This window comes from Haematobacter massiliensis (assembly GCF_000740795.1).
GTDB lineage: Bacteria > Pseudomonadota > Alphaproteobacteria > Rhodobacterales > Rhodobacteraceae > Haematobacter > Haematobacter massiliensis.
Window position 1 is genome coordinate 1 of sequence record NZ_JGYG01000005.1, and the last position, 57671, is coordinate 57671.

Annotated in this window: 47 protein-coding genes, 1 riboswitch and 1 other annotated feature (1 of these 49 running past the window's edge); of the genes, 22 read left to right on the forward strand and 25 right to left on the reverse strand. The window is 64.3% G+C overall.

The window, feature by feature from the left end; all coding sequences use genetic code 11:
• The 3 genes from CN97_RS09080 to cobF all read left to right on the forward strand — a co-directional run.
• Positions 1-524: ABC transporter ATP-binding protein (locus CN97_RS09080; protein WP_035710189.1), on the forward strand; the 524-nt coding region annotated here is incomplete at its 5' end.
• A gap of 2 nt (positions 525-526) precedes the next feature.
• Positions 527-955: a pseudoazurin gene (locus tag CN97_RS09085; protein ID WP_035710191.1), complete on the forward strand. Its 429-nt coding sequence runs from the start codon at positions 527-529 to the stop codon at positions 953-955.
• Positions 948-1715, forward strand: a complete 768-nt coding sequence (gene cobF / locus CN97_RS09090; RefSeq protein WP_035710193.1) for a precorrin-6A synthase (deacetylating) — start codon at positions 948-950, stop codon at positions 1713-1715. The genes CN97_RS09085 and cobF overlap by 8 nt, the downstream gene beginning before the upstream one ends.
• Here cobF and cobA read toward each other — a convergent pair.
• From cobA to CN97_RS09115, 5 genes are read right to left on the reverse strand one after another with little or no spacing between them, the layout of a single operon-like run.
• Positions 1694-2413 (reverse strand): uroporphyrinogen-III C-methyltransferase, encoded by a 720-nt coding sequence (cobA, locus tag CN97_RS09095; protein ID WP_035710195.1) that lies wholly within the window; start codon positions 2411-2413, stop codon positions 1694-1696. The genes cobF and cobA overlap by 22 nt on opposite strands.
• Positions 2410-3705, reverse strand: coding sequence for a cobyrinate a,c-diamide synthase (locus CN97_RS09100; protein ID WP_035710196.1), 1296 nt, complete (start codon positions 3703-3705; stop codon positions 2410-2412). Before CN97_RS09100 ends, cobA begins: the two co-directional genes overlap by 4 nt.
• Positions 3702-4475, reverse strand: coding sequence for a precorrin-4 C(11)-methyltransferase (gene cobM / locus CN97_RS09105; protein WP_035710198.1), 774 nt, complete (start codon positions 4473-4475; stop codon positions 3702-3704). The genes CN97_RS09100 and cobM overlap by 4 nt, the downstream gene beginning before the upstream one ends.
• Positions 4472-4834 carry a cobalamin biosynthesis protein gene (locus tag CN97_RS09110; RefSeq protein ID WP_035710541.1) on the reverse strand — a complete coding sequence of 121 codons (363 nt, stop codon included), beginning with the start codon at positions 4832-4834 and terminating at the stop codon, positions 4472-4474. The genes cobM and CN97_RS09110 overlap by 4 nt, the downstream gene beginning before the upstream one ends.
• The gene (locus CN97_RS09115; RefSeq protein ID WP_035710200.1) at positions 4831-6009 is read right to left on the reverse strand and encodes a bifunctional cobalt-precorrin-7 (C(5))-methyltransferase/cobalt-precorrin-6B (C(15))-methyltransferase; all 1179 of its coding nucleotides are present in this window, start codon (positions 6007-6009) and stop codon (positions 4831-4833) included. Before CN97_RS09115 ends, CN97_RS09110 begins: the two co-directional genes overlap by 4 nt.
• On the opposite strand from CN97_RS09115, the gene CN97_RS09120 reads away from it, so the two are divergent.
• The gene (locus CN97_RS09120) at positions 6008-6748 is read left to right on the forward strand and encodes a cobalt-precorrin-6A reductase (protein WP_035710202.1); all 741 of its coding nucleotides are present in this window, start codon (positions 6008-6010) and stop codon (positions 6746-6748) included. The two genes, CN97_RS09115 and CN97_RS09120, sit on opposite strands and share 2 nt — an antisense overlap.
• On the opposite strand, the gene cobJ is transcribed toward CN97_RS09120, so the two are convergent.
• The 7 genes from cobJ to CN97_RS09155 are packed head-to-tail and all read right to left on the reverse strand — an operon-like array spanning position 6727 to position 14523.
• Positions 6727-7467 carry a precorrin-3B C(17)-methyltransferase gene (cobJ, locus tag CN97_RS09125; RefSeq protein ID WP_035710204.1) on the reverse strand — a complete coding sequence of 247 codons (741 nt, stop codon included), beginning with the start codon at positions 7465-7467 and terminating at the stop codon, positions 6727-6729. The two genes, CN97_RS09120 and cobJ, sit on opposite strands and share 22 nt — an antisense overlap.
• A complete protein-coding gene (gene cobI, locus CN97_RS09130) occupies positions 7464-8177 on the reverse strand; it encodes a precorrin-2 C(20)-methyltransferase (RefSeq protein ID WP_035710206.1) in 714 nt (237 codons plus the stop codon). The genes cobJ and cobI overlap by 4 nt, the downstream gene beginning before the upstream one ends.
• Positions 8177-8806: a precorrin-8X methylmutase gene (locus tag CN97_RS09135; protein ID WP_035710207.1), complete on the reverse strand. Its 630-nt coding sequence runs from the start codon at positions 8804-8806 to the stop codon at positions 8177-8179. The genes cobI and CN97_RS09135 overlap by 1 nt, the downstream gene beginning before the upstream one ends.
• Positions 8790-9914, reverse strand: coding sequence for a hypothetical protein (locus tag CN97_RS09140; protein ID WP_035710209.1), 1125 nt, complete (start codon positions 9912-9914; stop codon positions 8790-8792). Before CN97_RS09140 ends, CN97_RS09135 begins: the two co-directional genes overlap by 17 nt.
• A complete protein-coding gene (gene cobN, locus CN97_RS09145; protein WP_035710211.1) occupies positions 9911-13144 on the reverse strand; it encodes a cobaltochelatase subunit CobN in 3234 nt (1077 codons plus the stop codon). Before cobN ends, CN97_RS09140 begins: the two co-directional genes overlap by 4 nt.
• Entirely contained in the window at positions 13144-14160 is a 1017-nt protein-coding gene (cobW, locus tag CN97_RS09150; protein WP_035710213.1) for a cobalamin biosynthesis protein CobW, read from the reverse strand. Before cobW ends, cobN begins: the two co-directional genes overlap by 1 nt.
• Positions 14161-14523 carry a DUF1636 domain-containing protein gene (locus CN97_RS09155; RefSeq protein ID WP_035710543.1) on the reverse strand — a complete coding sequence of 121 codons (363 nt, stop codon included), beginning with the start codon at positions 14521-14523 and terminating at the stop codon, positions 14161-14163. It abuts the gene before it with no gap.
• 108 nt (positions 14524-14631) lie between these two features.
• Positions 14632-14836: riboswitch (cobalamin riboswitch) on the reverse strand.
• Between CN97_RS09155 and cobO the strand changes: the two genes are divergently transcribed.
• Positions 14822-15496 (forward strand): cob(I)yrinic acid a,c-diamide adenosyltransferase, encoded by a 675-nt coding sequence (gene cobO / locus CN97_RS09160; RefSeq protein ID WP_084684068.1) that lies wholly within the window; start codon positions 14822-14824, stop codon positions 15494-15496. It overlaps the preceding riboswitch by 15 nt.
• A gap of 21 nt (positions 15497-15517) precedes the next feature.
• Here cobO and CN97_RS09165 read toward each other — a convergent pair whose 3' ends face one another.
• Positions 15518-16444 carry a glycine/sarcosine/betaine reductase selenoprotein B family protein gene (locus CN97_RS09165; protein WP_035710215.1) on the reverse strand — a complete coding sequence of 309 codons (927 nt, stop codon included), beginning with the start codon at positions 16442-16444 and terminating at the stop codon, positions 15518-15520.
• A gap of 103 nt (positions 16445-16547) precedes the next feature.
• Positions 16548-19253: an aminotransferase class III-fold pyridoxal phosphate-dependent enzyme gene (locus tag CN97_RS09170; protein WP_051911103.1), complete on the reverse strand. Its 2706-nt coding sequence runs from the start codon at positions 19251-19253 to the stop codon at positions 16548-16550.
• A gap of 752 nt (positions 19254-20005) precedes the next feature.
• Between CN97_RS09170 and CN97_RS09175 the strand changes: the two genes are divergently transcribed.
• A complete protein-coding gene (locus CN97_RS09175; RefSeq protein WP_035710217.1) occupies positions 20006-20740 on the forward strand; it encodes a VPLPA-CTERM sorting domain-containing protein in 735 nt (244 codons plus the stop codon).
• Positions 20741-21068: 328 nt separating this feature from the next.
• Positions 21069-23954: a DUF11 domain-containing protein gene (locus tag CN97_RS09180; RefSeq protein ID WP_131389645.1), complete on the forward strand. Its 2886-nt coding sequence runs from the start codon at positions 21069-21071 to the stop codon at positions 23952-23954.
• Here the strand turns inward: CN97_RS09180 and CN97_RS09185 are convergent, their stop codons facing one another.
• Positions 23955-25367, reverse strand: coding sequence for a SulP family inorganic anion transporter (locus tag CN97_RS09185; RefSeq protein WP_035710226.1), 1413 nt, complete (start codon positions 25365-25367; stop codon positions 23955-23957). It lies immediately after the preceding gene.
• Between the two features lie 27 nt (positions 25368-25394).
• Positions 25395-25449 (reverse strand) — a sequence feature (sul1 is cis-regulatory element that is thought to sense ions involved in sulfur or methionine metabolism; They are found in Alphaproteobacteria).
• A gap of 123 nt (positions 25450-25572) precedes the next feature.
• Entirely contained in the window at positions 25573-27864 is a 2292-nt protein-coding gene (locus CN97_RS09190) for an arginine/lysine/ornithine decarboxylase (RefSeq protein WP_035710229.1), read from the reverse strand.
• A 540-nt stretch (positions 27865-28404) separates the two neighbouring features.
• On the opposite strand from CN97_RS09190, the gene CN97_RS09195 reads away from it, so the two are divergent.
• Positions 28405-28701: a hypothetical protein gene (locus tag CN97_RS09195; protein WP_035710232.1), complete on the forward strand. Its 297-nt coding sequence runs from the start codon at positions 28405-28407 to the stop codon at positions 28699-28701.
• Between the two features lie 96 nt (positions 28702-28797).
• Here the strand turns inward: CN97_RS09195 and CN97_RS09200 are convergent, their stop codons facing one another.
• From CN97_RS09200 to CN97_RS09215, 4 genes are all read right to left on the reverse strand, one after another.
• A complete protein-coding gene (locus tag CN97_RS09200) occupies positions 28798-30282 on the reverse strand; it encodes an aldehyde dehydrogenase (RefSeq protein ID WP_035710234.1) in 1485 nt (494 codons plus the stop codon).
• Positions 30283-30303: 21 nt separating this feature from the next.
• Positions 30304-30900, reverse strand: a complete 597-nt coding sequence (locus CN97_RS09205) for a thiamine pyrophosphate-dependent enzyme (RefSeq protein WP_035710237.1) — start codon at positions 30898-30900, stop codon at positions 30304-30306.
• Positions 30888-31430, reverse strand: a complete 543-nt coding sequence (locus CN97_RS09210) for a thiamine pyrophosphate-binding protein (RefSeq protein WP_035710240.1) — start codon at positions 31428-31430, stop codon at positions 30888-30890. Before CN97_RS09210 ends, CN97_RS09205 begins: the two co-directional genes overlap by 13 nt.
• 100 nt (positions 31431-31530) lie before the next feature.
• Positions 31531-32451, reverse strand: coding sequence for a LysR family transcriptional regulator (locus CN97_RS09215; protein WP_035710549.1), 921 nt, complete (start codon positions 32449-32451; stop codon positions 31531-31533).
• A gap of 306 nt (positions 32452-32757) precedes the next feature.
• Here CN97_RS09215 and CN97_RS09220 point away from each other — a divergent pair, with 306 nt between their 5' ends.
• Entirely contained in the window at positions 32758-34119 is a 1362-nt protein-coding gene (locus tag CN97_RS09220) for an MFS transporter (RefSeq protein WP_051911104.1), read from the forward strand.
• A 50-nt stretch (positions 34120-34169) separates the two neighbouring features.
• Here CN97_RS09220 and CN97_RS09225 read toward each other — a convergent pair whose 3' ends face one another.
• Positions 34170-35135 (reverse strand): LysR family transcriptional regulator, encoded by a 966-nt coding sequence (locus CN97_RS09225; protein ID WP_051911105.1) that lies wholly within the window; start codon positions 35133-35135, stop codon positions 34170-34172.
• Positions 35136-35448: 313 nt separating this feature from the next.
• On the opposite strand from CN97_RS09225, the gene CN97_RS09230 reads away from it, so the two are divergent.
• Genes CN97_RS09230 through CN97_RS09245 form a run of 4 tightly spaced genes read left to right on the forward strand, consistent with a single transcriptional unit; the run spans position 35449 to position 39327 of the window.
• Positions 35449-36612, forward strand: coding sequence for an acyl-CoA dehydrogenase family protein (locus CN97_RS09230; protein WP_035710241.1), 1164 nt, complete (start codon positions 35449-35451; stop codon positions 36610-36612).
• Positions 36612-37718 (forward strand): CaiB/BaiF CoA transferase family protein, encoded by a 1107-nt coding sequence (locus CN97_RS09235; RefSeq protein WP_035710243.1) that lies wholly within the window; start codon positions 36612-36614, stop codon positions 37716-37718. The genes CN97_RS09230 and CN97_RS09235 overlap by 1 nt, the downstream gene beginning before the upstream one ends.
• Positions 37715-38551: an FAS1-like dehydratase domain-containing protein gene (locus tag CN97_RS09240; RefSeq protein ID WP_035710245.1), complete on the forward strand. Its 837-nt coding sequence runs from the start codon at positions 37715-37717 to the stop codon at positions 38549-38551. Before CN97_RS09235 ends, CN97_RS09240 begins: the two co-directional genes overlap by 4 nt.
• Entirely contained in the window at positions 38545-39327 is a 783-nt protein-coding gene (locus tag CN97_RS09245) for an HpcH/HpaI aldolase/citrate lyase family protein (RefSeq protein ID WP_035710246.1), read from the forward strand. Before CN97_RS09240 ends, CN97_RS09245 begins: the two co-directional genes overlap by 7 nt.
• Positions 39328-39705: 378 nt before the next feature.
• Here the strand turns inward: CN97_RS09245 and CN97_RS09250 are convergent, their stop codons facing one another.
• The 3 genes from CN97_RS09250 to CN97_RS09260 form a co-directional block, all read right to left on the reverse strand.
• Positions 39706-40755, reverse strand: coding sequence for a linear amide C-N hydrolase (locus CN97_RS09250; protein WP_035710249.1), 1050 nt, complete (start codon positions 40753-40755; stop codon positions 39706-39708).
• 705 nt (positions 40756-41460) lie between these two features.
• Positions 41461-43464: an ATP-dependent helicase gene (locus CN97_RS09255; RefSeq protein ID WP_035710251.1), complete on the reverse strand. Its 2004-nt coding sequence runs from the start codon at positions 43462-43464 to the stop codon at positions 41461-41463.
• A 106-nt stretch (positions 43465-43570) separates the two neighbouring features.
• On the reverse strand, positions 43571-45373 hold the full coding sequence (locus CN97_RS09260; RefSeq protein WP_035710555.1) for an NAD(P)/FAD-dependent oxidoreductase: 1803 nt from the start codon (positions 45371-45373) through the stop codon (positions 43571-43573).
• A gap of 280 nt (positions 45374-45653) precedes the next feature.
• On the opposite strand from CN97_RS09260, the gene CN97_RS09265 reads away from it, so the two are divergent.
• The 4 genes from CN97_RS09265 (at position 45654) to minE (ending at position 49787) form a co-directional block, all read left to right on the forward strand.
• Complete coding sequence (locus tag CN97_RS09265) at positions 45654-47501, forward strand: sigma-54-dependent Fis family transcriptional regulator (RefSeq protein ID WP_035710253.1); 1848 nt, start codon at positions 45654-45656, stop codon at positions 47499-47501.
• Between the two features lie 410 nt (positions 47502-47911).
• Entirely contained in the window at positions 47912-48670 is a 759-nt protein-coding gene (minC, locus tag CN97_RS09270) for a septum site-determining protein MinC (RefSeq protein WP_165496710.1), read from the forward strand.
• Positions 48667-49515, forward strand: a complete 849-nt coding sequence (minD, locus tag CN97_RS09275; protein ID WP_035710255.1) for a septum site-determining protein MinD — start codon at positions 48667-48669, stop codon at positions 49513-49515. The genes minC and minD overlap by 4 nt, the downstream gene beginning before the upstream one ends.
• On the forward strand, positions 49512-49787 hold the full coding sequence (gene minE, locus CN97_RS09280; protein WP_176408590.1) for a cell division topological specificity factor MinE: 276 nt from the start codon (positions 49512-49514) through the stop codon (positions 49785-49787). The genes minD and minE overlap by 4 nt, the downstream gene beginning before the upstream one ends.
• A gap of 586 nt (positions 49788-50373) precedes the next feature.
• On the opposite strand, the gene CN97_RS09285 is transcribed toward minE, so the two are convergent.
• The gene (locus CN97_RS09285; protein ID WP_035710258.1) at positions 50374-51081 is read right to left on the reverse strand and encodes a GntR family transcriptional regulator; all 708 of its coding nucleotides are present in this window, start codon (positions 51079-51081) and stop codon (positions 50374-50376) included.
• Between the two features lie 516 nt (positions 51082-51597).
• Between CN97_RS09285 and CN97_RS09290 the strand changes: the two genes are divergently transcribed.
• From CN97_RS09290 to CN97_RS09310, 5 genes are all read left to right on the forward strand, one after another.
• Positions 51598-53112, forward strand: a complete 1515-nt coding sequence (locus tag CN97_RS09290; RefSeq protein ID WP_035710260.1) for an AMP-binding protein — start codon at positions 51598-51600, stop codon at positions 53110-53112.
• Positions 53113-53361: 249 nt separating this feature from the next.
• Complete coding sequence (locus tag CN97_RS09295; RefSeq protein WP_169743193.1) at positions 53362-53976, forward strand: TetR/AcrR family transcriptional regulator; 615 nt, start codon at positions 53362-53364, stop codon at positions 53974-53976.
• 149 nt (positions 53977-54125) lie between these two features.
• A complete protein-coding gene (locus CN97_RS09300; RefSeq protein WP_035710264.1) occupies positions 54126-55703 on the forward strand; it encodes a class I adenylate-forming enzyme family protein in 1578 nt (525 codons plus the stop codon).
• A gap of 21 nt (positions 55704-55724) precedes the next feature.
• Positions 55725-56933, forward strand: coding sequence for an acetyl-CoA C-acetyltransferase (locus tag CN97_RS09305; RefSeq protein ID WP_035710266.1), 1209 nt, complete (start codon positions 55725-55727; stop codon positions 56931-56933).
• 14 nt (positions 56934-56947) lie between these two features.
• Positions 56948-57671, forward strand: partial view of a 3-hydroxyacyl-CoA dehydrogenase NAD-binding domain-containing protein gene (locus CN97_RS09310; RefSeq protein ID WP_035710268.1) — the start only. It continues 1424 nt past the right edge of the window; the window shows 724 of its 2148 coding nt (coding positions 1-724); its start codon is at positions 56948-56950; the stop codon falls past the right edge of the window.

Genomic DNA, 57671 nt, shown 5'->3' on the forward strand with positions numbered 1-57671 from the left:
AGCAGCAGGCCGACACGGTGGAAGCGCTGACGGCCCGCGATGTGGTCGAACTCGGCCGAACCCCATGGCTCTCCGCGCTTCGGCCCTTTGGCGCAGGCGACGACAGCATTGTCGAGGATGCGCTGGCAGCGGTGGAGATGCGCCATATGTCAGCGGCGCTCTGGTCAACCCTGTCAGGGGGCGAGCGCCAGCGCATCCATATCGCGCGCGCACTCGCGCAGCGCCCGCGGCTGCTGCTTCTGGACGAGCCTACCAATCATCTCGACATCCACCATCAACTCGGTCTGCTCAGGCTCGTGGCACAGCTCCCCGTGACGGTGATCGTCGCGCTCCATGATCTCAATCAGGCCATGGGTTGCGACCGGATCGCGGTTATGGACGGCGGTAAGCTTGCCGCCTGCGGATCACCTGAGGAAGTGCTGACCCCCGCGCGTCTGGCGGCGATCTTCCGCGTCGATGCCCGCCGCCTGACCGACCCCGCCGATCAGGCGACCATTCTGCGCTTCTGCTGCCTTGAGGATTGACGATGCGATACGTGAAACATGCCACTTTGGCGATGCTGCTGATGGCTGGTCCGGGCCTTGCGGAAACCCACGACGTGAAGATGTACAATCGGAGCGAAAATGGGGCGATGATCTACGAGCCCTCCTATCTCCGCATTGCGCCGGGGGATACGGTGCGCTTCCTGTCCACGCAGCCTGGCCATAACGCCGCGACCATCGACGGGATGATCCCCCCGGGTGCCAAGCCTTTCAAATCCCGGATCAACGAGGATTTCTCGGTCACGCTTTCCGTGCCTGGCGCATATGGCATCAAGTGCTCGCCTCATTACGCGATGGGCATGGTGATGCTGATCGACGTGGGCGGGCGAATGGACGCTGACCTGCCGCCCGACCTGCCAAGGCGCGCCTCCGAACGGTTCCGGCAGATTCTGGACGCGCGGCCGGATGCCTGATCCGCTCGAAATCGTTCTGATCGGCATCGGCACGGGTAATCCCGAGCATCTGACGCTTCAGGCAATCCGGGCGCTGAACCGGGCGGATATCGTGCTCCTTCCGCGCAAGGGCGTGGAGAAGGGTGATCTGGCGGCGCTCCGCCGAAGCCTTTTCGCGGATCTTGTCAGCAACCCTGCGACACGGATGGTCGAGTTCGACATGCCGGTGCGCGATCCGTCCATCCCCGCCTATCTCGCGCGGGTCGACAACTGGCACGACGCCATTGCGCGTGCTTGGCAGGACGCACTGGCGCCCCATCCCGAAGCGGGGGTGGTCGCGCTGATGGTCTGGGGCGATCCCGCGCTATACGACAGCACCCTCCGCATTGCGTCGAGGATGGGCCGGCCCGCGCAGATCACGGTCATTCCCGGCATCATGGCGCCGCAGGCGTTGACCGCTGCTCACGCCATTCCCCTGAACGCGGTGGGGGCACCATTCCTTGTCACCACGGGGCGGAAGCTCTCGGAGGAGGGGTGGCCGGTGGGAGTGGAGACGCTTTTGGTGATGCTGGACGGGGACTGTGCCTTTCAGAGGCTGGATCCGCAGGGTGTGACGATCTGGTGGGGCGCCTTTCTCGGCATGTCAAACCAGATCGTCGATCATGGCCCGCTGGCGGAGGCGGGCCCGCGTATCCTGGCGGCGCGGGCCGCTGCACGCGCAGAACATGGCTGGATCATGGATACCTATCTTCTGCGCCGTCACTCGGCGAGCGCACCGTAGAGGATCAGCGTCGGGGCTTCTTCCCGCGGAGCGACAGCCAGCCGCCCTGCCAGGCCAGCCACCGTGTCCCGGTAAAGCGCTTGGCGTGGGGTAAAGACACCCTGGGCCATGAGAGCGGGCGTGTCCGCAGGCAGACCCGCCGCGATCAGGCGCAGGGCGAGCTGGGGAAAGGTTGCCCGCGCCATGAAAACCGCCGTGACCGCGCCCGGATCGGCAAGAGCTGCCCAGTTCAGCTCTTCCGGCAGCGCGCCGGTGACATCGTGGCCTGTCACGAACTGTAGCCGTTGGGCAGCACCGCGCCGGGTCAGCGGAATGCCTGCAGCCGCGGCGGCGGCGCAAGGCGAGGGCACGCCGGGGATGACCTCGAACGGAATCTCCGCCTGGCGCAGGGCAGCGATCTCCTCCTCTAGCCTGCCGAATACGCCTGCATCGCCGGATTTCAGCCGGACGACCTGCGCACCGGCCCGCGCATGATCGACCAGAAGCCTGCTCACATGATCCTGCCGGGGCGACGCGCGGCCCGCGCGCTTGCCCACGGAGATCAGTTCCGCGCCGGGGGGCGTCATGTCGAGGATCGGACCGGCGGACAGATCGTCGTAAAGCACGACTTCCGCGCGACGCAGGCGATTTGCAGCCTTTACCGTCAACAACTCCGGGTCACCCGGACCGGAGGAGACGAAACTGACAAAGCCGGTCATGAGGCCCTCGCGATCAGGTGAAAGAACGTGCCGCTGACCGTTCCGCGATGTGATCCCGTCTCCGCCACGGGCGCGCCGTTTGCATCCTCCACGCGGGCCAGTGGCGCGTCGGGTTGCGACAGGATCGTCGAATAATGGAATTCGTGCCCCCTGAGCCGCGCCCCTTTCGTGAAGCCGGGGAGGGGAGCCTTCAACTCCGCCAGCCGGTAGCCGAGATGCATGCGCCGGGCGGCATAACTCGTGACAAGGCCAAGCATCCCCGCCATCCGGTGCGAGGTTCCCTGCGCGTCAATCAGCGCCTCGCCCAGCACCATGTAACCACCGCATTCCCCATGCACGGGCCGCGTCGCAGCGAACAGCCGCAGGCCCGACATGAACCGCTCGGCACCCGCGATCCGGCCTGCGTGGAGTTCGGGATAGCCGCCGGGCAGCCAGCACAGATCCGCATCCGGAGGCGGCTCATCGGCGAGCGGAGAAAACGGCAGGATCTCGGCGCCCTGCAGATGCCAGCCATCCAGAAGATGAGGGTAGGCAAAGGAAAAGGCCGCGTCCCGCGCCAAAGCGACTCGCTGGGCAGGCGGGGGAAGGTGCTCTGCCGGGATCACCTTTGCGCCGCCAGTCGCCGCGGCCTTCAGCGCGGGGAGGTCGAGATGCATGCGCAGGAAGGCCGCGTAGCGGGCGACGGCTGCTTCCAGATCAGGATGCTCCGCCGCTTGCACGAGCCCCAGATGCCGCTCTGGCAGCGCCAAATCCCCCCGCCGTGGCAGCGCGCCGAAGCAGAGCATGCCGGCCTCCTCCAACGACAGGCGGCACAGATGCTCATGCCGGGAAGACGCGACGCGATTCAGGATCACTCCCGTGACACGAACGCCGGGGCGGAACCTGCCCAAACCCGCCGCGACCGCAGCCACGGTCTGTGCCTGTCCCGAAACATCGAGGACGAGGACCACGGGCCAACCTGTCATCGCGGCAATGTCGGCGCTGGCCCCGGTTCCCTGCTCGCCCGGGGTCGCCACCCCGTCGAACAGCCCCATGGAGCCTTCGGCCAGCGCCATCTCTCCGCCCCGTGCCAGTTGCGCGCCGAGGAGACCGGGCGACATGGCCCAACTGTCCAGATTGAAGCTCTCCCGCCCCGAGGCCGCGCGGTGAAAGGCCGGATCGATGTAGTCTGGCCCGCATTTGTAGGGCTGCACGGCGATGCCATCCTCTGCCAGACAACGGAGCAGGCCAAGCATGACGGTGGTCTTCCCCGATCCTGACCGGGGCGCGGAAATCAGAAGGCCGGGCGTCACGGTTTCGCGGCTCCCGTCTGGCCCGCCCGGAAGCGGCGGTCGTAATCGGCGGCATAGAGGCGGCTATTCTCAAATGCCTCCTGCGCGAGCGCGGGACCGACAATGATAAGTGCAGTGCGCTCCATCGTGTCGCCCACCAGCGCAGCGATGGAGGAGAGGGTACCGCGCACGACCCGCTCCTCCGGCCAGCTTGCCCGCCAGATCACCGCAACCGGGCATTCCGGCCCGTAATGGCTTTCGAGTTCTGCCGATATCTCTGCCAGCCGGTGAATGGAAAGATGCAGGGCAAGCGTGGCCCCGGTAGCGGCGAAGCTTGCCAGCCGCTCTCCGTCGGGCATGGGAGAGGCACGCCCGCCGGTGCGTGTCAGCACAACGCTCTGAGCAACGCCGGGAAGCGTCAGTTCCATGCCCAGTGTCGCGGCGGCGGCGGCAAAGGACGGAACGCCGGGGGTTACCGTATAGGGGATGTCCAGCGCGCGAAGCCGGCGGAGCTGCTCGCCCATCGCCGACCAGACGGAGAGATCTCCGGACTGCAGCCGCGCCACATCCTGACCCCTGCCATGGGCCGCCGCGATTTCCGCCGTGATGGCGTCGAGGTCAAGGGAAGCCGTGTTCACGAGCCGGGCGCCGGGGGGGCAATGGGCCAGCACCGCCTCCGGTATCAGGGATCCGGCGTAGAGGCAGACAGGACATGCCGCTATCAGATCGCGGCCCCTGATGGTCAGAAGGTCTGGCGCGCCGGGACCGGCGCCGATGAAGTGGACGGTCATCGAATGTCTCCCGTTACGGCGAGGGCGGCTGTCGCCATCCGGTCGCCGGATATGGATCTGGGGCCAGCCAGACGCGCGCCTGCTCCGGCGGCCGCGAGCGCGCAGGCCTCCGCCACGGAGCCGGTTCCACGCGCGGAGCGGGAGGCGGCGCCATCGCTCAGCGTCGGCTGTCCCGATATGGCGTGGGCCGGTATGGCGAGCAGCAGGTAGCCCGCGTTGCAAAGTGCCAGCGCCGCCGGTTGGCCCAGCTTGTCCTGTGGCAGAGCGAGACGACGGCACCCTTTCGCGCCCGCCCGTTCCAGCGCGTCAAGCACCGAGGCCATCGTCGCGGCCTTCCGAAAGCCGATGCCGGCGATCATCGCGTCACGCTCCACTGAACAACCGGGTAGCTGGACTTCCAGCCGCGTTTCCGCCCCAGTGGACGGGCCTCGGAAAGCTCCACGCGCATCAGGTTTCCGCCGTGGTCGCGATGCCAGACGGAAAGCAGCGCCTCTGTCTCCAGAGTGACCGCATGGATCACGAGGCGCACACCGCGCGGGAGCCGTTTCCAGAGCATGTCGAGCAGTTCCGCATCGGCGCCTCCGCCGACAAAGACGGCGTCCGGGTCACACAGTGTCGCGAGCATGTCCTGTGCCGCGCCCGCCCGCACGTCCAGCCCCACGCCAAGCCTTGCGGCATTGGTCTGGCAACGGAGGGCGCGTCCGGGATCGCGCTCGATGGCGATGCAGCGCGTCGTGGGATCGCAGAGCATCCACTCGATGCCGATGGACCCGGAGCCAGCGCCGATATCCCAGAGCATTTCGCCCCGGCGCGGCGCGAGCGCCGAAAGCGCCAGCGCGCGAACGGGGCGCTTGGTGATCTGTCCGTCATGATCGAACAGGTCGTCCGGCACCCCGGAACAGCGCGGGATCACCGGGCCATCTCCGGCGATTTCGAGCGCGGCGATCACAAGCGGATCGACCCCGGTCAGGGCAAAGTCCGCCGCCGTGGTCACCCGAATGCGCTCCGAGCTGCCGCCCAGCCGTTCCATGAGGGTAAGCCGCGTGTCGCCGAAGCCTTCGGCAGCAAGCCACTGGGCGAGTTCACCGGCGGATGTGCCGTCGCGAAGCGTCACGATGGCCCGAAGGCCGGGCGCAAGGTGGCGGCGGAGCGAATGCAGCGGCGCTGCATGAAGGCCCACCCGCAGCGTCTCCTCCTCCCGCCAGCCGAGCCGCGCCGCAGCGAGAGCCATCGCCGACGGCGCGGGGAAGGCACGCCATTCCCCCCTCTCCAGCCGAGCAGTCAGCACACCCCCCGCGCCGTGCCAGAAGGGATCGCCGGAAGCGAGCACCGCGACCTGCCGCCCCCGCAGCATCAGCACCGGTTCTATGGAGAAGGGTATGGGCCAGGGCCGTCGCTGCGGATGGTCTATCAGGCCGAGATGCCGGGAGCCACCGAAGACCACCTCCGCGGCGGTGAGGGCGCGGAGGCTTGCAGCGGAGAGGCCATCCGGGCCATCTTCGCCGATACCGATGATCGAAAGCCATTCACCCATGCGACCGACCCTGATCCTTGGCGGTACGACGGAAGCCAGCCGCCTTGCCGCCGCCATGGCAAAGGCGCGGCTCCCCGCGGTCCTGTCCTACGCCGGGCGCACCCTTGTCCCCCGTGCGCAGCCGGTATCCGTGCGGATCGGTGGTTTCGGGGGTGTCGATGGGCTGACGGAATATCTCGTCCGGGAACGGATTGGCAGGGTCATAGATGCCACCCATCCCTTCGCCGCCGGAATAAGCCGCAACGCGCGTGCTGCCTGCGACAGGACCGGAACACCGCTTCTCCGGCTGGAGCGCCCCGGCTGGATGCCGGGAGCCGGGGATCGCTGGGTATCGGTGCCGGATATGGCAGCCGCGGCCGCAGCGCTTTCGGGCGCGCGGAGGCATGTGTTCCTTGCCATCGGTCGGCAGAATCTGGACGCTTTTGCAGGTCTCCCGCAGCACCACTACCTGCTCCGGCTGGTTGATCCGCCGGTGATGCCGCCGCCGTTCCCGGACTTCAGCACCGTCATCGGGCGTGGCCCCTTCGATCCGGCAGAGGAGCGGGTGCTTCTGGAACGACACGGCATCGACATCATCGTCACCAAGAACGCGGGAGGCGAGGGCGCGGAAGCCAAGCTCTGCGCCGCCCGCCTGCTGGGCCTGCCCGTGCTGATGATCGAGCGGCCCGCAGCGGAGGGTGAGAGCGTGGCGGGAGTGGAAGGCGCGCTCCGTTGGTGTCATGCCGACCTCGGTGTGTAGACGAAAGGGCCGACCCGGCGGGTCCGTGACGAGCCGACGATGACCACGGTGCGCATGTCCGCCATCTCCGGCCGCGCCTCCGAGAGGGCAACGGTGCGGATCACCTGCTCAGGGGTGGAAACGGCACGGGCAAAGACGATCAGTCGCTCTGGCTCGCACTGATCCCGGAGCGTGGCCAGCACCTCGCCGAATTGCGCGGGGCGCGTGTTGGAGCGGGGGTTGTAGAATGCCATGGCGAAATCCGCCTCCGCCGCGAGACGCACGCGCTTGAGCACGAGATCGAACGGTTTGAGATTGTCGGAGAGGTTGATCGCGCAGAAATCGTGCCCGAGCGGCGCGCCTGCCGCCGCCGCCGCCGCCAGCATCGCAGTGATGCCGGGCAGGATGCGGATGTCTGCCTCCAGCTGCGGCATACTCTCCAATGCCTCAAAGAGCGCCGAGGCCATGGCAAAGACCCCCGGATCGCCGGAGGAGACGATCACCACGCGACGCCCTTTCGCCGCGAGGCGCAGCGCGTGATGGGCCCGGTCCAGCTCCGCCCGGTTGTCGGAGGCATGTCGCGATAGCCCCTGCCGCGGGGTGATGCGGGCGACATAGGGCTGATAGCCGATGATATCGGTGGCTTCGGCCAAGGCCCGATCCACCTCTGGTGTCATCATGCTGGAGGCGCCGGGCCCAAGGCCAGCCACGATGACCCAGCCGGACTGAGGCGCTCTCATGGCCGCCGCCCCCGACCATGCACGAGGGCGATGGCGAAATACGGGATCTCCCCCTCCACTTCGCGCAGGGGGCGGACCCGTTCGGTGGGCATCGTGCCGTTCTCCACCAGCCAGGCGTCCGCCAGCCGTCCTGCGGCGGCAAGCGCGCGGTGCAGCTTGGCAAGATTTCGCCCGATCTTCATGACGACCAATGCGTCGGTATCCTGTGCACGCCGGCGAAGCTCGCTTTCGGGCAGGGTTGCGGGAACCACGGTCAGCACATCGTCGCCCCAGGTGATCGGCTGGCCTGTCGCGGTCCAGCAGCCCGCCATGCCGGGAATGCCCGGCACGACCTCCACGAGGCCAGCGGGCAGGCGGGAATGCAGGTGCATGAAGCTGCCGTAGAGGAAGGGATCGCCCTCGCAAAGCACGATCACATCGGTCTTCCGGGCCTGCTCGGCCAGCCGCCTGGACCAGCTGTCATAGAAGGGGGCGAGGGCGGCTCCGTAGGCGGGGTCACTGAAGGGCACCTCGGTGGTGACCGGATACTCCATCGGCCATTCCTCGGCCTCTGCCGGGATCAGCCCGTCAACAATGCGGCGTGCCTGTCCCAAGCGTCCTGCCTTGCGGAAATAGGCGATGACCGGGGCAGTGGTCAGGAGCCGATGCGCGCGCAGGCTCATCAGGTCGGGGTCTCCGGGGCCAAGGCCGATGCAGATGACCTTTCCCATCATTCGCTCCTGCTGGCGAGAGCGTTGACCGCCGCGACGGTGACGGCGGAACCTCCGAGACGCCCCTCCACGACGGTCCATGGCGCGGGGTCGTCCGCCATGAGGGCCGCCTTGGACTCCGCCGCTCCGATGAAGCCCACGGGGCAGCCGATGATCGCCGCCGGACGCGGGCATGCCGGATCCGCGAGCATGTTGAGCAGGTGAAAGAGCGCGGTCGGCGCATTGCCGATCGCCACGACTGCCCCCGCCAGCCATGGGCGCCACAATTCTAGAGCCGCAGCGCTTCGGGTGGTGGCCAGCCGGAGGGCGAGTTCGGGCACCTGACTGTCGTGAAGGCTGCAGATTACGGCGTTCCCGGCGGGCAGGCGCGCGCGGGTGATACCCTCCGCCACCATACGTGCATCGCAGAGGATCGGCGCTCCCGCTTCCAGCGCCGAGCGGGCGACAACGGCGAAGTCACGGGAGAAGCGGATATGCGAGGCCAGCTCCACCATTCCCGCGGCATGAATCATGCGCACGGCGACGGTCTCCTGCTCAGGAGTAAACCGGGTGAGATCGGCCTCGGCACGGATAGTGGCGAAGCTGGCACGATAGATCGCGGCGCCGTCTGTTTCATAAAGGTGGGGCAAGCGGACCTCTCAGCAGGGCGTAAATCTCGTCGATGGAAAGCCCTGTCAGGGCGGGAGGGTCGTCCGCACAGCCGTCGCGGATCAGCTCGAACCTTCCCGCGCGTCCGGTGAGCGTGATGTCTGCGGGTCGTGGATGCGCGCAGCCCTTCGCACAGCCCGATACATGCAGCGACATGGACCGCGTCAGATGCGGGGCGAGTTGCAGGGCCAGTTCCCGCGTCGCCACGGTGGCGGAGCCGCAGGCAGGCTTGCCGGGGCAGGCGCTCACCCGGAGCGCGGGATCCGCAGGGTCGACGATCCAGTCCGGCGAGGGCGGCACCGCCGCCTCCACCAGCACCGATCGCCAGGGGGTGAGACGCAGGGAAGCCACGGCCAGCGCACGGAGGGTTCCTGCGGCCAGCCGTCCGAAGGGCAGCGCGACGCAGCACCCCCATTCCGTATTGCCGGGGCGGAGCGGCTCTCCCTGCAGCGGGGCCAGTGCGGCGTTCAGCGGGGGTTTACTCCCGGCGGCAACGAGAGACGCCATGCGGCGATGGCCGTCCGAATGCTCGTGGAACCATCGCGCGAGATCCATCGCCCGCCCGATGGCGGCTGTTGCGCTGACGTGCTCGCCGAGCGCCATCCCATCGGCACGCACTATCAGCCCCTTCGCAGCCCGCTCCAGTCGGATATCGGCGGAGGCACCGCCAAGGATCGCCCTTGCACCGGTATCCACCGCAAAGCCGAACTTCGCCGGCAGGTCCAGCTCCTCCGCAAGGGCAGCCTCCAACGCGGCGCTCAGGCCAAGGGTTTCCGCATCCTTCGCGATAGGCGTGGTCAGGATGTTCCGCCGCGCTTCCGTTGCCGCATCGGCGTCCAGCAGCCCGAGGTCGTCCAGTGCCCTGTGCAGCCCGGAGAGCGCCTCCCGCCTGACGCCGCGCAGCTGAAGGCTCGCCCGGTTGCCGAGTTCGATCTCCCCCGAGCCGTGCGACTCTGCGAGATCGGCGAGCGCCAACGCTTGCGCGGCGCTCAGCCGTGAGGCACGGGGCCGCAGCCGGACGATCAGTCCGTCCCCGGCTTCCATCGGGCGGAGTGCGCCGGGACACCAGCCCTTTACGTTGCTCCTCATGTCAGCCCCACTGCGCGGCTGTTGGAGCGGGATTGCCACAGCCCCGCTTCGGCAAGGGCTGTGAAACATTCCTCCATCGCGGCGAGCGCGGCAGGATTTGCCTGGGCGAGGAAGTCCCGAACCTCCGGTTCATCAAGGGTTACTGCATGATAAAGGTCGAACAGGTGAGAGGGCACGACGCCTGCCAGATGGGCAAACGCGGCCATGTGTTCGAGCGTGGCGGCGATTTCGGCAGCGCCGCGAAAGCCGTGCCGCATCATGCCGCGGATCCAGACGGGATGCGCCGCGCGGGCCCGGATCACCCGGGCGATCTCCTCGGCCAGGGGCCGGGCGCGGGGCCGTTCGGGCCGGGTTGCGTCTAGATGGTAGAGCTTGGGCCGTGGCGCTCCGATCCGGGCCATTGCCGCCGCGAAACCCGCCTCATGCGCCGCATAATCTTCCGCCAGCAACAGGTCCGTCTCGGGGAGGTCTTGTGCATGGACGAAACTGTCGGCGTTCCGCAAGCGCGCCTCCAGCACGGCACGGGCGGGCGCGCCGCTTGCATCATGTGCAGAGGCCGCGAGCCATGCCTCACCTGCCGCGTGGCGCTGATCCGCCGTGAACCGGTCCAGAGCGATGCCAAGGCCGTAGCTGCCCGGCTCAGGGCAGAAGACCCGCGGCCCGGGCGGCGACGCGACATAGGGGTTCATGTCCGCGGCCTCATCCCTGAGGGCGAGCGCGGCTGAGGCGGCTTCAAACAGTCGGGCGAGATCGGGAAACACATCCCGGAACAGGCCGGAAACCCGCAGCGTCACATCGATACGCGGTCGGTCCATCAGGGCGAGAGGGATGATCTCGTAGCCCGTCACCCGATCGGAGGCATTGTCCCAGACGGGGGTGACACCCGCGAGATGAAGCGCCATGGCGAATTCCTCTCCCGCCGTGCGCATCGTTGCCGAGCCCCAGAGATTGACCACCAGCCCGCGGGGATAATCGCCCTGATCCTGCAGGTGACGCCGGATCAGCTCCTCTGCCAGCTTCACCCCTTGCGCATGCGCTGCACGCGAGGGAACGGCGCGCGGGTCGGTGCCATACATGTTGCGCCCGGTCGGCAGAACATCGCTCCGCCCGCGATAGGGGGAGCCGGAGGGGCCGGGCGGTATCGGCTCGCCCGAGAGGGCAGCGATGAGCGCCCGTCGCTCCGCCTCGACGGAGGCGCGATCTCCCGCCTGCCCGCCGTCTGCCTGCGGCGTGCCGCGGCCCCATATGTGCAGTCCCGCGCCGAACTGGCTTTCCTTCACGTCGCAGACGAAGCGGTCGATACGCGGGATCGCCTCTGCCGGAGACGCGCTGCCGGGAAGGCCGAGGTCATCCTCAACGCCCGCCCGCTGTGCCTCCTGACGGATGGCGGAGATCAGCCGGGTGCGACGTGGCGGGTCCAGCCCGTCGGCGGTGGAGTATTCATCCAGAAGCCGCTCGAGCCGTGCAAGCTCCGGCGACAGACCACTCTCGGCGAGGGGCGGCGGCAGATGGCCGAGCGTCACCGCGCCAACGCGCCGCCGGGCCTGTGCGGCCTCTCCCGGATCGTTGACGATGAAAGGATAGATCACCGGCATCGGACCGGTGAGCGCCTGCGGCCAGCATGCAGAGGACAGCGCGGCTGCCTTGCCAGGCAGCCATTCCAGCGTGCCATGGGCGCCGATATGCACGATGACATCCACCTGCTCGCGCAGCCAGAGATAGAAGGCGACATAGGCATGGCAGGGGACGCGGGTCGTGTCGTGATACACCTCCTCCCGGTCCTCTCCATCACCCCGCTCCGGTTGAAGCGCCAGCAACACATTGCCACGACGGATGGCGTGAAAGTCGAAGCCTGCATCCCCGACATCGCCGTGGATCGCGTGCAACTCCCCTTGCAGCGCTTCGGGAAGGCGATGGAGCGCTTGCCGGTAGGAGGCCTCGGGCCAATGCACGGTTTCATCGAGCGCCGCTTCCGGCGCAGGGCCGGGGGGTGCAGCATGACCTGCCTGCCGCAAATCCTCCAGCATGGCCGCTGCCGAAGCGAAGACGTCAAGCCCCACTGCATGTGCCGCCCGATGCGCCTTGCCGGGATAGGTGGACAGAACGAGCGCCACGCGCCGCTGCGCAGCCGGAAGGGTCGCAAGCCGGTACCACGCACAGACCCGGGCGACGGCAGCAGCGATGCCTGGTGCGTCTGCCTCGTGCCGGGACTGCGCAAACTGCAGGTGCGTATCCCGCGCCCGCGCTTCCTTGAAGGAGATCACCCCTGCGCCGATCCTCCCGTCAACTTCCGGCAGTGCAACGTGCATCGCCAGATCGGAAGGGGAGAGACCGCGCGCGGACTGCTGCCACGCTGCGCGTGTGGATGTGGCGTGGATGGCCTGAAACACCGGAACGCCGGCCACCTCAAGCGGAGAGGCCGCGCCGCTCCTCGCCGAAAAGGCGGTGGTATTGACGATCGCCACCGGTGCCAAGGAGGGCAGCACCTCGCGCAGCCATGCGGCGGCGGCGGTATCCTTCAGGCTTGGCAGGAAAAGCCCCGTGGCGTGAAGCCCCTCCCGTTCAAACCCCCGGATCAGCGCGGCGATGGCATCCGTATCGGCAGCAGCGAGCCATGCGCGGTAGAACGGAATGGCGACAAGCGGCAGCCTGCCCGCCTGCGGATCGGACATCGGGCCGGTATCGGGATGCCAGAAGCCGAAGGGCGCCAGCGTCTTGGGACCGGCAACCGGGCCTGCGTACAGCCCGGAGGCCAGAGCAAGCTGCGCCAAGGCCCCCTGAGCGGCGATCTCTCCCCCCGCTTCGCAGAGCGTGGAAAGCCTCCGCAATGTTGCCGCGGGCAAAGTCGAGGCGGCGTCCAGCGCTGGATCGAGCCGCCCGTCCGCCGGCAGGATGGCGAGTGCGATCCCCCGGTCCCGCGCCAATCGCGACACCTGCTCCACACCGTAGGACCACCACGAGGCCCCCCCGATGAGCCGGATGAGAACCCCTTTCGCGGCTGAAAGCGTACGTTCGATATAGGTGTCCACCGAGAGCGGATGGGTCAGCGCGGACAGATTGGCCAGCCTCAGAGACGGCAGCGCCTCCCGACCGCGCTGCCACCCCGCCGCGAAAGCCCCGAGATCGCTGTCGGAAAACGACATCACCACAAGGTCTGCGGGCGACTGCCCCAGATCCTGCGGGGTGGCCGTTTCTTCCATCCCGTGGCTCTCTCGGAAGAGAACGTGCATCAGAGAAGCGCTGCCCGCACGACGTCGGGTTGCAAGTTGCCCTTCTCCGCGATGATGACCAGCCGCCCCTGCCGGGGTTGCTGGCCCCAGAGTCGGTCGAACTGATGGCGGACCCGCGGGCCGACGGCCTGAACCAGAAGGCGGAGGGGCTTGTCCCTGACCGCCACATGGCCCTTCACGCGGAGGATCCTGTGATCGCCCGCCAGAGCCGCGACCCGGTCTGCCAGAGCCTGCGGATCGGCTATCTCCGGCATATCGACAACCATCGTGTCGAAATCGTCGTGGTCATGTTCCGCCTCTCCGTCATGATGGGAGGGGCGGGCGTCCAGCCCATCCTCAGCCGCTGCATTGAGCCCCAGCACGATGCGGGGGTCGATCACCCCTTCGGTGAGGGAGACCACCGGCAACCCGCGCGGTGCTTCGGCGTCGATCACCCTGCGCGCTTCTGCCAGCCCGGCTTCACCGGCCAGATCGGCCTTCGACAGCAGCACGATATCGGCGCAGGCGATCTGATCCTCGAATACCTCGGACAGAGGGGTTTCGTGATCCACATCCGCCGCATCGCCGGGATGTCCGGGATCGGGCGCGAAAAGACCCTTCGCCACCGCTTCGGCATCCGCTACGGCCACCACTCCGTCGATCGTGATCCGGGAGCGCAGTTCAGGCCAGTCGAACGCCTTCAGCAACGGCTTGGGCAGGGCGAGGCCGGAGGTTTCGATGACGATATGATCGGGCCGCGGCTCCAGGGCCATCAGGCGTTCTATGGAGGGGATGAACTCGTCCGCCACGGTGCAGCAGATGCAACCGTTTGTAAGCTCGACGATATTCGCCTCCGGGCAACTCGCATCCGCGCAGGCGCGGATCAGGTCGCCATCCACGCCGACATCGCCGAATTCATTGACCAGCACCGCCAGCCTCCGCCCGCCGGGGTTCTGCAGAAGATGCCGGATCAGCGTGGTCTTTCCGGCGCCAAGAAATCCGGTGACGATGGTGACGGGGGTTTTTTCGATGGACATTCAATCCTCCAGAGGCGGGATGCGGGCGATGGTGTTCTTGCGGATGACCTCGGGCCGCATGCGCCACGGCACCACGCCATCGTCCGCCGCCGCATAGGCACGGATCATGGCGATCAGGTCATCGAGGTGGAGGTCGGGGTTCAGGGCGCCCTGCACATAGGTCCAGCGTCCCGGCCCGCGAAGGACAACGGCGCAGCCCCGGGAGCAGGCCGAGAGGCATTGCTGGCGCCGGTGGTCGATGCCCGCGCGGACAAGCGCGTCGGACAGGCGCGCGCCATCGCGGGGCGCGTCGGGGGCCACGTTCGGGTCGGCGCCCTGCAGGCGGCAGGTGGTACAGACCACCAGTTCGATCGCATCGCTCATCGGCCCCTCCGGCCAGACGGTCTTGGCGGAGGGGAACAGAACGGGGCTGCCGGAACCGGCAATCACCGCCCTGCGGCACACCCCGGCCGCGGCTTCGGACAACCGCCCTTGAGGCGGCAGATCGCGGCAGGTCTCCCGGCTTGCGGATGTCAGGGTTTCCCCTGGCGGTCGCCCCGCCTTCCCGGTTTCCCAGTGGCTTCAAGGGCGACCTCTCCGGTCACGGTCGCGGGGGCGGCTGCGTTGGGGCGGTGAAGCCTGTCGCATTCCCTCTTAGCCTGCCGTAAGGCAGGAACCAGCGATGCGGACAGCCAAGCCACGCTGCGCGTCGGAAGTCAAGGAGACTGCCGTGACGGATGACATTATCACGCCGGAGGAAGCTGCCGCACATGCGGCGAAGAAGGCGCGTATAAAGGCGGCGCGCGACCGGATGAAGGCCGAGCGGCGCGGCGAGAAGGGACTGGTGATCGTCCTGACCGGCCCGGGGAAGGGCAAGTCTTCCTCTGCCTTCGGTATGGTTCTGCGCTCCATCGCCCATGGCATGCCAACCGCCGTGGTACAGTTCATCAAGGGCGCAATGACGACCGGGGAGCGCGACCTGCTGACCGGCAGTTTCGGCGATCTCTGCCGGTTCCACACCATGGGCGAGGGCTTCACCTGGGAGACCCAGGACCTTGCCCGCGATCGCGCTGCCGCCAGAGCCGCATGGGGAAAGGCAAAGGAGATGATCCGGGATCCCGCGATCCGAATGGTGCTGCTTGATGAGATCAATATCGCCCTACGCTACGATTATCTCGACATAGCGGAAGTGGTTGCATTTCTACGGGACGAAAAGCCGCCCATGACTCATGTGGTGCTCACCGGACGAAATGCGAAACCCGAGCTGATGGATGCCGCCGATCTGGTGACGGAGATGCAGGTGGTGAAACACCCGTTCCGCAGCGGGATCAGGGCGCAGGCGGGGGTAGAGTTCTGAACCTCCGTCGGAGACGGCCGTTCAGGATGCTCCGAGCGTCTCGGCCCTGATTTGCCGTGCGGTCAGCCGCGCTGCTTCCGCCTCGGCGCGCAGCGCGGCGACCTCATCGGGGGTGCGGCTGTGAATGTTGGAGTAATCGAGCTTCCAGCGCATGTCGGGCGAGAACGTCTCCGGCGAGTGCATCGTCGTCCGGGGGCCAGGCGCGCGTTCCAGCAGGTCGAGCGCGCGGTGAAGGTTGCGCAGCTGCGATGCGGGATCATTGGGCCGGCCTGCTGCATTGCCGAGCGGCATGTCGCTGAACAGCAGACGCGGAGCGCCTGCATGCTCCACGATGTCCTTTGCCGCGCCCATGATCACGGTAGCGATGCCGTTTTCCTCCAGATGCCGGGCGATGAGTGTCACCGTCTGATGGCAGATGGGGCAGTTCGGCACCAGGATCGCGGCGGTCACGTCATCCTGACGGCAGCGGGCCAGTATTTCCGGCGCGTCTACCTCCACCGTATGGCGCTGGCTGCGGTTGGTCGGCGCCCCGTGAAACCGAGGCGCGAGTCGCCCGAGCCGCCCTTCTGCCTGTCGCAGCGCGGCCAAGGGGAACCAGGCACCCTGATCGGTCATGTTGGCATTCTGCCGATCAATGCCGACATGGGCGATCCGCAGATCCGGGTCTGTGGCGGTGGGGAGAGAATAGACCTCATAGAACTTTGCGGCGGAATTGTAGGGAGCGCCCTGTCCCTGCGGGCCGTTGGCCGGATCGTAGGGAACCGCGGTCGTGATGATGGCGACCGTGCTTTCGGCCAGAGATCCAGTCAAAGGGGTAAAGGGCGCGTCAGGATTATAGGCCCAGTCGTAGGGGGTGTCATAGCCAAGGCCGAGATACCACTCCCGCGTCCGGCGCATGTAGCCGACAGGTTCCGTTAGCGTGGCATCAGTCTCGGCTCTTTGCATCATCGCGGCCTTCTCCCCCCTTGCGTGGCGCGTATGAGGATGCGCCACGCTTGGGTCAGGTTTTGCGCATAGACGGTGGTTTGTCTATGGCCGCGGTACAGCGAGCTTACCAGAAACGGTCGGACCGTTGGCGGACACCCGTGTCGTCGGATGTGAGAGAGGAGAGCGAAGGGACATTCGCGCGACCGCCGCTTCGGCCCCCGACCTGGCCCCCGATCTGGCCCGCGACCCGGTCGACGGCCTTCCGGCGAAACTGCGCGGCAAAGGCGTTGATTGCGGCCTCCGTCACCATGTCACCATACCACTGGGCCGGTGCCGGCTCGAAGCCATGTTCTTCTGCCAGAGCGGAAAGCAGGTCGGCATCAGCCAGCGTGAGGGTGGAGCCGATGCTGAAGTCCCGCTCCTGACCGGAGAGGGCGAGAAGCATCGTCTCGCTGAGGCAACCCCAGGCGATGTTGGCAGGCAGCGTCTGGAAAGGCCCGAGGTCCACGTCTCCCGGCGGACGGACGAGCCCGCCGTCAAAGACCAGCACGCCGGTACCGCGCAGATCGGCCTTCTGCACATTCGGCGGACGCGCCACGTCGCAGACGAGAGTGCCGGGCTTCAGGCGCCGCGGATCGACAAGCACGGTATCCGAACTCGTGGCCACCAGTACCACATCCGCATCGGCCAGCGCGGGTTCGAGATCGGTCGTCCAGGACAGGACGTGCTCGTACCCAGCCTTTGCCTTCGGGGCGACGTGGATCGCCTTCTCCGTATCCATCTGGCGGACAGACCGCGCCAGCCGCCCCGGCGTCCAGGCATCGGTGCGCGGGTTTCTGGCCAGCGAGGAGAGGATATCGTCGGCAACCTTGGAGAGGAGACGCGGCGCAAAGGGATTGCGGGCGTTGCCCACCAGCGTCATGCGGCCGGCCCGCCGGGCAAGCAGCATGGCCCCAAGCCGCCCGATCGCCCCCGACGCGCCGACGACGACGACATGCGCGTCCTCAAGGGCGATGCCGGTGCGGCGGCAGATCTGCGTGACCGCCTTCACTGCGGAGACGGTGGTCAGCGTATTGCCGCTGGTGATAGGCACGCCGCTCCCCGTAACGGTCTCGCCGCCACGCGTCACGATGGAGGTGAAGGCGCCAAGGCCAACACGGCACGCGCCCTGTTCCCCCGCGATCGCCACCGCGTCCGCGATCATCTGGCGGGCCTCGGCCTTTCCCTTGCCGCGCATGTCACCCGGCAGCATGGGGACAGAGAGAAGCCAGCCGGAGGCGACCTTGCCCGCGCGGGAGGTCACATCTGGAATCTCATGGACGATGCCCGCGCCCAGCCCCTTCACCCAGGCCTTCCAGCTTGTCAGCTCCTCCTCGCTGAACTGTCGCAGGGAGGCATCGGAGCGGAAGATGTCCTCATCTTCCGTGTAATGGATCACGAACCCGAAACGGCCGGGAACGAGGCTGCCCTTCGGCACGGATGCCGGTTGCGTTGCCGCCTGCGGAACCGCTTCCGCAAGGTCTCCACCACCCTTGCGCGCGACGAGGTGGCGCACGAGGGCATAGTAGTCGTTCTCATGGATGATCCGGCAGACCGCTTCGAGCGCTGCCACAGCCTTGTCCAACCCATCGCGGCCGAGGATAAGCGGCGGTTGCAACCGGAGAACACGGCTGTCGTTGAACAGCGGAGCCGTGAGCACCTTCTGCACGTTGACGAGATATGAGGCGATGAGCGCGGTCACCCCGCCGTTGAAGCCGGCATGTGCCATGATGGCGGAGTTACGGCGTTCCTCCAGCGGCTGAAACTCCAGACCGAGCATGTATCCCCGGCCGCGAACCTCGCGGATCACATCGGGATAGGCGCGCTGCAATGCCTCCAGGCGCGCACGGATGTAGGTGCCGTTCTCAGCCACGCGCCGAATCAGCGCCTGATCATCCTCCAGCAGCTGATCGAGTGTCGCGCAGGCAACCGTCGCGGCCAGCGCATTATTGGCGAAAGTGGAACTATGGAGCCGCCCGAAACGGTCATCCCACGCGGAAGGGCGCACGATGCAAGCGCCGATCGGCATCAGCCCGCCTCCAAGCGCCTTGGACAGCAGCAGCATATCCGGGGCTTCCTTGAAGTGTGAGCAGGCGAACAGTTGGCCGGTGCGGCCGAGTCCGGTCTGGATTTCGTCGAGAATTGTCAGGACGCCATGCTTCCGGCAAAGGGCGATCGCGGCTTCAGCGTAGTCTTCAGGCGGGCAGACCACGCCGCCCTCCCCCTGAATCGGCTCGAAGATGAAGGCCGCGATGCCGTCGGCGGACGCGACAAGGCGCGCTTCAAGGGCGTCAAGATCGCCATAAGGCACGTAGTCGAAATCGGGGGCCGGGGCGTTGAAGCCCTGCTGATAGAGCGATTTTCCCGTGGCGGAGAGGGCGCCCAGCGTCTTGCCGTGGAAACCATTCCGGGTGGAGAGGATCAAGGCACGCCCGGTCCTGATCCGGGCGAGCTTTATCGCGGCCTCGACTGTTTCCGCTCCGCTGTTGGCGAGCGTCGTGATGGAGAGATCCCCCGGCGTGACCTCTGCCAGGCGCTTGGCCAGCCGCTCGGCCTCGGCAGAGTGGAGGGGCTGGATCAGGGACGGTATTTGCGCCTCGTGAGCGGCCCGCAAGGCCGCCCATCCGCGCTCAGGATTATGCCCGAAGGGCAGGGCGCCATACTGAGAGAGGAAGTCGAGATACTCCTCCCCATTCTCATCAAAGAGACGCGCGCCGCTTCCCCGGACCATTGCCCCGTTCAGCGCGAAGATCTCCAGCAACTTTGAGCGAGCAGGATTCAAAAAGGACATGGAGGCTCCATTCAGATCTCGGTCGGCTGCTGTCACCGGGGTGAAACAGTCGGTTGAAGAAGGTCAAACGCATCACGGAGTTGCCGTCCTGAGGGTCGGCAACGTCGGCTCGTCGCATGTGTCTTGAGAGGGCAGCAGGCAGCAGCAGATTGCGAAGTCAGTTCTATTGTTTGCTGGATAGCTGGCAATGCCCGCGCTAAGAAGCCCAACTTCAATCATGTCTGACATTTCGGCATTTTGCTGCCTACGGCAATGATCCCAATGCGCGGTTTTGTGCGACAATCACGCAATAGTTGTGTGTTTGTTGCGAAAATAAGCGTGATTTTTTGAGCAATGCGCGAAACGCACCGCTGCGCCGCCGCATTTCCCTCTGCGAACTGGATATCTGGCGGGCCGCGTGACGGTGAGGAGATCTGGCCTTTTTAAGCCCGGATCAGGTGGGGTGGCGCTCGGTGGAATGTTTCGCTATTGATTACAATACTGAATTTGGACGCCCGTGGCTTGGCATGGTCAGGGACGTCCTCAACGTGTCCCCGCCTGCAAGCGGCAGCGAGCCTCGTGTGCCTTCTTTCTTGGGAAGTTACTGCGCCGCAGCGCCGAGGAATTGCAGCGTAAATTGGTGAATTACGCTCTATTTCGGACTGAGTGCTGATTTTGCAAAACTTTTGTCGAAAAAGACTCGCGCTTTAATCATTTATAGGTTTAAATGATTAAGCACTTTTGATCGATTGTGATACCCCGGGAGGTTTCCAATGGTATTCAAGTTTCTCGGCGCCGCAGCATCTACGGCGTTCTTGCTTACCGGTGTCCCCGCATCTGCGGTGACCCTGGTTCTCGACAATTTCTCGTCCGAACAGTGGGTCCAGGATGGCCCCACCACGGACAACCCCAACGCGTCCGAGCTTGCCGTCGGGGGCATTCTGGGCGGTGCCCGTGATCTTGCCATTACGAACAGCAAGGCTGATGGCAACAAAACCGCCACTTCCGAAATGCGCGTCACCGGCGGGAACCTGAAGTTCTCGAACGTGGCCGGAGCGCGGGGCACGGGCTGGCTCACCTATGATGGCGTGGATGGCGACGGTGTTGCCGTAAACACCACGGGCTTGGGCGGTGTAAACCTGAACATCGGCCTCAATCCCTACTTCTACTTCGCCGCTCCTGCGAACATCACCTTCGACCATGTCGCAGAGTTCAGCGTCACTGCTTGGGATATGACCGGCAAGACTGTCAGCTATAGCGAGCTGCTGGCTCCGGGTTACGATCCGAACCTTTACTTCAGCCTGTTCACGGGCGACGCCGGCTTTGATTTCGGCAACCTGGGAGCGCTTCAGTTCATGATCAGCTCCACCGATACCGCCGATGCGGTTGATGGCGCCATCACCCAGATCGAGGTGCGGGCGAGCGTTGTTCCGCTTCCTGCCACTGCCCTCCTCCTGCTGGGCGGTGTGGGTGGTCTCGCAGTTCTGCGTCGTCGCAAGCAAGCGTGATCACATTCGCTCTCTGAGCGGAGTATTCTGAGAGACGCCAGCCCAGTTGACAGGGCTGGCGTTTTTATTTGGTGAAAAGTCTGTGCATAGGGTGATTACATAACCTTCCATTGTGATCACGGTTGTTCCGCCCCGTGCTTAGACATAAGGAACAACCATCTAAACGAATCGGACGAATTTTCCGAAGAACGTGGCATAATCGAGCTTTGTTGTAGCTTATTGATCAACAACTCCGCTTAGCATTAGGTCGAATGCCATGTCGCATTTCGTTGCCGGTTCGCATTTTGCGAAGGTTTTCTTGGCACTGTTGGGGCTGGGGATTGTCCCCGTGAGCGCCCGCCCGGTGCCTGTCACTGTCACCATCACCTCGGTCGAGTGTACGCAGGAAGACGAGTGCGACGCCGCCGGGATCGAGGCCGCCGGACAAAGCTGGCCGGACTTTTATGCACGCGTGTTCATCAATGGGGTTCAGACCGACACGCCCAGAGCGGATGATGATCAGCAAAAAATTCAACCATTCTGGACCGTCACCGGGGTGGTAGATGATTCGGTCGCCTCGACGGTGCCGATCGCCATTCAAATCTGGGATCACGACAGCACGAGCGGGGATGATATCGCTGATTCTTCGCCCCGATATGATCACAACAACCTCGATCTGGTTCTCGATCTCGCCACCGGTCGTTGGTCCGGGGACACGACGACGAGCTGCGCCACCGGCGATGGCGTGGATACGGATGATGATGACTATTACCCGGTCCGCGTCTGCTTCGACATTTCCACGCTCTCCGCCTCCGGAGATGCCGACGGCGACGGTCTTTTGGACTCATGGGAGTCTTTCGGGTTTGACGCCGATGGTGATGGAACGATCGACGTAAATCTTCCGGCGATGGGCGCAAACCCTCAGCATCAGGACATTTTTCTTGAGCTTGACTACGAGACCGGCCGGGAGCCGACGCGTGACGGAATCAATGCGATGAAACGGGCCTTTGCCGTTGCGCCGCGTCTCAATCCTGACGGGACCACGGGGATAAACCTTCATGTCGATGCAGGTGCCCTTTTCGATGCTGGCGCTGATGAGGCAGGGAGGGTGGCGACCTGCACGAACGGTATTGATGACGACGGCGATGGGGTGACCGACGGTCAGGACGACAGTTGCTTCTATCTCGATGCCAGCCGGGAGGTGGGTGTCGGCGACTGCGGCAACGGTGTCGATGATGATGGCGACGGGCTGGTGGACGCCAGTGATCCTCAGTGCCTGGTCGGCGACAACCTGGGGGGAGGCAATGCATTGGTTATCGCGCCGGCGACGCGTGCCTGCGGACTGGACGGTAACTTTGCCACGATCAAGGCCTCGCAGTTCAATGCCAATCGGGCCTGGATATTTCACTACGCATTACAGGCCGCGGCCCCGCCCGACCCTCCGCCCCCAGCACCGCCGCTCCGCTGTGCGGGCGGGGAGGGAGAGGTTGGCGGCAACGATTTCATCTCTCATAATCTGGGTGCAGGGACGCTTATGCACGAGCTTGGGCATAACCTGAACCTTGAGCACGGCGGTTCCAACTCCATGAACTGCAAACCGAACTACCTTTCCGTGATGAATTACAACCTGCAGGCCGGCATACCGCAGGTTACGGGCGGCAGAGTGCTTGATTACTCTCCGCCCCGGACGGCGCTTAACGGATCGACGCGCGCCGGCGCGCCGCTTGCGACGCTCTTGGAGAATGGGTTGAATGAGGCGCTGGCCGTCGACCCCGCCGATGCCAACAACTCCATCGTGTTCATGAACGGCCAGAACCAGCTTGCCACCGTGGGCGCGAATACGCTGCCGGACTGGACGGGTGATCCCTCGCTTCCTACCGGAGCGGGGGTGAACATCGACAACGGCATTCCCGCAACTGCAACCGCGCCTGGGGTAGGCGCCCCCGGATGCGCCAATACGGCGCTCAACAGCGTGCTTGTGGGGGATAACGACTGGAACAGGGTCGCGCTGAACTTTCACCAGTTTGCCGCTGGAGCAAGCGGCGCCATCGTGCGGAACCCGGAGACCAGCCCCACGCAGGACGATCTGGACCGCATGCAGCAGGAAATGCGACGCACCGATCTGCAACTGACACTGACCGCCACACCGGATCCCGTCGCTGCCGGAGAGGCCGTGACCTATACCGCCGTCATCGTCAATCGCGGGCCCAACCCCTCCCTTGCGACGAGCCTCGATCTTGAGGTTCCGCCTGCAACGGCACTGTTTCTTTCTCCCCCGCCCGGCTGCGTTGCCCCGGCGTCGGAGAAGCTGTCGTGTGACATAGACATGCTTCGCCCCGGAGAGACCCGGACGATTACGGCCCCGGCCATGCTTCCCGCTGATCTGGTTTACCTCGCCGGTGCGCCATTCACCATTGATGCCGTGGGTAAAGTCGCCGATCGGGCCGGAAACGACGCCGCGCAGGCAAACAATACAAGCACAGCGACGGTAAAGGCTGTGGCGGTTGCGGACCTTGCCATCCGCCTGTTCGATATCCCGAACCCGCCGCGTCAAATGCTGCCCGGTGAGGCAGTGGTGATAGAGCTCGCCTCAACACTGCACAGCGGCGGACCTTCCAGCCCCATGGATACGCTTCTCACGCTGCGCTCCACCGCCGATAATGGCGCCACCGTGACGCCGACCTTCCTGACCACGACCCAGGCTGCGCTACGGCAGGATGAGGTCCGCACCATAGTTGATCATGCGGTTCTCACCTGCAGGGAGCCAGGGCACCACAGGTTCCGCTTCGAACACCAGATCGCGCCGGACCGCGCGCCCGACAGCGATCCCGTGGCTGGAAACGACAAAGCGGTCCACGACCTGGCCATCGAATGTCTGCATGGCGACCAGCAGCCGCCGCAGGTGTTCGAGCAACCGGAAGTGCTGCTCCGGGGATTGCGGGCGGCGGGACTGGATAGCAGCGTGGCGGAGAGCGATCTGCTGTCCTGGCTCTCGACCCAACCGCCCTCTACCGCCTATCCGGCGATCATCACCTCCATCATTCAGAATGGCTGGCGCTTCCGCCAGCCTGCCTTCATCGACGTGATCGTATGGAACTATGAACATAGTCCCGGCATCACCTCACCGCGCCTGCCAACGGATGTCGATACGGAGGTCTTGAAACGCGCGATCCTCGCTGCCTCCAATGAGCGGAACGGAACGACCATCGAGGATTTCAACGCATTGCTGCAATGATCATCGGGGCTTCGGGAGGGTGGTGTTGAGCCCCAGGATCGTCACCTGAAGCCCGTGTTGCGCGAAGCGGGCCTTCACCTTTTCCAGGGCTGAAAGCGCGCTGATGTCCCACAGCGTGGCATTGGTCAGGTCTATGACCACGGGGCCGTCATGATCGATCGGATCAAAGGATTCGGTAAAGGCATCCGCAGACGCGAAAAACACCTGCCCCGCAACCGTATAGACATCGCCGTCGCGGCTCACGCTTTGCATCCGCGCCACCTTCGCAGCAAAGAAAACGCCGCTCATCAGCACGCCCACAAGCACACCCAGCGAGAGGTTGTGACTTACCAGTGTCATCGCGACAGTCGCTAGCATGACCAGATTGGAGAGCGCCGGGGTACCGCGGAGGCGGCGCAGCGAACCCCAATCCAGCGTGTCGATGGAAACCATGATCATGATCGCCACAAGGGCTGCGACAGGCACCTGTCCGACGATATCCCCGAGCGCTACCATCAGCAGGAGTAGAATACCCCCCGCAGCCATGGTCGACAGGCGCCCCCGCCCGCCATATTTCACGTTGGAAACCGTCTGCCCGATCATGCCGCAGCCGGCAATGCCACCAAACAGGCTTGCCGCGACGTTGGCCAAGCCAAGGCCGCGCGCCTCCATGTTCTTGTCCGAAGGCGTGCCTGTCTGATCGTCCACCACGCCAGCGGTCATCAGACTTTCGAGCAGGCCCACCATGGCAATGGCAAGGGCGGGCAGAAAGATGATGTTGAGCAGGTCGAGACCCAGCGGAACCGCGGGCAGGGCAAAGACAGGCAGTCCTTCCGGCAGTCTGCCAAGGTCGGCCACGCGGGGAACATCGATCCCGAACATGGAGCAGAGCGCCGTCAGCGCCACGACGCAGATCAGCGGCGCGGGTATCGCCGTGGTCAACCGGGGCGCCAGATAGATGATCGCGAGACCCGCCGCCATCACCGCATAGCCGGCGGGCCCGGCGGTGATGATATGCGGGAGCTGCGCCGCGAAGATCAGGATCGCCAGCGCGTTGACGAAGCCCGTCCGCACCGAACGGGAGACATAGCGCATGAGTGTCGCCAGCCGCGCGAAACCGAACACGATCTGAAACACGCCCGCCAGAAGCCCGGCGGCAAAAAGATACTGAACACCGTGCTCCTGCACCAGCGGCGCCACCACGAGCGCGATGGAACCGGCCGCGGCCGAGATCATCGCCGGGCGCCCGCCGAAGACGGCGATCACAATGCTGATGACGAAGGAGGCATAAAGCCCTACCGCCGGATCGACCCCGGCGGTGAAGGAAAAGGCGATGACTTCCGGGATCAGGGCGAAGGTCGCCACCGCCCCGGCAAGAATTTCACGGGCAGGGTTCTCCCGCCACTGACGAAGGTAGTGTCGTGTGCTGTTCATAAGATGGGAGCGTACGCGTCTTGAATGCGTTGTCCGGCGGATCGGCGGCCGGAATAGCCACCCGGATTGCACCGGGTCCATGCGAATGCAGCGGTTGTAACGGAGAAGACGGTTTTCGCCAAGCGCTTCTCTCAAGGCACTCTGCCGAGAGCCGCGGAACCGCACCGGGCGCGATGGTTCCCATGCGCCCGGTCGAAGTCATGCGTCAGACGGCAATGCAGTCGGCGTAGAACTGAACCTCGCCGTTCTCGTCCGTTTCCTGCACAAGCCCGTGGATATCCGTCTCAAAGCCCGGGCATTCCTTGGCGAACTCGCGGTTGAATTTCAGGTAATCCACGATCTGCCGGTTGAACACCTCCCCCGGGATGACAAGCGGGATGCCGGGAGGGTAGGGGGTGACGAGGCTGGTGGTGATGCGGCCCTCCAGCTCATCGATTGGCACGCGCTGGGTCGTGCGGCGGGCGATATGGGCAAAAGCGTCGCTGGGTTTCATCGCGGGGACAAGCTCGCTCAGATACATCGCGGTGGACAGAACAGCCACATCGTAACGCGCATAGAGCTCGTGGACATGCTGGCAGAGATCGCGCAAGCCCATGCGTTCATAGTGCGGATGCTTGGCGCAGAACTCCGGCATGGTGCGCCACATCGGCTTGTTCTTCGCGTAGTCGTCCTTGAACTGCTGGAGCGCTGTCAGCAGCGTGTTCCAGCGACCCTTGGTAATGCCGATGGTGAACAGGACGAAGAAACTGTAGAGACCGGTCTTTTCGACCACCACGCCATGTTCCGCCAGATATTTCGTGACGATGGAGGCCGGAATACCTGTGGCTTCGAACCGCCCGTCAAGGTTCAGCCCGGGTGTCACGATCGTGGCCTTGATCGGATCGAGCATGTTGAAGCCGGGCGCCATATCGCCGAAGCCGTGCCAGGAGTCCTCACCGTCAGACGGGTGCACCCCGTCCGCGTCGGTCCGGCGGAGCACCCAGTCCTTCGCGCGACCGATCCCCTCTTCCTCGAGCTCCTCAGGGCCCCAGACCTGAAACCACCAGTCGTCATCGCCGAACTCGGCATCGACCTTTCGCATGGCGCGGCGGAAATCCAGCGCCTCGGCGATGCTCTCCTCCACCAGCGCCGCACCACCCGGCGGCTCCATCATGGCAGCGGCCACGTCGCAGCTCGCGATGATGCTGTACTGCGGGCTGGTGCTCGTGTGCATCAGGTAGGCTTCGTTGAACAGATGCCGGTCGAGCTTGGTATCCTGCGAATCCTGCACGAGCACATGGCTCGCCTGGCTGATCCCGGCCAGCAGCTTGTGGATGGACTGGGTGGCATAGGTCACGGAATGCCGCGCACGTGGCCGTTTTCGCCCCATTGCGTGAAACTGTCCGTAGAACGGATGGAATGAGGCATGCGGAAGCCACGCCTCATCGAAGTGGAGGTTGTCCACATACCCGTCCAGCATGCCCTTGATGACTTCCGTGTTGTAGAGCACGCCATCATAGGTGGATTGTGTAAGCGTCATGATCCGCGGCTTGACGGTCTCCGGATCCACGCCCTCCAGCAGCGGGTTCGCGCGGATCTTCTCCTTGATGGAGTCGATCTCGAACTCGCTATGCGGGATGGGGCCGATGATGCCGAAGTTGTTACGCGTCGGGCGCAGGAACACCGGAACGGCGCCAGTCATGATGATGCTGTGCAGGATCGACTTGTGGCAGTTGCGGTCAACCACAACCACGTCGCCGGAAGCGACCGTGTGGTGCCAGACCATCTTGTTGGAGGTCGATGTGCCGTTCGTCACGAAGAAGCAATGATCGGCGTTGAAGATGCGAGCCGCATTGCGCTCGGAAGCCCCGATCGCGCCATTGTGGTCGAGAAGCTGGCCCAGTTCCTCCACCGCATTGCAGACATCGGCCCGCAGCATGTTCTCGCCGTAGAACTGGTGATACATCTGGCCGATGGGGCTTTTCAGGAAGGCGACGCCCCCGGAATGCCCCGGGCAGTGCCAGGAGTAGGAGCCATCCTCTGCATAGTCGAGCAGCGCCTTGAAGAACGGCGGCTGGATGCTTTCCAGATAGCTCTTGGCCTCCCGGATGATGTGGCGGGCCACGAATTCCGGGGTATCCTCAAACATGTGGATGAAGCCGTGCAGCTCGCGCAGGATGTCGTTAGGCAGGTGACGACTGGTCTTGGTCTCCCCATAGACATAGATCGGCACGTCTTCATTCTTGCGCCGCACCTCGCGGATGAAGCTGCGGAGATCCTCGATCACCGGGTCGTCGTCCGGACCGGGGCTGAACTCCTCATCGTCGATGGAGAGCACGAAGGCGCTGGCGCGGGATTGCTGCTGGGCGAACTGAGACAGATCGCCGTAGCTTGTGACGCCGAGCACATCGAAGCCTTCGTTCTCGATGGCCTCCGCCATCGCGCGGATCCCGAGCCCCGAGGAATTCTCGGACCGGAAATCCTCGTCAATGATGACGATGGGAAAGCGGAATTTCATGTCATCCCTCCGGGGAAGTGGCAGCAGTTACGCGACAGGTGCTTGTTGCACAGCCTCCGTCAAGGTCAACCCATGCGCTGAACCTCTGAGCGGGCGCAGCCGCCGGATGTCGATATGGTGATCTCGGATACAGAGCCGATCCGCCCCGGCTGGAACGGCAGGAAGAGAAGTCTGAGCAGGCCGATGCAGAACCACGTATTTGCTCGACCTCCGGCGACCTAATCAACTGGCTGAAGCCGGGCGCCGCATGGGCTGACAAGGGGCGTGAGGATGGCCATGACTTTCCGGGGGCGGTTTTGTTGATCCTGTCCCGGGAACGTAAAATTTTCATGAATTATCGGGCGTTATGAGCATCCGCACACCCTGGCTTACCGCCGCAGGAATTTCGGGGCAAGGATGCCTCGTCGGGGTCGGCCAGCGCTTTTGCCCTGGTCCTGTAGAACACCAGTTCAGAACCGGAGGACAAGGATTGGTGGGACCGGGAGGAACACCAGGGGCGGTCAGGACGTTTCGGTCGCATAGCCACGAAGGAGGACGATTATGGACCACTCTGCACATACGCGGCTCGCGCCGGACGAAATCACCGATGCTGTGCTGTCGGGTGCTACGGTCTATGGGCCAGGGGATGAGAAGGTCGGATACATAGACCATCTGCATGGAGCTGGGCCGAATGCACAGGTGATTATTGATGTCGGCGGATTTCTGGGGATCGGCGCCAAGCCGGTTGCTCTCAATGTCGCGGATCTCGACGCCATGCGCGATGAAAGCGGCGAAGTCCATGCCGTCACGCGCTGGACGAAGGACGACTTGAAGGCGATGCCGGAGCATCATCACTAAACCTGTTGCCGGTCGAAGGGTCAGGCCTTCGACCGGCTCGCTCAAGGTTCGGGCTTCCCTTAGCTCAGCCCTTCATACTCCCATACTCGTACGTCGCTAGCGGAGGACGAACGGGTTCGCGACGCCCTCAGCCAAGTTCAGCCACACGCACTTCGTCTGCATGAACTCATAGATGGCTTCCTGACCATTCTCCCGACCGATACCGCTCTTCTTGAAGCCGCCGAAGGGCGCCATGAAGCTGACCGCGCGATAGGTATTTACCCATACGGTGCCCGCCTTGATGGCATCGGCCATCCGTATCGCGCGCCGCATATCGCGGGTCCATACGCCTGCGGCAAGACCATAGATGGTGTCGTTCGCAATGCGGATCGCATCCTCCTCATCCTCAAACGGAATGATGGACAGAACGGGGCCAAAGACTTCTTCCCGCGCAATACGCATGTCGTTGGTCACATCGCCGAAGATCGTAGGCTCCACAAACCAGCCTGCTGATATCGTCTGGTCGGCCGGGACATCGCCACCGAGAAGGCAGGCAGCACCCTCTTCCTTCGCGATGCGTATGTAATCGAGAACCTTCTGACGTTGCGAGCGGGTGGTGATCGGCCCGACCTGCGTCGCCTTATCCATCGGGTTGCCGAGTTTCGCGGTCGCCGCGAACTCCACCACACGCCGGGAGATCTCGTCATAGACCGACCGCTGAACCAACAAGCGCGATCCTGCAATGCAGGTCTGCCCGGAGGCTGCGAAGATGCCGGAGATCGCCCCCTTCACCGCGTCGTCGAGATTGGCATCATCGAAAACGATGTTCGGCGATTTGCCCCCCAGCTCGAGGGAGACGTGTTTCAGCCCCTTCGCGGCCCCGGCATAGACCGAAGCCCCCGTCGCATCCCCCCCGGTGAAGGCGACCTTGTCGACGAGCGGATGCTGGACCAGCACATCACCTATCTCGTGCCCGTAACCCGTCACGGTGTTGATCACACCATCGGGAAAACCGGCCTGCTTGGCGAGCTTGACGAATTCCAGCGTGGACGCCGACGTGAACTCCGAGGGCTTGATGACCACGGTATTCCCAGCCGCCAGCGCAGCGGCGAGCTTCCACGTCAGCAGCAGCAGCGGCGAGTTCCACGGCGTGATGCAGACGACAACGCCCAGGGGTTCGTGGCGCGTGTAGCTGAAGATATCCGGCTTGTCGGATGGTAGCACCGCGCCTTCGATCTTGTCCGCGAGTCCGCCGAAGTAGTGGTAATACTCCGGCAGATACCTGACCTGCCCCGCCATCTCGGCATAGAGCTTTCCGTTATCGCGGGTCTCCAGTTCCGCAAGACGGTCGGCATTCGCCTCGATCAGATCGGCGAACCGCCGCAATAACTTTCCCCGCGCTGTCGCCGTCATCCTGGACCAGGGTCCGTTGAAGGCGTCGTGGGCGGCCTCAATCGCCGCCCGGGCGTCATCGGCGTCACAATGCGGCACCTCGGCCCAAGCCTTGCCGGTGAAAGGGTCCTCCGACACCAGCCACCGGCCCGTTCTGCTCTCGGTCGCCTGTCCGTTCACCGTATTCGTAAAGCGTTCAAGGCCGCTCATGTCATTCCCCCCTTGCTTCGCTCAGATCGGCTGATGGCCGAGCGCCATGCGGAAGCGGTTCTTGACATGCACGCCATCCCGTGGCGGCAGAACACGCGGCAGGTTCTCCGGCTTGATCTTCAACGTGAAGAGACGCAATCCGTCCTGCTTGTAGATGTCATCCCGGAGCGACTGGACCCCTGCCATGTCGGTGATCCGCCCCGTATGCGGAAAGCCGCAGGCCGCCGCCACCTGATCGAACTCGATACCGCGCCCCGCATGGCTTTCCTGCATGCCGGTCTCGCCGAAGTGGCCGTTGTCCAGGATGGCGAGCGTCAGGTTCCGCGGCCGGCGCAGAGCAATGGTCGCCAGGGCCCCGAAGCCCATCAGCGATTCACCGTCTCCGGTCAGCACGAGAACGGGCTTGTCAGGCTGGGTCGCTGCAATGCCAAGACCCACCATCGCCGCCGAACCCATCGCGGCCCAGAGATAGTAGTTGTTGTCATGATCGCCCGCCGCCATCACGTCATAAGAGGCAGAGCCCAGCCCCGTGACCACCAGCAGATCCTTGCGATCCGCCAGGAGGGCACGCACGACGTCGCGACGGTCGAGGTCGCCGCCTGCTTTCACTTGACCCATTTTTTCTCTCCGATCAGGCGCTGACCCAGAAGGACGGCGGTTGCGGTATCTCCGTTGAAGGCCATGGTCGCCGCGCCATGCAGCAGCGGCTCCACGTCTTCTGGCCGGTCGGCCCGCCATACCATCACGCCCATGGCGCGCAGCGTCTCCTCCGTCGCCTGGCCCATCGGATTTTGCCAGCCGTTGAACTCCGCCCAGTCCCCGCGCATCGTGATGACCATGAGCAGCGGAAACCGCGCGACCTGCTGCAACGCCAAGGTGTTGATGCAGTTGCCGACGCCGGAGCTTTGCATGAGCAACGCCCCCCGATCGCCGCCGAGCCATGCGCCCGCAAGGTAACCGATGCCTTCTTCCTCCGTCGTCAGGACGACGGACGTCATCTCATTGTCGGCCTCGGCATGACGGATCGCCGCGGAATGCCCGGCATCCGGCACATAAGCGACATGCTTCACGTCGTGGCTCTTGAGGACGCGATACACATCCTCCTGCCAGTTCAACTCAGCCGGAGCCTCCGGCACAGAGATATCCATTGTCTCACTCCCTGAAATTCTCGGCAGAACCTATGGCAGGGAAAGTATAAAAAATAATGCTATTATTCTCTTTGAGATATCACCGTATTAGATGGCGCTCCTACAGTAGCGTTCCCTTCCATATACCGCTGCGCACCCCTTCCTCCGTCAGACGGATAAACAATTCGCCCACGTAACGCGCGGCCGGGCTGACCGGCCGATCGGCAGAGTAACAGAGCGCCAGCTTGCGTTCCGGTGCGGGATCGACAAGCGGCGCACAAGACAATTCGCCCGCCGCCAATGGCTTGTGAATGGGAGCCACCGGCAGGATCGTCGCGCCGAAGCCTGCTCGTGTCAGGTCGATCATGGAGGCAAATGAATCCGCCTCGATTACCTGCGTGAACGTGATCCCTGCCACCCGCGCACATTGATCGAAGATGGCGCGCAGCCCGTGGCGGGGGCTGGGAAGCACGAGCGGCTGATCAGCAAGATCCCGGAACCGTACGGGCTGTTCTACATTCAGCACACCCGGCGGGCCGATGAGGAACAGGCTCTCCATCAGCACTGGCCTTACCCGGAGCGAGCGGGTGGAGACCGGGTCGTAGGAGATCATCACGTCCAGTTCTCCCCGGGTCATCCAGTCCACCAGATAGCCCGTGAAGGCGGAGGAGAACCGGACTGCAAGGTCCGGGTGATCCTTCTTGATCTGGACCATCAACGGGACCGTCATCAGCTCCGCAACGGTCGGCGTCGCACCGATCCGTACCATTCCGCGGAAGGAGGATCGCCCTTCCTCCACCGCCCGGCGCAGAGAATCGATCTCCGCAAGCACCCGGACGGCATGGTCGACCGCCTGCTGACCTGCAGGAGTGATCGCTACCCCGCGCCCGTGGCGCTCAAAGAGGGGAACACCGAGTTCCTCTTCCAGCAGCCGTATCTGTCTGCTGAGCGCAGGCTGCACGATATTCAACCGGTCGGCGGCCTTGCTGATGCTGCCCAGTTCGGCGACGTGGACGAGGGTGATAAGTTGATTGATTTCCACGCGCTGCACCTCACTGGCTTGACGGAGGATGACATGTCGTCGCGAAGCGATGCCAGCGGGAACAGCGCGGCGAGCGCCCTCCCTTCCCATATGGTTTCGTTATGAAGGTCATATCAGTAATGCCCGTTCCGGCTTATGGCGCGATTTCGTAGTCTGCCCGGATAGAACTGCCACGGGATGAGCAGGGGGAGCGGCGCGACCTTCGTGGAGGCGAAGGCGTGTCTTACCGGAGAACAAGCGATCTGAAGGTGCCCTCCGGTGCCCGAAGTCTTGCGTCCTCAACGTGGCCATTTCCAGGGGGGAAACATGGTTGATATTGCGAGTGTGGCCGGGGCGGACGCCGAAGCCAAGCGAAAGGCCAGCATGCGCGGCTTGATCGGCGCCTGCGCGGGCAACATGGTCGAATGGTATGATTTCTTCATTTACGCCTATCTGGCCATCTACTTCGCACCGTCGTTCTTTCCGGATAGCAATCAGACAAGCCAGCTTCTCGCGACCGCCGGGGTCTTTGCCGTCGGTTTCTTCATGCGTCCGGTCGGCGGCTGGGTCTTTGGCTGGATCGCCGATACCAAGGGACGCAAGGTCTCTATGATCATTTCGGTGTTCATGATGTGCGGCGGATCGCTGCTCATCGGCCTGCTGCCGACCTATGCCGCGATAGGGGTTGCGGCGCCGATCATGCTCCTGGCCGCCCGGATGCTTCAGGGGCTGTCTGTCGGCGCGGAATACGGCACCGGGGCCACCTACATCAGTGAAGTCGCGACCAAGGGCAAACGCGGCTTTTTTGGGTCTTTTCAGTATTTCACCATCATCCTTGGCCAATTGTCCGCGCTCTTCACCGTTTTCTTGCTGCAATCCATCCTCACGGAGGCGGAGATGCAAGCCTGGGGCTGGCGTATTCCGTTCTTCATCGGCGCCGCCGCGGCCATCGTCGTGGTCTACCTGCGCCGTGCCATGACCGAAACCGCCAAGGACAAGGCAATGCACGCCAAGGAGGCGGGTTCGCTTCGCGGCCTCGTCCCGCACTGGCGCGCCGTGCTTCTGGTGATGGCCTTTACCGCGGGCGGTTCACTCTACTTCTATACCTTCACCACCTATATGCAGAAGTTCCTCGTCGTCACCGTCGGGTTTGACAAGACGACGGTGACACTCATTATGACGGCGTCTCTGCTGGTGTTCATGCTGGCGCAACCGGTTTTCGGAATGCTCGCGGACCGTATCGGCGTCAAGCGCAACATGCTGCTCTTCACGGGCATCGGGACTGCGCTCGTGGTGCCGATCCTGTATGGAATCGCAAACGTTCAGAACCCGTTCGCCGCCTTTGCGCTCATCGTCTCCGGGCTGCTGATCGCCACGTTCTACACGCCGGTATCGGGTCTCGTGAAGGCGGACATGTTCCCGGCCTCGGTCCGGGCACTCGGTGTGGGTTTCCCTTATGCGCTGGCCAATGCCTGCTTCGGTGGGACGGCGGAATATGCAGCCCTTTTCCTCAGATCGCATGGGATTGGCGATGTGTACTACTACTACGTGGCCGCGCTGCTGTGCATAGCCTTCATCGCCGCGGTCCTGATGCCCGATCTGCGGCGCCACGGCTACCTCGACGGCGACGGGCAAATTGAAAGGAACACGGGCTTGAAGACGCGTGCCGCCAGACGCGCTTCCGTCTGATCACTATCCCTTCCATGTCGCGCCACGGAGTTTTCCGTGGCGCGATTGATTCAGTCATCCTTTTCGTCGGCGCCGGGCATCACGATGTCTGCGCCGCTCCAACGGCCGGTTCGCGCCAGATCACACAGCATTGCCCGTGCAAGCGTGCGGACCACGGCAACCGCATTCGTCATGGGCTTGTCCGTGGAATATGCCAGATGCACCGTCCGCCGGATGGAGGGCTGCGTGAGACGGCGGGAGGCGAGCTTGCCCTCCGCCACTTCGGCCGCAATGGCATTCTGCGGCAAGATCGAAAAGCCCAGTCCTTCGAGCACCAAATCCTTGATGTTCTGATAGCTGTCCACGTCGATGACGGCGGTAAGAGCGCAGCCCGTTGCCGTCGCATGCCGCTTGATGAGATCGCGTAGACCATGCCCTTCACCCGGAAGAATGAGAGGCATGTCAGCGGCGGCGGCAAGCGGTAAATCCGCTGCCGTCAGCCCCGCCTGTTTCAGCATGTCCGGCGTACCGAAGAACGTCAACGGCTCGTCCAGCAGGGCTTCCGTCCTGATCGCATGCTCGGACGCCTCGCCGTAGAGAACAGCCAGATCAATACGACCCTCTCGAAGCCAATCCTGGATATAGCCGCTCATGGCTTCGGCAATGCGCAGACGTATCTTCGGATAACGGGTATGAACCTGGGTGAGCAGCGGTACGGCCAGTATCTGTCCTATCGTCGCAGGAAGCCCAAGCCTGACATCGCCGCTCGGCTCGCGCTGGTGACCTCGGATTTCCTCTTCGGCGACGGCGACCTGGTCCAGCATGATCCGCGCATGGCGGAGCAGGATAACCCCTGCTTCGGTGGGTACCACGCCACGCGGGCTGCGAAACAGCAGGGCAGTGCCCAGATCGGTTTCCATATTGCGGACGTGAAGGGATAGCGCGGGTTGCGCGACATGCAGATACTCCGCCGCGCGCGAGAAAGAGCCATGCTCGACGATAGCTACGAAATAGCGCATCTGGCGCAGGTCGATCATAAGCGTTTTGTCCTCCCCGTCAGGCTCGCCGGACTTACGATCATCGGGCCACGCCGGAGGGCGATCGTTACCCTTAACCTGGTTTCCCCGTTACATCATCTCTGCCGTCGGGCGATTGCGATGCATTGGCACAGGCCGAGCGATAATACAAATAGCAATGAGATGCTTGTAATATAATGAATTCATATAGCGCCAAGGGTCCTCGTCCTGTCATGCTCATCCGTTATAGGTGCTAGCATCATCATATATTTGATGTATCGCCATACCTCCTGCAAACTGCGCGGACTGGCGAGAGACTTGGGGAGAGTCGCGTATGTTCGATCACGGTGCAGACGATTATCAGGATATCCGGGATGCAGTCCGGGCGCTTTGTGCGGAGTTCCCGGATGAGTATCACCGCAAGATTGACGAGGCGCGCGCCTATCCCGAAGAGTTTGTCGAAGCGCTGACGCGCGCGGGCTGGATGGCCGCGCTGATCCCTGAGGAATACGGCGGCTCCGGGCTCGGGTTGACGGAAGCGTCAATCATCATGGAAGAGATCAACCGGTCGGGCGGCAATTCGGGGGCCTGCCACGGGCAGATGTATAACATGAACACGCTCGTCCGGCACGGTTCGGAGGAGCAGCGGCGCAGATATCTGCCAAAGATCGCCAGCGGTGAATTGCGCCTGCAATCCATGGGTGTGACGGAGCCTACCACCGGCACCGACACCACCAAGATCAAGACCACTGCCGTTCGCAGGGGCGACCGTTACGTCATCAACGGTCAGAAGGTCTGGATCAGCCGTGTGCAGCATTCCGACCTGATGATCCTCCTCGCCCGGACCACGCCGCTGTCCGAGGTGAAGAAGAAGTCCGAAGGCATGTCGATCTTCATCGTCGATATCAAGGAGGCGATGAAATCGGGCATGGAAGTGCGCCCGATCCTGAACATGGTCAACCACGAGACCAACGAGCTGTTCTTCGACAACCTCGAAATCCCTGTGGAAAACCTGATCGGCGAGGAAGGCAAGGGCTTCAAGTATATCCTGACCGGTCTCAACGCGGAGCGGACGCTGATCGCGGCGGAATGCATCGGAGACGGCTACTGGTTCACCGACCGGGTGGTGAAATATGTCAGCGAGCGGAATGTCTTCGGCCGGCCCATCGGCCAGAACCAGGGTGTGCAGTTCCCGATCGCAGAGGCCTATATAGAGATAGAGGCCGCCAACCTCATGCGGTTTGACGCCTGCCGCCGCTATGATGCGCATGAGGATTGCGGTGCGCAGGCCAATATGGCGAAATACCTTGCCGCGAAGGCAAGCTGGGAGGCGGCAAATGCCTGTCTCCAGTTCCATGGTGGCTTCGGCTTCGCTTGCGAATACGACATTGAGCGCAAGTTCCGCGAAACCCGTCTCTATCAGGTGGCACCGATCTCCACCAACCTGATCCTGTCCTATGTCGCCGAACACGTTCTCGGCCTGCCGCGGAGCTTCTGATGGCATATCAGCCGCTGAAGGGTTTGACGGTCGTCGCTATCGAGCAAGCCGTCGCCGCGCCGTTCACCACGTCCCGGCTTGCCGATGCGGGCGCGAATGTCATCAAGATCGAACGGCCGGAAGGTGATTTCGCGCGGGGTTATGATGACGTCGCGAACGGGCAGTCGAGCTATTTCGTCTGGCTGAACCGGGGAAAGACCTCTGTCACGCTCGATCTGGCGAGCGATGAGGGGCGGGAGGAGCTGGAGCGGCTGCTGGATGGGGCCGACGTGCTCGTTCAGAACCTCAAGCGGGGCGCGCTCGGCAAGCTGGGCTTTTCCTTTGAACGTCTGGCACAGAAGTGGCCGCGGCTCATCACTTGCTCGATCACCGGTTATGGTGAGGTCGGGCCGATGGCGGACCGGAAGGCCTATGATCTGCTGATACAGGCAGAGTCAGGTCTGTGCTCGATCACCGGCGGACCTGAAGATGCGGCACGGGTCGGCATCTCCATCGTCGATATCGCGACGGGCGCCACCGCTCACGCCGCCATTCTCGAAGCGCTGATCGCGCGGGGGATGACCGGCAGGGGGGCGCAGATTTCCGTCTCGATGTTCGATGTGATGGCCGACTGGCTGACGGTTCCGCTGCTCAACCATGAGGGCGGCAAGTCGCCACGTCGGCTTGGCATGGCCCATCCGTCCATCGCGCCCTACAGCGTGTTCACCTGCCGGGACGGCAAGCCGATCCTGATCTCGGTGCAAAGTGATCGGGAATGGCGCAAGCTGGCCGATGTATTTCTGGGCCGGCCCGAACTGGGCAGTGACCCGCGCTTTGCCACCAACGTCGCCCGGGTGACCAACCGCGCCGAGATCGACAGCCTGGTCGCCGATGGCTTCGCCCGTCGCACGGTGGAGGAAGCCAGCACCGCGCTTCTCAAGGCGGATGTCGCCTTCGCCTCGGTCAGCGACATGCAACGGCTGTCTCAGCATCCGCATCTGCGGCGCATCACGGTGGAAACGCCGAATGGTCCCGTCAGCTACCCTGCGCCGGCTGCCGTCATCTCCGGGGAGCAGCAAAGCTACGGACCGGTGCCCGCCTTGAACCGGATGGTGGTCAAGGCATGACGGTGGATATCGGTTACCTGCGGGAGTGGATCGGGCGCAGTGAGCGGAAGTCGGAGCGCGTCACCGAGGCGCTGGTGGAACGCTTCAATGCGACGCTGGATCTTGGGGGTGAAGTGAGCGACGGGGATGCCGCGCCGCTTCTCATCCATCTCTGCCTCGCGCCGCCAGTTGCTCCGACCGCCAGCCTGGGGGCTGATGGTCATCCCGCGCGCGGCGGTTTTCTGCCTCCGGTGCCGCTGCCGCGCCGGATGTGGGCCGGCGGCGCGTTTGCGTTTCACGACGACATCCGGGTGGGGGAGCAGGTTACGCGCATCTCCACCATCCGGGACGTGACATTGAAGGAGGGTCGCACCGGGCCGCTCTGCTTCGTGACCGTGGATCACCGGATCGAGAGCGACGACAGGCTTGTGATCGAAGAGCGGCAGGACATCGTCTATCGCAATGCGGACGCGCCGGGCGTCACCCCGAAAGCGGCGGAACCAGCCGCAGAGGGAACCCATAGACTGCCGGTTACTCCCACACCGCCGCTGTTGTTCCGGTATTCGGCGCTGACCTTCAACGGCCACCGTATCCATTACGATGCGCCTTATGTGACCGGCGAGGAGGGGTATCCCGGTCTGGTGGTGCATGGGCCGCTTCAGGCGACGCAACTTCTGCATTTCGCCGCGAAATTGCGGGGCAGCGGTCCCGCCCGTTTCGACTTCCGGTCCCTGTCACCCTTGTATGATACTGCCGGTTACACGCTCAACGCAGAGGCCGATGGCGAGGGTCTGCGGCTCTGGACTGCCCGCGTCGATGGGCCGGTGGCCATGGAGGCACGCGCAACATGGTGAGCCGCGTAACGGCCCCGCTTTTCGTCCCCGCCGATCGCCCCGAACGATTTGCCAAAGCGGCAGCCTCCCGGGCCGATGCAATCATCCTCGATCTGGAGGACGCCGTCGGCCCCGGCACCAAGGATACGGCCCGCGCGGCGCTGACCGCTGATTTCACGGACCTGCCGGTCATCGTGCGGATCAATGCCATAGGAACGCCGTGGCATGCGGCGGATATGGCAGCGGTTGCGGCGCTTCAGCCAGCCGCGGTGATGCTGCCGAAGGCAGAGGAGGCTGGTGCGGTGGCAGCCGTCGCGGCTCGGCTCGGTCTCCCGCTTATTGCTCTGGTGGAGACGGCGCGTGGTCTTGCTGCGGCACGATCCATCGCGGCGGCGCAGGGGGTCGTGCGACTTGCCTTCGGTTCGGTCGATTTCTGCGCCGATCTGGGATGCGCCCATCACCGGGAGGTTCTGCTTCCCGCGCGGTTCGAACTGATCCTCGCCTCGCGCCTTGCAGGGATCGCTGCACCGCTCGATGGTGTGACGGTGCAACTCGACGATCTGTCCGTCAGCGGCGAAGATGCCGCCCATGCCCGCGCGCTCGGGATGACGGGCAAGCTTTGTATCCACCCCAAGCAAGTCGGTGTGATCCGCGAGGCTTTCGCCCCCTCTCAGTCGGAAATCGACTGGGCGCGCCGGGTGATCGCGTCAGGCGATGGTGCGGTTTCCGTCGATGGCGCGATGGTGGATGAGCCGGTACGCCTTCGTGCCCGCGCCATCCTGGCAACGGCAGGCTGATCGCTTCCGGCCGGACCTCTGGCTACACAAGGGCGTCGCAGAAACGCTTTCTTTCGTGAAATGACTGCGGTCCAGTCCTCAAGATCGGGATGCGGGCAGCAATCGGGCGCCCTGTCTGCATCGCGCACACTTCCCTTCCCAACGGGCGGTGGGTGATGCTTGGAAACCGCTTCCTTAACCCCATGCTGCTTGTCGAGGCGGGAGTCTCGACGTCACCGTGCTTGAGCGGGTTGCGCGGCGCCACCGATGGTGCTGCGCCCTGAACCCGCCCGTTTCGGGTTGACGCTCGCCATGAGACGGCAAAAGCCTATCTCCAACTCATCCCGCGCAAGATGCAATGCGTCTGGAGGGCACGGCCGTCCTCTCCCGAGACACGTCTCACTCTGCCGGCTCGAAGCGGAAGGGTTCCGCGGGTGTGAACTTGCCGGATACTTCCCCAGACTGAAGAGCGACCATATCGACGCCCAGATTCAGCCAGCGCAAACCGCTGTCCTCGGCGAAATCCAGCTGTTTCAGATCGACCCAGAAGACATTGGGCGAAAGCGCGGATTCGACATAGAACAGCCGATCCTTGTGATCTGCCACAACCCGCCACCGCGTGGTCGAGAGATTTGGTGCGTCGGGGGTGCTGATGCCGAACGGCACGGAGGTATTGCGGATCACGCTAAAGGCCGCCGCAGCTGCCTCGCGCGGGTCATCTGATTGTACGACCATATCGACATAGGTTCCGGCCCGCACGAAACGATCCGAAGCGCGGGTGCTTCCCGGCAGCATCTCCCGCGGATTGACGCCCCGCCAGTAGGTGGCCAGTGCCAGTTGCTCGGGATAGGGCGGATCATTGGTCATCACCCGGTATTCTGGGCCATGATGGATGCTCAGTTCGCCATCTAGCCATTCGAGTATGGCGCTATCACCGCTCGCATCAGACAGAGAAAGGTGCACCGTTGTCAGCCGTCCCGGCTGAACGGGCACATCCCGCGTGAGGACGTGAAAGGGCCTAGCCTCCAGATCTGTCACGGCTTCGGCAACGCTGGCATAGTTGTCCATGAAATACTGTGCCCAGACCGACAGCGACATCTGCGGCGTGGTGCCATCGTCCTCAGGATACCCCGAACTCTCTAGCCAGAGCATATTCGCGACCAGCCCGGCCTCGTTCATGCCGTCGACGGTCGAGATATCATAGCCCGAGACGATAAGGCTGCCGTATTTTGATATCCATTCCAGCGATCGCGACCCGGCCTCCCCCGTTCGGTTCATGCCGCGCGGAAAGACCCACAGGTTTGACAGCATCGGCAGGCTCCAGTCCATCGACCTTGCCGTCAACACCCGACCTTCCGGTCCGTGATACACCACGCGGGTGCAGGCCTTAGCGACCGGCGCGACGGTAAGGGCAGCAAGCGTCCCCGCGACGAGAAATAGACGCAGCATGGCTTTCCTCTCATCAGAGCTGTCAAGAAGCGCGAAACTCTGCGGTGATCGTAGCATCCAAATCGGCTCGGCCACCGGAGTAATCTGCGGGACGCCAGCGATAACGCGAGTCACGATTGCCCTCTGCTGAACATCATCGCAGAGGGCGCATCCATTGAGGCGGGTGTGTGGTTTTTCACGCTAAGCGGGGTGATCGCCTGAAGCGGTTAGAGCGGGGGCCAGGCATCGCGCCCCGCGTGACTGCGCGATACCGGAATGGTCCGGCGTCTCACAGCCTCACGGCAGCCCTCTGCTGAGCAAAAGCGGCGGTTTCGCTTCGGAGTCCCGCGAGATACTGAGAGAGCCTACTCTTGCTCTGGCGATATCCTCGCCTTTCATCGCACGGAGCGGATCATACAGAAGGCTGCCGCCATCTCTGCGATGGAGGAGCCTCGCTTTCGTCCTTCGACCGGCGTAAAGGGCAGCGGATGGTTACGCGTGTAAGGGACCGGCGAAACCCGGGACCGCAGCCTATCCTGCGGCCCCTTCCGCCGGTAGTTTCTCCCGACATCGGCTAAAGATGGGGCACTCGGGGACGCTGCGGGAAGATTTCGGATTGGCCACAATCATCTGCGGCACTCCCGCACGGCATGCGGGTGCCGGGAGGAACTGGCACTGGAGGGGAGCAAGCCCCGCCGCCACCCAAAGCGGCGGCTTCGGGCAGAGCTACTCCCACATTCCCCGCATCTTGCGGGCAATGTCTATCCGGGGTGGTGGAGCGGCATGTACGGCCGTCGGGGGAGACCAGTAGGTCACCTCGAAATGCTCCAGCATCTGCCGGGTGATGAAACGGGAGCGGGCAGCATACAGGTGTCGGTCTCCGTTGCGGCTTTGCTGGGTGACATAGAACCTGAGCGGAATACCCAGCGCCAGCCGGTCCTTCGCACGCGTCATGGCGACATAGAGCAGGCGGCGCTCCTCCTCCAGTTCAGCGGTATCGCCCGCCCCGAGATCGGAGGGGATGCAACCATCGACCGCGTTCAGCACAAAGACGGAGCGCCATTCCTGCCCCTTGGCGGAATGGATGGTCGAGAGGATCACGTAATCCTCATCCTTCAGTGCCACGCCGGCGGGACCGCTGGTGGCATCCGGCGGATCGAGGGTGAGGTCGGTCAGGAACCGCTCCTGCGAGGGGTAGGCCATCGCGATCTGCTCCAGTTGAAGAAGATCGGCGCGGCGGAATTCCGCATCCTCGTGCAGCCGGTCGAGATGCGGCTCGTACCACAGCCGGGCACGGCTCAATGCGTCCGGCCAGCCGAGGGGCTGCAGGGTCTGAACCAGTTCAGCCCACCCCGCCACGCGGGGCGGAACTGGAAAGTCGGCCAGCGCCTGCAGCGGCTGCGGCGCTCCGGCCATCGCATCCAGCACCTTCCCCGCGGTTCCCGGCCCGAGGCCGGGCAAAAGCTGCAGCGCCCGGAATCCCGCCACCCTGTCCCGGGGGTTCTGCCCGAAGCGGAGCACGGCAAGCACATCCTTCACATGCGCCGAGTCGAGAAACTTCAGACCGCCGAATTTCACGAATGGCACGTTCCGCCGGGTCAGCTCCACTTCCAGCTGACCGGAATGGCTGGAGGTGCGGAACAGCACGGCCTGATCCTTGAGGCGCATCCCCTCCTCCCGATTGGCGAGAAGCTGATCGACGACATGCCGCGCCTGATCCAGCTCGTTGGCGACAGTGACGAGCCGGGGCTTCTCGGCGGAGGCGCGGTCGCTCCAGAGGGTCTTGCTGAACCGCTCGCGCGCCTCGGCGATCACGGCATTTGCCGCCGTAAGGATGGGCTGCGTCGATCTGTAGTTCCTCTCCAACGTCACCACGGCGGCGGGCGGTGTGAAAGCGTCGGGGAAGTCGAGGATATTGCGCACGGTCGCCGCACGGAACGCATAGATCGACTGGGCATCGTCGCCCACTACCGTCAATCCCTTTCCATCGGGTTTCAACGCTTGCAGGATGCGCGATTGCAGGCGGTTGGTGTCCTGATATTCGTCGATCAGCACGTGATCCCACATCGCGCCGATATGGGCGGCAAAGGCGGGCTCCTGCATGATCTCGGCCCAGGCGAGGAGCAGGTCGTCGTAATCCAGCACATTCTGCGCCTGTTTTGCTGCGACATAGGCTGCAAAAAGCCGCTTCAGTTCCGTCTCCCAGGTCGCGCACCACGGGAAATGCCGTTTCAGGACGTCCGAGAGATCTTCCCCCGAATTGACTGTGCGAGAGTAGATCGCAAGGCAGGTGCCCTTGCCGGGGAACCGCGCCTCTGTGCGCGACAAGCCGAGGCCATGGCGGGAGAGGTTCATCAGATCGGCCGAATCCTCCCTGTCGTGGATGGTGAAATCCGGTGTCAGGCCGATCTGGGGTGCATACTCGCGCAGAAGCCGCGCGCCGATCCCGTGAAAGGTTCCGGCCCAGGTCAGCGCATCCGCGGCATACCCTATGGGGAGAGCGGCGGCCGCGATCCGCTCGACCCGCCGTGTCAGCTCCGCTGCCGCGCGACGCGAAAAGGTCATGAGCAGGATCCGCCGCGGATCGGCGCCCTGCACGAGCAGATGCGCCACGCGATGCGCGAGCGTGCTGGTTTTGCCCGATCCTGCCCCGGCGATGACGAGAAGCGGCCCCGTCCCATGCTCCACCGCCTGCCGCTGCCGGTCGTTCAGTTTTTCCAGATATCCCATGCGCAACTCCCGGCTTCGCGCACAGGTTAACGGTTCGTGAACGGAAGGGGAACGGTGATTGCGGCGCCTCCGGTCGGAAGCGCCACGCGTTACGGATTTCGAGCGGTCAGCGCAGGTGATGCGGGGCGCTCATTCCCCAGACGGGCGTGTCAATGCCTTCCGCCCGCGCTTTCAGCTGCAGGGCAAGATAGCGTGAATAATGCCGCGACTGATGCAGGTTGCCACCGTGGAACCACAGCCCCTCCTGCTGGGTAGGCTTCCACATGTTGCGCTGCTCCCCCTCCCACGGGCCCGGATCCTTCGTCGTCTCGGAGCCGAGACCCCAGCATTTGCCGACTTTGTCTGCTACCTCCTGACTGATGAGATCCGCCGCCCAGCCGTTCATGGACCCATAGCCTGTCGCGTAGACGACCAGATCGGCAGGCAGTTCCGTGCCATCGTCCAGCACGACCGCGTCCTCGCTCAAATGGCTGATCCCCTTGCCGGATTGCAGCTTGATCGACCCGTCGATGATGAGATCGCAGGCCCCCACATCGATGTAGTAGCCGGAGCCACGGCGGAGGTATTTCATGAACAGCCCGCTCTCATCATCCCCGAAATCGAGCATGAAGCCTGCCTTCTCCAGCGCGGCATAGAAATCGGCGTCCCGCTTCTTGATCTCGTCATACTGGGGCACGTGGAAGCGGTGCATGATCCGATAGGGGATGGAGGCGAAGATCATGTCTGCCTTGTCATGCGTGATCCCGTTCGCCACCGCCTGTTCGGAGTAGAGGCCACCCAGACATACCTCCATCAGGCTGTCGGATCTGACGATATGGGTGGAGGAACGCTGCACCATCGTCACATCCGCACCGTTTTCCCAGAGCGCGGCGCAGATATCGTGGGCGGAGTTGTTGGCGCCGATCACCACCACCCGCTTGCCCCGGTAGGCATCGGGGCCGGGATGGCTGCTCGAATGCTGCTGCTCGCCCTTGAACACATCCTGGCCGGGGATTTTCGGAACGTTCGCCTTGCCCGACATGCCGGTCGCCAGCACGAGTTGCTTCGGGCGAAGCACGACCTCCTCGCCGTCGCGATCGACGGTCACCGTCCATTCCTTCCGCGCCTCGTCCCATTGCGCCGATTTGGCGGTGGTGCTGGACCAGTAGTTCAGCTCCATGACCCTGGTGTACATTTCCAGCCAGTCGCCGACCTTGTCCTTGGGCGCGAAGACCGGCCAGTTGTCGGGAAAGGGAATGTAGGGCAGGTGGTCATACCAGACCGGGTCATGCAGGCAGAGCGACTTGTAGCGGCTCCGCCATTGATCGCCGGGGCGCGCGTGACGGTCCACGATGATCGTCGGCACGTTCAGCTGCCGCAGCCGCGCGCCAAGGGCGATACCGCCCTGTCCGCCGCCGATGATGAGCACATAGGGTTGCTCCTCATAGCCCAGACGCGCGGTCTCCGCCTCCCGTTTCTCCTTCCAGGTCTTGCGGTCCGGGTCGTGCCCATGCTCCGCGCCCATCGGGCGGCGGAGGCCGCGGGGTTCCTCATGGCCCTTCAGTTCGTGAAGCGTGGTCAGCAGCGTCCATATCCTGCCGTCCTTCATCCGCAGATAGCCCACACCCCGCCCTGTCGCCGTTTCGAACCGCAGCCAGCCTTCGGTGACGTCACCGCTCTCCGCGACCTCTTCCGCGGGGTCGAGATGCAGGGATTCCGGCTTGATCGCGGCAAGCTGCTCCGCCGCCATGGCACGGATTTCCTCCCGCCCCTCGCAGGTGCGGATGTTCCAGGTGAAGGCGGCCAGATCCCGCCAGAACCCCGTCTCCAGAAACAGATCCGCAACCGCATCGGCATCCTGAGCGACGAGCGCACGTTCCAGATCGCGGATCAGCGCATCGAATGCCGCATGTCTTGTCGTGTCGAGCATGGTGTCCTCCCTCTGCTTCGCCATGATGGCCGACCCTCCCCGGTCGGCCCTCGCCGAATCGGCCCCTGAGGGCGCATTGCGGCGATGGAGCAAGACTGGGCCGCATGATGGAGAACCGGAAACACAAATACGACATCAAGTCTTTTCAACATGTTATGGGAGCGCGCGTTGCCGATCCCTGCAACAGGTGTTGCACTGCCCTGCAACAGGCTTCCCAAGCGCCGCGCTTCCGCTAACCTTGCTCCGTCGGAGGAGGGGCCGACATGGAGAGGAGGAGGCGATGGAGGATCTCCACCACATCCGCGAGATCGAAGAGGTCTCTCGCGGCAGGGCCGGACAACGCGCGCCCGTGGTCGTGCAAAGCTGGCTGCGCTGCCTGAACCAACACCGGCTGGATCCGGCGGCTCGGTCAGAGGCCTATATCCTGCCCGACAGCGCGCTCCGCCTGCACAGGCAGCGATCCGAGGATCTCATCGCCATCGCGCGGAGCGGTATCGAGCATCTCTATTCGCTGGTAGCGGGCCAGAACTACGTGCTCATGCTGGCCGATAGTGCGGGTGTGACCGTGGAATACCTCGGCGATCCTGGACAGAAGGCAGCGTTGCGCCGAAGCGGGCTGTATCTCGGCGCGGAATGGTCCGAGGAACGGGCGGGCACCTGCGCGCTCGGCGCCTGTATCGCGACGGGAGAGCCGCTCATCATCCATCAGAGCGATCATTTCGACCTCGCGCATACCGGGCTGTCCTGCACAGCCGCGCCGATCTACGATACCGGCGGGCGGCTGGCGGCGGTGCTCGACATATCGCTCCTTTCCTCTCCGCTGCCACGGGCCAGCCAGTCTCTTGCCCTGAACCTGGTCCGGCAATCTGCAAGGCGGATCGAGATGGCCAACCTGATGGCAGAGAGTAGGCGCGAATGGGTGCTGCGGCTCTCCGCGGGCGCCGATTTCCTGGATGTGGACCCGGAGGATGCGGTGTCACTTGACACAGCCGGTCGAGTGATCGGCATGACCAACGGAGCGGCTCGGGTGATGGCGCGGGCGGCGGGGCTGGACTGGCGCGGGTCGGAGGCGCTGATCGGGCGGCCGATCTCAGACTTTCTGGATATCTCGCTGGACCGGCTGGAGGGGTTGACCCGGCAGCGACAGGCGGCGGAGCGGTTCGTGGAGACGCGGGACGGTCATCGCCTGTTCGCGCATGCCATAGAACCTCGGCCCGCGCCGCTTCGGGCGCCGCCACGGCCGGAGCGGCTGCCGCCGGGCCTTCGCGGGCTTGCAGGCGGGGATCCGGTGATGGAACTGGCGCTCGGCCGCGTGGCGGCGCTTGCCCCCTCGCCCCTGCCGCTGCTGATCGAGGGGGAGACCGGCACGGGCAAGCTGACGCTCGCGCGTGCCATACATGCGCTGGCGGGGAGGGGGCCGCTGGTCGTGCTGCCCTGCGCCGGACTGGCCGAGGAGGACGGCGCGTTGCTCTTTGGCCGGGCAGGGGAGCGGGGCGGCGGGATGATCGCGGAGGCCGGCGGCGGTACCCTGGTGCTCGACAAGGTGGAGGAACTGCCGCCCGGATTGCAGCGCCGGTTTCTTCGCCTGGCGGCGGAGGATGGCGCCGTCCCCGTCGGCGGGACACGGGCCGAGCCGCTGCCTCTGCGGATCATTGCGACGAGCCAGTGTGATCTCGGTCAGGCAGCAGTTGAGGGGCGCTTCCGGGCGGATCTGTTCCACCGGCTGAACGGCGCGCTCATCCGCCTGCCGGCCCTGCGCCATCGGCAGGATCTCCTCTGGCTGGCCGAGCGCGCCTTCACGGAGGCCTTCGCCAGCCCGCCACCCCTCTCCGTCGAGGTGCTGGAGGCACTGTCCCGCTATGATTGGCCGGGGAACCTCCGTGAGCTTGGGCATCTTGCCCGGTCGCTGGCGATCACCGCTGCGGGGCGGTCGGTGCTGCCTTCGGACGTGCCGCGCGCTGGGGCCCATGCGCCGCCGCATGCGGAGGGGGAGGCAGCCCGCCTTCTCCGCGCGCTGGATGCCTCGGGCGGCAATATCTCGGAGGCGGCGCGGCGGCTGGGGGTGAACCGGTCTACCATTCATCGACAGATGCACCGCTTCGGGCTGAAGGGCGGAGCGGGGCACTGACATTCGGGGGCGGGTGGCCTCTCCCGGAAAACCGGTAAGGGGAGCACGGGGGGCCGACCCCTCTCCTCCTTGAGTCGTCGGGCAACGAAGGAGACGGCCTTCGGCGGACCAAGCCGATCCGGCAACCCGTCATGGGCGCCGCTTCCGCCGCTAGCCCGGCTGCCAAGGGGCGTTCGGCCCGGACATTCTGGCGCATTTCCCCGTTGCAAAGGCGTTTCCCCTCTGCTCCCCGCGACCACAGTCGGGAAATTTCACGCAAACGGCGGGTCGTCCTTTACAAGTCAGCGGGTTCCTGCTGAACACGCGAGCAGCATCTTTCCATAAGAGCGCCGGTTCATGACAATGGACCTTCAATAAGAGCGGAGCGACCCCGGTCGTCAGCTGCCATACAGAGCAGGAGCAGTTTCGAGGTGTCAGATCAAAACGTGCGGACAAGGCATGATCCCGCGCCGCTGGAAGGTGCTGCGTTTCAGGTGCGTGGCCGCTTCCTGACGGCGCTCGCGCTTCGCATCGGAACCGATCGGGCGGACGGCGCCTTCTATGCGCAACTCGATGAACAGTTGCAGAAGACGCCTCAGTTCTTTCTCGGGGCACCGGTCGTGCTCGACTTCGTCAATGCCCCTGCCTTTGCCGATCCAACCACGCTCCACGATCTGGTCGAAAACCTTCGCGCGCGCGAGCTGCGTGTGTTCGGGGTGCAGAATGCCCCGGGGATGGACCCGGCAGCCTTGCAATCCCTTGGCCTGATCGTGCTGACTTCGGGCAAGGAAGTGCCCTTGCCGCGGGATCCCACGCCCGCACAGGCGGCAGACCCGCAGAGGGTGAGCGCCCCGCCCCCCGTTGTGAACAAGGTGATCCGCTCGCCCATCCGTTCGGGACAACTCATCGTGGCCGAGCATGGGGACCTGACGATCATCGGATCGGTCGCCTCGGGCGCGGAACTGGTCGCTGCTGGCAACATCCATGTCTATGGCGCCCTTCGTGGCCGCGCGATGGCAGGCTGCCACGGCGATACGGATGCGCATATCTTCTGCCAGACGCTGGATGCCGAACTCGTCGCGATCGCGGGCCTTTACCAGACCAACGAGGGTCTGGAAGACGCGGCACGCCAGCGCTGCGCACATATCTTTCTGAAGCAAGAAAAACTCTGCATGGAGGTGGTCGGGTGACGACGGAACTGAAGGACAAGCCGCCTCTGGGGCGGGTTATCGTTATCACATCCGGGAAGGGCGGCGTCGGCAAGACGACATCGGCAGCTGCGATCTCGGCCGGTCTCGCAAAGCAGGGCTTCAGGACGGTCGTGATCGACTTTGACGTGGGCCTGCGCAATCTGGACATGATCATGGGTTGCGAGCGCCGGGTGGTGTTCGACTTCATCAACGTCATCCAGGGCGACGCAAAGCTGAAGCAGGCGCTCATCAAGGACAAGCGGCTCGACAATCTGTCGATCCTGCCCACCTCGCAGACCCGCGACAAGGATGCGCTGACGCAGGAGGGGGTGGAGGAAATCCTGAAGGAGCTGAAGGCGGAGTTTGACTACATCGTCTGCGACAGCCCCGCCGGGATCGAGCGCGGCGCACAGATGGCGATGTATTTCGCCGATGAGGCCGTGGTCGTCACCAACCCGGAAGTGTCCTCGGTGCGCGACAGTGATCGCATTCTCGGCCTGTTGAGCAGCCAGACCAAGCGGGCGGAGACGGCCGGGTCCGAGCCGATCAAGGCGCAGGTTCTGCTGACCCGCTACGATCAGGCGCGCGTCGATATCGGCGAGATGATGACGGTGGAGGACGTGCTGGAGATCCTGGCTGTCCCGCTGCTGGGTGTCATTCCCGAAAGCAAGGCGATCCTGAAGGCTTCCAACGTCGGCACGCCGGTCGTGCTGGACGGGCCCTCTGCTGCCGCCCAGGCCTATGAGGATGCCGTGACGCGCCTGACGGGCAACAAGCTTGAGATGCGTATTGCGCAGGAACCCCGGCCCGGCCTCTTCAAGCGGATCTTCGGGCGGGCGTCATGAATATATTTGGCTTTGTTCGCAAAACTCGCCCCGCGCCCTCGGCTCAGACCGCGAAGGAACGCCTGAAAATCCTTCTGGCGCATGAACGCGGCAGCGGCAGCACGGCAGACCCGGATTACCTGCCGATGCTTCAGCGCGATATCGTTGCCGCGATCCGCAAATATGTGGCGATCGGCGACAAGGATGTCGAGGTCAGGATGGAGCGCGGGGAGCAGATGTCGAGCCTTGAGATCAACATCGAGCTACCCAAGGCTGCAAGCCCCGCATCCTGAACGGAGCGGGCAACCGCCGGGCTGCGGCCCCGCCGGTTGCCCCGGGACAGCGGTGCCGGTGCCTTAGATGAAGCAGGGCCGGACGCCGGCCAAGGGGAGTAGGGGCTCTCCGTTCCGGCGAAGTCGAGATCCGCATCATGCCCTGGGTATCAGCGCCGCGATGGCTCTGCTTCGACACGCGGGCCTGCTGAAAAGTTCTGAAGCCTCATAACCATGCTCCGGGACTCGGGAAATCTGCCCCGCACTCATCCCGATGGTGTGGATGTCCGGCGGTATACCGTCGGAATGCGAACGATTTCTGTTCCCTTGCAGACCTGAAACCTTGTTCAGCAGCCTGCCAAGGCGCTGGCGACAAGGCTGCATGGTCCATGGCCGAACGCCCTTGCCACGTGCGCGAGAGGGACCGGCGAGAGCACCCCGATCGCGCGACGATGTCAGGGCGGATGGAACCGCACCGACTACCCCCAACACCCCGGCTGTACCGATTGCCACATGCCGCTCCGGCCACGCCAGCGTCAGACCCTACAAACACGGTTCGCAAGGACAAGGGCGTATTGCCTCCGGCTGAGGCGAGGCCTTGCGGCTGTCAGAGGGCGATGTCCTGCCGCATGTCGCGGGCGATCATCGCCTGTATGCGCGCCACGATTTCATCGGCGTGGCGCCGGGCGAGCTTATCGCAGAGGTCGATGTCCTGTGCCTCGACGGCAGCGATGAGGGCCTCGTGTTCAAGGATATAGGGGTGGGGATTCTCGGGTTGGAACCCGGGGTAGTAATACATCCGCAGGATGCGCCGCCCCTCGTCCAGCAACCGCGAGAACAACGCGAGGTAATAAGGATTGCGCCCCGCCTCGGCGATGGCCACGTGAAAGTCCCGGTTCGTTGCGATCATCGCCCCCTCATCGCCTGCGGCCACCGCCAGGGCGAACCGCTGCTGCGCCGAACGGATATGTTGCAGATCATCGCGCTGACGGAACTGGCCGGCGAGACGCGTCGTGACGCGGTACATCAGCGTCAGCGCGTCAAAGAACGTATGAAGGTTTGGAAAGTCGATATTCGACACCATGGTGGAGCGATTTGGCAGCGTGTCTATCAGCCCCTCCGCCGCCAGACGGACCAGCGCCTCGCGGATCGGTGTCCGGGACATGCCGAAACGTTCTGCAAGCTGTATCTCATCTATGATGCTGCCGGGCGGCAGGTCGAGATCGAGTATCTGATTGCGGAGCAGATCATAGACCAGCTTCACGCCCGAGCCACGCCTGCGGTCGGATGGCGCGGCGGTGTCTTTCTGGGTCATGGTGCTACTCCGCCTGTCGACAAAGGGAATACCGCGCGAGGCAATAGCGATCAACCGCCCTCGAAGCCCGAGCAGTGGCTTCCCCGTCGCGCTGGCGGACATCGCTCCTAAGGGGCGTATTGATTGCTGATCGGCGGAAGCGGCCCTTGCAGCAACCGGCGCGCATACACCCGTCCTCTCTGGCTGTGAACCCATCGTGGGAGCCTCGCCTTTCGACCTGCGGCAGAGGCACCGTCACCAGTTGCTCGGGCCAGATCGGGAAACCGCCGTTGCCTGTCAGTGTGGATAGGCGAAGCTGCACGCGGGTTTCCCGCGTCATCGGCCACATCGGGCGCGCGGCATGGCAAAACCCAAGGGGCCGGCTCCGGGGCGCAACCGCTCACGGCTGACAACGGCCATGCCCAGGAGGGTAGAGAGTTCAGGTAGTCAGCGACATGCGCGGCCGTTAGGGTCGTGAACGGGAGGAAACATCATGCCGAAACACCGATCTGAGCGTATATCATATGGAGCAGCGTCATGAACCCTGCGGAGTGGTTGCTGCGCAGCGCGAGAGTGTCGCCCGACTCGCCGGCCCTGTGCCACGGCGCGAAAATTGTTACGGATTACGCCGGTTTTGCCCGAAGGGCAGGGGCAATCGGGGCAGGATTGCGGGCGGAGGGAGTAGCTCCGGGTGATCGCGTCGCGCTTTTCATGACCAACAGGACGGACTATCTGGAACTGTTGTATGGCGCGCTTTTCGCGGGTGCGCCGATTGTGCCCATCAATGCCAAGCTTCACCCGCGCGAGGCGGCCTGGATCATGGAAGATGCAGGCGCGACAATCGCCTTCGTCTCATCCGACGTGGGTGCCGAACTGGTGCCTCCCCCGGGCTGCCGGGTGATTGTGGTCGGCAGCGCCGAACACGCGCGTCTGCTGGCCAGTGCGCCGCTGACTGAGGCAGAGCCGATGGCCGCCGATGACATGGTCTGGCTCTTTTACACATCAGGCACCACCGGCAAGCCGAAGGGTGTGATCCTGACGGCCGCGAATGTGGAGGCCATGTGCTTCGGCTATCTCGCCGATGTGGATACTGTCTCCTCCGATGACGCGATCCTCTATGCCGCGCCTATGTCGCATGGGGCAGGGTTCTACAACTTTCCGCATATCATGAAGGGCGCGCGGCACATCGTTCCCGAAAGCGGCGGTTTTGATGCCGAGGAAGTGTTCGATCTGGCGGAGCAGACTGGCAACGTTTCCATGTTCGCGGCGCCCACCATGATCCGGCGGCTGATCGACCGGGCGCAGGCGTCCGGGCGCAGGGGCGAGGGTCTCCGCACGATCATCTACGGCGGCGGTCCGATGTATCTCGCTGACATCCTCGACGCGGTGGAGGTGCTGGGGCCGCGTTTCGTACAGATCTACGGACAGGGCGAAAGCCCGATGACCATCACGGTTCTGCCGCGCGAGCTGGTCGCGGACCGCCATCATCCTCGCTGGCGCGAGCGGCTGGCCTCCGTCGGATTCGCTCAGGCTCCCATGCGGGTCCGGGTCGTCGATGAAGCAGGTCACGACCTCCCGCCCGGAGTGACGGGTGAAATCGTGGCCTGTGGCGCGGCTGTCATGGCGGGTTACTGGCAGAAGCCTGAGGCCAGCGCAGAGACGCTCCGGGGCGGCTGGCTCTGGACGGGGGACATGGGGATGATGGATGAAGACGGCTTTCTGACCCTGCAGGACCGTTCCAAGGACGTGATCATCTCCGGCGGGACCAACATCTATCCGCGCGAGGTGGAGGAAGCGCTGCTTCTGCATCCCGCCGTGCATGAGGTCGCCGTCGTCGGGCGGCCCGATCCTGAATGGGGGGAGGATGTGGTCGCATTCGTCACTCCGGCGCAGGGAGTGGAGATAGACCCGGCGGAACTCGACCGTCATTGCCTCGGGCATATCGCCCGCTTCAAACGACCCAAGGCCTACCGTATTGTCGATGGGCTGCCCAAAAACAACTACGGCAAGATCCTGAAGACGGAACTGCGCGCATTGCTCACACAGGATTAGCGGGCCGATGCAAACCGTTCCGGGGGTGTCCTGAGTCGGAGATCTTCTCCACATCTCTGGATATCGCCCCGGAAACCGTAGCTCTCGATCCGTGATCGGGCCGATTTCCGGCATTGTATGTCCGGCTTTTAGGAATCCATTGTTGATGGGGCGCTTTCCCATTGAAGGGGACCATTCGAGCATTTATAAATCAAGCGATTGATTTTGGTACGGGATGTGTCCCCTGCGACCGTCGGAAGGATGCGGATCATGGCGAAACCTGTCAGGCGCCGGGTCGGGCGGCCAAGCCGTGAGGAGAGGGAGGCCACTGCTCCGGGCTTTGACCGGCGTGAACAGATCGTAGCCGTCTCCGCGGCCCTGTTTGCCGAAAAGGGCTACGACCGGACGTCCATGCGCGACATTGCGGCGGCGACAGGCATCCTTTCGGGGTCGCTCTATTACTACTTCAGCTCAAAGAAAGCCTTGTTCGTAGAGGTTTTCAATGCAGGAATGGCTGTATTGACGGCAGGGGCGCGAGCCGCGGCAGCGATGGAGGCCGTCTCGCCCTGGGACCGCCTCGAACGGATCGCCGCCGCGCATTGCCGGGCGCTACTCGAAAACAGCGGGCTGATGATCATGGTCGTACCGCGTTTTCCCGAGGGAATGGATGAATACCGTGCTGAACTCGTCGCAGGCCGCGATGCTTATGAAAGCATCATCGCAGAGGCCGTAAAGGCGCTTGATCTGCCGCCTGACATCGACCCGCAGCTATTTCGTCTGCAGTTCCTTGGCGCGCTGAACTGGTCGCAAAGCTGGTACCGCCAAGGCTTGATGAGCCCGGAGGAGATCGGGATCCATCTGGTCCGAATGCTGCGGCCGAGGTGAGATAGTCAATCCGAATAACACCTTACGCCTGATGGCAGATTTCTCTTTATTTCAAGCAAGTGATTGGTAGAATAATTGGCAAGGGCAGAGTCGCGGGGAGGCGACTGCCTTTGTGTATGGCCGTTTCACGGCTCGGGGGGAGGAAAGGCATGCAGCGTTTCGATGCGGTCGATGTCACATTGCCGGAGATCTGGGCGAGCCACGCGCGGCGTGATCCTCAGAAACCCGCGCTGGTCTGCGACGGGCAGGGGCTGAGTTGGGGCGATTTCAACGAGTCCATGAACCGGCTGGCCAATGCGCTGATCGGGGCGGAGGTGCGCAAGGGCGACCGTGTCGCGGTGCTGGTCTCCTCGTCCATTGCGGCCTGTGTGGCGATGTTCGGTGCGGTGAAGTCCGGGGCGGTCATGGTGCCGGTGTCCGGCATGCTGACGTCGGATCAGATTCTCACGCTGCTTTCGGATTGCGAGGCCTCCATCGTGATCGCCTCTGCAGACCTTCGTTCTCTCGTCGACGCCATCGCGGATCGCCTGCCGATGCTGCGCACGAGCGGACGGATCGGCACCGATTTCGGCGGCGACGGCTGGGTCAAGCTCACGGATTTCTGTGCCGGGGCAAGCGCAGAGGAGCCACGTGTCGCGCTTCGGGGCGATGACGTGTTCAGCATCATGTACAGCTCGGGCACCACCGGCCTGCCCAACGGGGTCGTGCATACCCATGCCGCACGGGTCTATTTCTGCCTATCGAACGGGTTCGAGATGCGCTTCGACGGCACCGCGCGGTCGCTTGTCACGACGGCGCTCTACACGGCGGGCACGTGGCTCATGGTGATGCCGACTCTGTTTGCAGGCGGCACGCTGCATATCCACCGTCAGTTTCGGTCCGATGACTTCCTGGATACGCTGGAGGCGGAGCGGATCACCCACACCTTCACCGTGCCGAGCCAGATCCACCTGATCCTCGCGGGCGAGGGTTTTGCGGCGCGTGATCTGTCGGCTCTGAAGATGATGCTGTCGGCGGGATCACCGCTTCGGCCGGACGTGAAGGAGCACCTGATCGGTTTGATCGGCGCGCGGTTCTTTGAGCTCTACGGCTTCACGGAAGGCTCCTCCACCCTGCTCAGACCGGAGGATCAACTGCGCAAACCGCTCTCGGTCGGCACGCCGCTGATGGGGCAGGAGATGACCATCGTCGATGGCGAGGGCCGGCGTTGCGGGCCAGACGAACCCGGGGAGATCGTCGGTCGCGGGCCTGGCCTGCTGCGGGAATACTACGGCAAGGAAACCGAGACCGAGGCGTCGATCTGGCGGGACGAGGCGGGGCGGACCTTCATCCGCTCGGGCGACGTCGGGCGGATCGACGCGGAGGGGTTTCTCTACATCCTGGACCGCAAGAAGGACATGATCATCTCCGGTGGCCTCAACATCTACCCGACCGATCTGGAGGCCGTGGTGGGCGCGCATCCCGAGGTGCTCGACGTGACGGTGGTGGGGATCGAGCACGAGAAATGGGGGGAGACGCCACTGGCCCTCGTCGTACTGCGCGATGGCGCCGGGGTGACGGCTGGGGCGTTGCTTGACTGGGCGAATGCGCGGCTTGCCAAGCATCAGCGGCTGTGCCGCGTCGACCTGAGGGACGCCTTGCCGCGCAACGCGCTCGGCAAGGTGCTGAAGCGCGAGCTGCGCGACGAATATCGCCGCACCCCGCCCGCCTCCGGCGCGGCGGCGTGAGGATCGGCATGGGAGAACGAGATGTCTGAAGCCCTGATCTATGACCATGTCAGGACACCGCGCGGCAAGGGGCGCCCCGATGGCGCGCTGCATGAGATCACACCGATCCAGCTCGCCACGCAGGTGCTGGAGGCCGTGCGCGACCGCAACGGCCTCGACACCGCGCTGGTCGAAGACGTGGTGATGGGCGTCGTGTCGCCGGTGGGCGAGCAGGGCTGCAACATGGCCCGCGTCGCGGCGCTGCAGGCGGGCTATGCCGAGACGGTGACCGGCTTCCAGCTCAACCGCTTCTGCGCGAGCGGGCTGGAGGCCGTGAACATCGCCGGCGCGCGGGTGAAGTCGGGGGAGGCGGACGCCATTCTGGCCAGCGGCACGGAGTCGATGAGCCGGGTGCCGATCTTCTCCGACGGCGGGGCGTGTTACAGCGACCCGCGCACCAACTGGGACACCTGGTACATCCCGCAGGGCATCGGTGCCGACCTGATCGCCACAATGGATGGCTACAGCCGGGACGATCTCGACGGCTACGCGGCCAAAAGTCAGGCCCGGGCGGCGCAGGCGTGGCAAGGCGGCTGGTTTGACCGCTCGATCGTGCCGGTGCGTGACATCCTGGGAGAGACGGTACTGTCGCGCGATGAACACATGCGCCCCGGCACGACCGCCGCCGATCTGGCGCGCCTGAAACCGGCCTTCGCGGAGAGCGGGCGGCGCGATGGCCTCGACGCCGTGATGCTGCAACGCTACCCGCAGGTGGAGCGGATCGCCCATCTGCACACAGGCGGCAACTCGAGCGGGATCGTTGATGGCGCGGCGGCGGTATTGGTGGGCAATGCGGCCTTCGGTGCCGCATCCGGCCTGAAGTCTCGCGCCCGAATTCGGGCGGCGGGCAATATCGGCAGCGAACCCGCGATCATGCTGACCGGACCTGCACCCGTGTCACGCAAGGTGCTGGCGCGCGCCGGGATGACGGTGGACGACATCGACCTCTTTGAGGTGAACGAGGCGTTTGCCAGCGTCGTGCTCCGCTACATGCGCGAGATGGACGTGCCCCATGACCGGGTGAATGTCGCGGGCGGCTCCATCGCCATGGGCCATCCGCTGGGGGCGACTGGAGCGATGCTCCTTGGCACTGTGCTGGACGAGCTGGAGCGGCGAGACCTCAATACTGCGCTCATCACGCTCTGCGCCGCCGCCGGCATGGCGATTGCCATGATCATAGAGCGCGTCTGATGCCGGAGGTTTCCATGACGACGATTGACTATACGACCGACGCGGACGGGATCGTTACGCTGACCATTGATGTGCCGGGCAGGCCGCTGAACGTGCTGACGCCGGCGTTCCTGGCTGATCTCGGCCGGGCGGTGGATCTGATCGTTGCCGATCCCGCGGTGATCGGCGCCATCCTGACATCCGGGAAGACCTCCGGCTTCATGGCCGGGGCGGATGTGAAGGAGATACTCGCGCTCCATGATGGCGGGATCACCGCGCCGGGTGCAGCACGCTGGGCTGTAGACGCGGCGGCTGTTCTGCGCCGGCTGGAGACCTGTCCGAAACCCATTGTGGCGGCGATGAACGGTCTCGCGCTTGGCGGCGGTTACGAAGTCGCGCTTGCCTGCCATCGGCGTATCGCGCTCGACACGCCTGCAGTGCGGATCGGGCTGCCTGAGGTCAAGCTCGGCCTGCTGCCAGCCGGGGGCGGGACACAGCGACTGCCGCGGATGATCGGCATTGAGGCCGCGCTGCCCCTGCTTCTGGAAGGCATGACCCTGACGGCCACGGACGCACTGCGGTCAGGGTTGGTGGATGATGTCGCGGCCGATCCTGCGGTGCTCATGGACAAGGCACGGGGCTGGTTGCTCACTCGCCCGGCCGCGGTTGCTCCGTGGGATGTGAAGGGTTTCCGCGTGCCCGGCGGGGCGGGGCCGCTCGCCCCCCACGCGGCGCAGAGCTTCATGGCCGGCACCTCAC

Coding starts and splice junctions, on each gene's coding strand:
- CN97_RS09085 (WP_035710191.1), top strand. CDS start 527: ATGCGATACGTGAAACATGCCACTTTGGCGATGCTGCTGATGGCTGGT.
- cobF (WP_035710193.1), top strand. CDS start 948: ATGCCTGATCCGCTCGAAATCGTTCTGATCGGCATCGGCACGGGTAAT.
- cobA (WP_035710195.1), bottom strand. CDS start 2,413: ATGACCGGCTTTGTCAGTTTCGTCTCCTCCGGTCCGGGTGACCCGGAG.
- cobM (WP_035710198.1), bottom strand. CDS start 4,475: ATGACCGTCCACTTCATCGGCGCCGGTCCCGGCGCGCCAGACCTTCTG.
- CN97_RS09110 (WP_035710541.1), bottom strand. CDS start 4,834: ATGATCGCCGGCATCGGCTTTCGGAAGGCCGCGACGATGGCCTCGGTG.
- CN97_RS09120 (WP_035710202.1), top strand. CDS start 6,008: ATGCGACCGACCCTGATCCTTGGCGGTACGACGGAAGCCAGCCGCCTT.
- CN97_RS09115 (WP_035710200.1), bottom strand. CDS start 6,009: ATGGGTGAATGGCTTTCGATCATCGGTATCGGCGAAGATGGCCCGGAT.
- cobJ (WP_035710204.1), bottom strand. CDS start 7,467: ATGAGAGCGCCTCAGTCCGGCTGGGTCATCGTGGCTGGCCTTGGGCCC.
- cobI (WP_035710206.1), bottom strand. CDS start 8,177: ATGGGAAAGGTCATCTGCATCGGCCTTGGCCCCGGAGACCCCGACCTG.
- CN97_RS09140 (WP_035710209.1), bottom strand. CDS start 9,914: ATGAGGAGCAACGTAAAGGGCTGGTGTCCCGGCGCACTCCGCCCGATG.
- cobN (WP_035710211.1), bottom strand. CDS start 13,144: ATGCACGTTCTCTTCCGAGAGAGCCACGGGATGGAAGAAACGGCCACC.
- cobW (WP_035710213.1), bottom strand. CDS start 14,160: ATGTCCATCGAAAAAACCCCCGTCACCATCGTCACCGGATTTCTTGGC.
- CN97_RS09155 (WP_035710543.1), bottom strand. CDS start 14,523: ATGAGCGATGCGATCGAACTGGTGGTCTGTACCACCTGCCGCCTGCAG.
- cobO (WP_084684068.1), top strand. CDS start 14,822: ATGCGGACAGCCAAGCCACGCTGCGCGTCGGAAGTCAAGGAGACTGCC.
- CN97_RS09165 (WP_035710215.1), bottom strand. CDS start 16,444: ATGATGCAAAGAGCCGAGACTGATGCCACGCTAACGGAACCTGTCGGC.
- CN97_RS09170 (WP_051911103.1), bottom strand. CDS start 19,253: ATGTCCTTTTTGAATCCTGCTCGCTCAAAGTTGCTGGAGATCTTCGCG.
- CN97_RS09175 (WP_035710217.1), top strand. CDS start 20,006: ATGGTATTCAAGTTTCTCGGCGCCGCAGCATCTACGGCGTTCTTGCTT.
- CN97_RS09185 (WP_035710226.1), bottom strand. CDS start 25,367: ATGAACAGCACACGACACTACCTTCGTCAGTGGCGGGAGAACCCTGCC.
- CN97_RS09190 (WP_035710229.1), bottom strand. CDS start 27,864: ATGAAATTCCGCTTTCCCATCGTCATCATTGACGAGGATTTCCGGTCC.
- CN97_RS09195 (WP_035710232.1), top strand. CDS start 28,405: ATGGACCACTCTGCACATACGCGGCTCGCGCCGGACGAAATCACCGAT.
- CN97_RS09200 (WP_035710234.1), bottom strand. CDS start 30,282: ATGAGCGGCCTTGAACGCTTTACGAATACGGTGAACGGACAGGCGACC.
- CN97_RS09205 (WP_035710237.1), bottom strand. CDS start 30,900: ATGGGTCAAGTGAAAGCAGGCGGCGACCTCGACCGTCGCGACGTCGTG.
- CN97_RS09210 (WP_035710240.1), bottom strand. CDS start 31,430: ATGGATATCTCTGTGCCGGAGGCTCCGGCTGAGTTGAACTGGCAGGAG.
- CN97_RS09220 (WP_051911104.1), top strand. CDS start 32,758: ATGGTTGATATTGCGAGTGTGGCCGGGGCGGACGCCGAAGCCAAGCGA.
- CN97_RS09225 (WP_051911105.1), bottom strand. CDS start 35,135: ATGATCGACCTGCGCCAGATGCGCTATTTCGTAGCTATCGTCGAGCAT.
- CN97_RS09230 (WP_035710241.1), top strand. CDS start 35,449: ATGTTCGATCACGGTGCAGACGATTATCAGGATATCCGGGATGCAGTC.
- CN97_RS09235 (WP_035710243.1), top strand. CDS start 36,612: ATGGCATATCAGCCGCTGAAGGGTTTGACGGTCGTCGCTATCGAGCAA.
- CN97_RS09240 (WP_035710245.1), top strand. CDS start 37,715: ATGACGGTGGATATCGGTTACCTGCGGGAGTGGATCGGGCGCAGTGAG.
- CN97_RS09245 (WP_035710246.1), top strand. CDS start 38,545: ATGGTGAGCCGCGTAACGGCCCCGCTTTTCGTCCCCGCCGATCGCCCC.
- CN97_RS09250 (WP_035710249.1), bottom strand. CDS start 40,755: ATGCTGCGTCTATTTCTCGTCGCGGGGACGCTTGCTGCCCTTACCGTC.
- CN97_RS09255 (WP_035710251.1), bottom strand. CDS start 43,464: ATGGGATATCTGGAAAAACTGAACGACCGGCAGCGGCAGGCGGTGGAG.
- CN97_RS09260 (WP_035710555.1), bottom strand. CDS start 45,373: ATGCTCGACACGACAAGACATGCGGCATTCGATGCGCTGATCCGCGAT.
- CN97_RS09265 (WP_035710253.1), top strand. CDS start 45,654: ATGGAGGATCTCCACCACATCCGCGAGATCGAAGAGGTCTCTCGCGGC.
- minE (WP_176408590.1), top strand. CDS start 49,512: ATGAATATATTTGGCTTTGTTCGCAAAACTCGCCCCGCGCCCTCGGCT.
- CN97_RS09285 (WP_035710258.1), bottom strand. CDS start 51,081: ATGACCCAGAAAGACACCGCCGCGCCATCCGACCGCAGGCGTGGCTCG.
- CN97_RS09290 (WP_035710260.1), top strand. CDS start 51,598: ATGAACCCTGCGGAGTGGTTGCTGCGCAGCGCGAGAGTGTCGCCCGAC.
- CN97_RS09295 (WP_169743193.1), top strand. CDS start 53,362: ATGGCGAAACCTGTCAGGCGCCGGGTCGGGCGGCCAAGCCGTGAGGAG.
- CN97_RS09300 (WP_035710264.1), top strand. CDS start 54,126: ATGCAGCGTTTCGATGCGGTCGATGTCACATTGCCGGAGATCTGGGCG.
- CN97_RS09305 (WP_035710266.1), top strand. CDS start 55,725: ATGTCTGAAGCCCTGATCTATGACCATGTCAGGACACCGCGCGGCAAG.